At 66.3% G+C, this 55,939-nt stretch carries 54 protein-coding genes and 1 tRNA gene (2 of these 55 cut by a window edge); 17 read left to right on the plus strand and 38 right to left on the minus strand.

All coding sequences use genetic code 11. The annotated features are described in order from the left end of the window. From ACOGJC_RS17430 to ACOGJC_RS17525, 20 genes are all read right to left on the minus strand, one after another. Positions 1 to 702, minus strand: partial view of a F0F1 ATP synthase subunit gamma gene (locus ACOGJC_RS17430; RefSeq protein ID WP_419846263.1) — the 5' portion only. It extends 234 nt beyond the left edge of the window; 702 of the gene's 936 nt are visible here — the first part of the coding sequence; the start codon lies at positions 700 to 702; the stop codon falls past the left edge of the window. Between the two features lie 3 nt (positions 703 to 705). Beyond that, positions 706 to 2,331, minus strand: a complete 1,626-nt coding sequence (gene atpA, locus ACOGJC_RS17435) for a F0F1 ATP synthase subunit alpha (protein WP_419846264.1) — start codon at positions 2,329 to 2,331, stop codon at positions 706 to 708. Between the two features lie 45 nt (positions 2,332 to 2,376). Next, positions 2,377 to 2,901, minus strand: coding sequence for an ATP synthase F1 subunit delta (gene atpH, locus ACOGJC_RS17440; protein ID WP_419846265.1), 525 nt, complete (start codon positions 2,899 to 2,901; stop codon positions 2,377 to 2,379). Between the two features lie 4 nt (positions 2,902 to 2,905). Further along, positions 2,906 to 3,655, minus strand: a complete 750-nt coding sequence (gene atpF / locus ACOGJC_RS17445) for a F0F1 ATP synthase subunit B (protein WP_419846266.1) — start codon at positions 3,653 to 3,655, stop codon at positions 2,906 to 2,908. Continuing rightward, on the minus strand, positions 3,655 to 3,867 hold the full coding sequence (gene atpE / locus ACOGJC_RS17450) for an ATP synthase F0 subunit C (protein ID WP_419848265.1): 213 nt from the start codon (positions 3,865 to 3,867) through the stop codon (positions 3,655 to 3,657). Before atpE ends, atpF begins: the two co-directional genes overlap by 1 nt. A 66-nt stretch (positions 3,868 to 3,933) precedes the next feature. After that, positions 3,934 to 4,698: a F0F1 ATP synthase subunit A gene (atpB, locus tag ACOGJC_RS17455; protein ID WP_419846267.1), complete on the minus strand. Its 765-nt coding sequence runs from the start codon at positions 4,696 to 4,698 to the stop codon at positions 3,934 to 3,936. Next, complete coding sequence (locus tag ACOGJC_RS17460) at positions 4,695 to 5,132, minus strand: ATP synthase subunit I (RefSeq protein ID WP_419846268.1); 438 nt, start codon at positions 5,130 to 5,132, stop codon at positions 4,695 to 4,697. Before ACOGJC_RS17460 ends, atpB begins: the two co-directional genes overlap by 4 nt. Further along, entirely contained in the window at positions 5,125 to 5,415 is a 291-nt protein-coding gene (locus ACOGJC_RS17465) for an AtpZ/AtpI family protein (protein ID WP_419846269.1), read from the minus strand. Before ACOGJC_RS17465 ends, ACOGJC_RS17460 begins: the two co-directional genes overlap by 8 nt. Before the next feature lie 98 nt (positions 5,416 to 5,513). Further along, on the minus strand, positions 5,514 to 6,620 hold the full coding sequence (locus ACOGJC_RS17470) for a glycosyltransferase family 4 protein (protein ID WP_419846270.1): 1,107 nt from the start codon (positions 6,618 to 6,620) through the stop codon (positions 5,514 to 5,516). Positions 6,621 to 6,647: 27 nt separating this feature from the next. Then, positions 6,648 to 7,895 (minus strand): serine hydroxymethyltransferase, encoded by a 1,248-nt coding sequence (gene glyA / locus ACOGJC_RS17475; protein WP_419848266.1) that lies wholly within the window; start codon positions 7,893 to 7,895, stop codon positions 6,648 to 6,650. Next, the gene (gene rpiB, locus ACOGJC_RS17480; RefSeq protein ID WP_419846271.1) at positions 7,895 to 8,353 is read right to left on the minus strand and encodes a ribose 5-phosphate isomerase B; all 459 of its coding nucleotides are present in this window, start codon (positions 8,351 to 8,353) and stop codon (positions 7,895 to 7,897) included. Before rpiB ends, glyA begins: the two co-directional genes overlap by 1 nt. Before the next feature lie 60 nt (positions 8,354 to 8,413). Then, the gene (locus ACOGJC_RS17485) at positions 8,414 to 9,466 is read right to left on the minus strand and encodes a molybdopterin-dependent oxidoreductase (RefSeq protein ID WP_419846272.1); all 1,053 of its coding nucleotides are present in this window, start codon (positions 9,464 to 9,466) and stop codon (positions 8,414 to 8,416) included. Next, positions 9,463 to 10,014, minus strand: coding sequence for an L-threonylcarbamoyladenylate synthase (locus tag ACOGJC_RS17490; RefSeq protein ID WP_419846273.1), 552 nt, complete (start codon positions 10,012 to 10,014; stop codon positions 9,463 to 9,465). Before ACOGJC_RS17490 ends, ACOGJC_RS17485 begins: the two co-directional genes overlap by 4 nt. Then, positions 9,999 to 10,877: a peptide chain release factor N(5)-glutamine methyltransferase gene (gene prmC / locus ACOGJC_RS17495; RefSeq protein WP_419846274.1), complete on the minus strand. Its 879-nt coding sequence runs from the start codon at positions 10,875 to 10,877 to the stop codon at positions 9,999 to 10,001. Before prmC ends, ACOGJC_RS17490 begins: the two co-directional genes overlap by 16 nt. Beyond that, positions 10,874 to 11,941, minus strand: coding sequence for a peptide chain release factor 1 (prfA, locus tag ACOGJC_RS17500; protein ID WP_419846275.1), 1,068 nt, complete (start codon positions 11,939 to 11,941; stop codon positions 10,874 to 10,876). Before prfA ends, prmC begins: the two co-directional genes overlap by 4 nt. Before the next feature lie 82 nt (positions 11,942 to 12,023). Further along, positions 12,024 to 12,284, minus strand: coding sequence for a type B 50S ribosomal protein L31 (locus ACOGJC_RS17505; RefSeq protein ID WP_419846276.1), 261 nt, complete (start codon positions 12,282 to 12,284; stop codon positions 12,024 to 12,026). 13 nt (positions 12,285 to 12,297) lie between these two features. Continuing rightward, positions 12,298 to 14,028: a transcription termination factor Rho gene (gene rho, locus ACOGJC_RS17510; RefSeq protein ID WP_419848267.1), complete on the minus strand. Its 1,731-nt coding sequence runs from the start codon at positions 14,026 to 14,028 to the stop codon at positions 12,298 to 12,300. 354 nt (positions 14,029 to 14,382) lie between these two features. After that, the gene (gene apgM / locus ACOGJC_RS17515) at positions 14,383 to 15,522 is read right to left on the minus strand and encodes a 2,3-bisphosphoglycerate-independent phosphoglycerate mutase (RefSeq protein ID WP_419846277.1); all 1,140 of its coding nucleotides are present in this window, start codon (positions 15,520 to 15,522) and stop codon (positions 14,383 to 14,385) included. Positions 15,523 to 15,558: 36 nt separating this feature from the next. After that, positions 15,559 to 16,959, minus strand: a complete 1,401-nt coding sequence (gene thrC / locus ACOGJC_RS17520; protein WP_419846278.1) for a threonine synthase — start codon at positions 16,957 to 16,959, stop codon at positions 15,559 to 15,561. Further along, positions 16,956 to 18,263 (minus strand): homoserine dehydrogenase, encoded by a 1,308-nt coding sequence (locus ACOGJC_RS17525; RefSeq protein ID WP_419846279.1) that lies wholly within the window; start codon positions 18,261 to 18,263, stop codon positions 16,956 to 16,958. The genes thrC and ACOGJC_RS17525 overlap by 4 nt, the downstream gene beginning before the upstream one ends. A 101-nt stretch (positions 18,264 to 18,364) precedes the next feature. Between ACOGJC_RS17525 and ACOGJC_RS17530 the strand changes: the two genes are divergently transcribed. The 4 genes from ACOGJC_RS17530 to ACOGJC_RS17545 all read left to right on the plus strand — a co-directional run bounded on the left by ACOGJC_RS17530 (position 18,365) and on the right by ACOGJC_RS17545 (position 24,704). Next, positions 18,365 to 18,727, plus strand: coding sequence for a hypothetical protein (locus ACOGJC_RS17530; protein ID WP_419846280.1), 363 nt, complete (start codon positions 18,365 to 18,367; stop codon positions 18,725 to 18,727). 113 nt (positions 18,728 to 18,840) lie between these two features. Continuing rightward, positions 18,841 to 20,091, plus strand: coding sequence for an amidohydrolase family protein (locus ACOGJC_RS17535; RefSeq protein ID WP_419846281.1), 1,251 nt, complete (start codon positions 18,841 to 18,843; stop codon positions 20,089 to 20,091). A 98-nt stretch (positions 20,092 to 20,189) separates the two neighbouring features. Then, positions 20,190 to 20,459, plus strand: coding sequence for a WXG100 family type VII secretion target (locus ACOGJC_RS17540; RefSeq protein ID WP_419846282.1), 270 nt, complete (start codon positions 20,190 to 20,192; stop codon positions 20,457 to 20,459). A gap of 63 nt (positions 20,460 to 20,522) precedes the next feature. Then, the gene (locus tag ACOGJC_RS17545) at positions 20,523 to 24,704 is read left to right on the plus strand and encodes an FtsK/SpoIIIE domain-containing protein (protein WP_419846283.1); all 4,182 of its coding nucleotides are present in this window, start codon (positions 20,523 to 20,525) and stop codon (positions 24,702 to 24,704) included. Here ACOGJC_RS17545 and lysA read toward each other — a convergent pair. Both lysA and ACOGJC_RS17555 read right to left on the minus strand, forming a co-directional pair. Further along, on the minus strand, positions 24,701 to 25,969 hold the full coding sequence (gene lysA / locus ACOGJC_RS17550; RefSeq protein WP_419846284.1) for a diaminopimelate decarboxylase: 1,269 nt from the start codon (positions 25,967 to 25,969) through the stop codon (positions 24,701 to 24,703). The two genes, ACOGJC_RS17545 and lysA, sit on opposite strands and share 4 nt — an antisense overlap. A 10-nt stretch (positions 25,970 to 25,979) precedes the next feature. Continuing rightward, entirely contained in the window at positions 25,980 to 27,614 is a 1,635-nt protein-coding gene (locus ACOGJC_RS17555; protein WP_419846285.1) for an arginine--tRNA ligase, read from the minus strand. Between the two features lie 38 nt (positions 27,615 to 27,652). On the opposite strand from ACOGJC_RS17555, the gene ACOGJC_RS17560 reads away from it, so the two are divergent. After that, positions 27,653 to 27,725 (plus strand) — tRNA-Arg (locus ACOGJC_RS17560). Positions 27,726 to 27,759: 34 nt separating this feature from the next. On the opposite strand, the gene ACOGJC_RS17565 is transcribed toward ACOGJC_RS17560, so the two are convergent. Continuing rightward, a complete protein-coding gene (locus tag ACOGJC_RS17565) occupies positions 27,760 to 28,071 on the minus strand; it encodes a hypothetical protein (protein WP_419846286.1) in 312 nt (103 codons plus the stop codon). A 90-nt stretch (positions 28,072 to 28,161) separates the two neighbouring features. On the opposite strand from ACOGJC_RS17565, the gene ACOGJC_RS17570 reads away from it, so the two are divergent. Continuing rightward, positions 28,162 to 29,292, plus strand: coding sequence for a serine hydrolase domain-containing protein (locus tag ACOGJC_RS17570; RefSeq protein ID WP_419846287.1), 1,131 nt, complete (start codon positions 28,162 to 28,164; stop codon positions 29,290 to 29,292). Between the two features lie 39 nt (positions 29,293 to 29,331). Here the strand turns inward: ACOGJC_RS17570 and ACOGJC_RS17575 are convergent, their stop codons facing one another. The 4 genes from ACOGJC_RS17575 to ACOGJC_RS17590 all read right to left on the minus strand — a co-directional run bounded on the left by ACOGJC_RS17575 (position 29,332) and on the right by ACOGJC_RS17590 (position 33,018). Beyond that, entirely contained in the window at positions 29,332 to 30,129 is a 798-nt protein-coding gene (locus tag ACOGJC_RS17575; RefSeq protein ID WP_419846288.1) for a sugar phosphate isomerase/epimerase family protein, read from the minus strand. A gap of 5 nt (positions 30,130 to 30,134) precedes the next feature. After that, entirely contained in the window at positions 30,135 to 31,133 is a 999-nt protein-coding gene (locus ACOGJC_RS17580) for an NAD(P)-dependent oxidoreductase (protein WP_419846289.1), read from the minus strand. 115 nt (positions 31,134 to 31,248) lie between these two features. Continuing rightward, positions 31,249 to 31,902: a TetR/AcrR family transcriptional regulator gene (locus ACOGJC_RS17585; RefSeq protein ID WP_419846290.1), complete on the minus strand. Its 654-nt coding sequence runs from the start codon at positions 31,900 to 31,902 to the stop codon at positions 31,249 to 31,251. Positions 31,903 to 31,980: 78 nt separating this feature from the next. After that, a complete protein-coding gene (locus ACOGJC_RS17590; RefSeq protein ID WP_419846291.1) occupies positions 31,981 to 33,018 on the minus strand; it encodes a Rieske 2Fe-2S domain-containing protein in 1,038 nt (345 codons plus the stop codon). A gap of 109 nt (positions 33,019 to 33,127) precedes the next feature. Between ACOGJC_RS17590 and ACOGJC_RS17595 the strand changes: the two genes are divergently transcribed. Genes ACOGJC_RS17595 through ACOGJC_RS17605 form a run of 3 tightly spaced genes read left to right on the plus strand, consistent with a single transcriptional unit; the run spans position 33,128 to position 37,230 of the window. Further along, positions 33,128 to 34,957 (plus strand): flavin-containing monooxygenase, encoded by a 1,830-nt coding sequence (locus ACOGJC_RS17595; RefSeq protein ID WP_419846292.1) that lies wholly within the window; start codon positions 33,128 to 33,130, stop codon positions 34,955 to 34,957. Continuing rightward, a complete protein-coding gene (locus ACOGJC_RS17600) occupies positions 34,954 to 35,331 on the plus strand; it encodes a hypothetical protein (protein WP_419846293.1) in 378 nt (125 codons plus the stop codon). The genes ACOGJC_RS17595 and ACOGJC_RS17600 overlap by 4 nt, the downstream gene beginning before the upstream one ends. A gap of 42 nt (positions 35,332 to 35,373) precedes the next feature. Then, entirely contained in the window at positions 35,374 to 37,230 is a 1,857-nt protein-coding gene (locus ACOGJC_RS17605; protein WP_419846294.1) for a hypothetical protein, read from the plus strand. On the opposite strand, the gene ACOGJC_RS17610 is transcribed toward ACOGJC_RS17605, so the two are convergent. From ACOGJC_RS17610 to ACOGJC_RS17620, 3 genes are all read right to left on the minus strand, one after another. After that, on the minus strand, positions 37,227 to 41,033 hold the full coding sequence (locus ACOGJC_RS17610) for an ABC transporter permease subunit (protein ID WP_419846295.1): 3,807 nt from the start codon (positions 41,031 to 41,033) through the stop codon (positions 37,227 to 37,229). The genes ACOGJC_RS17605 and ACOGJC_RS17610 overlap by 4 nt on opposite strands. A 125-nt stretch (positions 41,034 to 41,158) precedes the next feature. After that, positions 41,159 to 42,571 carry a flotillin family protein gene (locus ACOGJC_RS17615; protein WP_419846296.1) on the minus strand — a complete coding sequence of 471 codons (1,413 nt, stop codon included), beginning with the start codon at positions 42,569 to 42,571 and terminating at the stop codon, positions 41,159 to 41,161. Positions 42,572 to 42,603: 32 nt separating this feature from the next. Beyond that, positions 42,604 to 43,158: a hypothetical protein gene (locus tag ACOGJC_RS17620; RefSeq protein WP_419846297.1), complete on the minus strand. Its 555-nt coding sequence runs from the start codon at positions 43,156 to 43,158 to the stop codon at positions 42,604 to 42,606. Between the two features lie 209 nt (positions 43,159 to 43,367). Here ACOGJC_RS17620 and ACOGJC_RS17625 point away from each other — a divergent pair, with 209 nt between their 5' ends. Next, the gene (locus tag ACOGJC_RS17625; RefSeq protein ID WP_419846298.1) at positions 43,368 to 44,498 is read left to right on the plus strand and encodes a Coenzyme F420 hydrogenase/dehydrogenase, beta subunit C-terminal domain; all 1,131 of its coding nucleotides are present in this window, start codon (positions 43,368 to 43,370) and stop codon (positions 44,496 to 44,498) included. A 33-nt stretch (positions 44,499 to 44,531) separates the two neighbouring features. Here ACOGJC_RS17625 and ACOGJC_RS17630 read toward each other — a convergent pair whose 3' ends face one another. Both ACOGJC_RS17630 and ACOGJC_RS17635 read right to left on the minus strand, forming a co-directional pair. Further along, positions 44,532 to 44,918, minus strand: a complete 387-nt coding sequence (locus tag ACOGJC_RS17630) for a hypothetical protein (RefSeq protein WP_419846299.1) — start codon at positions 44,916 to 44,918, stop codon at positions 44,532 to 44,534. Positions 44,919 to 44,968: 50 nt separating this feature from the next. After that, a complete protein-coding gene (locus ACOGJC_RS17635) occupies positions 44,969 to 45,637 on the minus strand; it encodes a uracil-DNA glycosylase (protein ID WP_419846300.1) in 669 nt (222 codons plus the stop codon). An 88-nt stretch (positions 45,638 to 45,725) separates the two neighbouring features. Here ACOGJC_RS17635 and ACOGJC_RS17640 point away from each other — a divergent pair, with 88 nt between their 5' ends. From ACOGJC_RS17640 to ACOGJC_RS17650, 3 genes are read left to right on the plus strand one after another with little or no spacing between them, the layout of a single operon-like run. Then, entirely contained in the window at positions 45,726 to 46,370 is a 645-nt protein-coding gene (locus tag ACOGJC_RS17640; protein WP_419846301.1) for an MSMEG_4193 family putative phosphomutase, read from the plus strand. Then, positions 46,367 to 46,858, plus strand: a complete 492-nt coding sequence (locus tag ACOGJC_RS17645) for a DUF3090 family protein (protein WP_419846302.1) — start codon at positions 46,367 to 46,369, stop codon at positions 46,856 to 46,858. The genes ACOGJC_RS17640 and ACOGJC_RS17645 overlap by 4 nt, the downstream gene beginning before the upstream one ends. Continuing rightward, positions 46,840 to 47,604: an SCO1664 family protein gene (locus tag ACOGJC_RS17650; RefSeq protein ID WP_419846303.1), complete on the plus strand. Its 765-nt coding sequence runs from the start codon at positions 46,840 to 46,842 to the stop codon at positions 47,602 to 47,604. Before ACOGJC_RS17645 ends, ACOGJC_RS17650 begins: the two co-directional genes overlap by 19 nt. Before the next feature lie 61 nt (positions 47,605 to 47,665). Here ACOGJC_RS17650 and ACOGJC_RS17655 read toward each other — a convergent pair whose 3' ends face one another. Together ACOGJC_RS17655 and ACOGJC_RS17660 are read right to left on the minus strand one after the other, a co-directional pair. After that, positions 47,666 to 48,628 carry an electron transfer flavoprotein subunit alpha/FixB family protein gene (locus ACOGJC_RS17655; RefSeq protein WP_419846304.1) on the minus strand — a complete coding sequence of 321 codons (963 nt, stop codon included), beginning with the start codon at positions 48,626 to 48,628 and terminating at the stop codon, positions 47,666 to 47,668. A 30-nt stretch (positions 48,629 to 48,658) separates the two neighbouring features. Beyond that, positions 48,659 to 49,438 carry an electron transfer flavoprotein subunit beta/FixA family protein gene (locus ACOGJC_RS17660; RefSeq protein WP_419846305.1) on the minus strand — a complete coding sequence of 260 codons (780 nt, stop codon included), beginning with the start codon at positions 49,436 to 49,438 and terminating at the stop codon, positions 48,659 to 48,661. A 125-nt stretch (positions 49,439 to 49,563) separates the two neighbouring features. Between ACOGJC_RS17660 and ACOGJC_RS17665 the strand changes: the two genes are divergently transcribed. Together ACOGJC_RS17665 and ACOGJC_RS17670 are read left to right on the plus strand one after the other, a co-directional pair. Beyond that, positions 49,564 to 50,475, plus strand: a complete 912-nt coding sequence (locus ACOGJC_RS17665) for a diacylglycerol/lipid kinase family protein (RefSeq protein WP_419848268.1) — start codon at positions 49,564 to 49,566, stop codon at positions 50,473 to 50,475. 86 nt (positions 50,476 to 50,561) lie between these two features. Beyond that, positions 50,562 to 52,067, plus strand: a complete 1,506-nt coding sequence (locus tag ACOGJC_RS17670) for a copper resistance CopC/CopD family protein (protein WP_419846306.1) — start codon at positions 50,562 to 50,564, stop codon at positions 52,065 to 52,067. Positions 52,068 to 52,078: 11 nt separating this feature from the next. On the opposite strand, the gene ACOGJC_RS17675 is transcribed toward ACOGJC_RS17670, so the two are convergent. After that, positions 52,079 to 52,789 carry a glycerophosphodiester phosphodiesterase gene (locus tag ACOGJC_RS17675; RefSeq protein ID WP_419846307.1) on the minus strand — a complete coding sequence of 237 codons (711 nt, stop codon included), beginning with the start codon at positions 52,787 to 52,789 and terminating at the stop codon, positions 52,079 to 52,081. 129 nt (positions 52,790 to 52,918) lie between these two features. Between ACOGJC_RS17675 and ACOGJC_RS17680 the strand changes: the two genes are divergently transcribed. Further along, entirely contained in the window at positions 52,919 to 53,221 is a 303-nt protein-coding gene (locus ACOGJC_RS17680) for a WhiB family transcriptional regulator (protein ID WP_419848269.1), read from the plus strand. Between the two features lie 11 nt (positions 53,222 to 53,232). Here the strand turns inward: ACOGJC_RS17680 and ACOGJC_RS17685 are convergent, their stop codons facing one another. From ACOGJC_RS17685 to ACOGJC_RS17695, 3 genes are read right to left on the minus strand one after another with little or no spacing between them, the layout of a single operon-like run. After that, the gene (locus ACOGJC_RS17685; protein ID WP_419846308.1) at positions 53,233 to 54,729 is read right to left on the minus strand and encodes a sensor histidine kinase; all 1,497 of its coding nucleotides are present in this window, start codon (positions 54,727 to 54,729) and stop codon (positions 53,233 to 53,235) included. 34 nt (positions 54,730 to 54,763) lie between these two features. Next, entirely contained in the window at positions 54,764 to 54,994 is a 231-nt protein-coding gene (locus ACOGJC_RS17690) for a DUF3107 domain-containing protein (RefSeq protein ID WP_419846309.1), read from the minus strand. Between the two features lie 28 nt (positions 54,995 to 55,022). Further along, complete coding sequence (locus tag ACOGJC_RS17695) at positions 55,023 to 55,865, minus strand: Mrp/NBP35 family ATP-binding protein (protein WP_419846310.1); 843 nt, start codon at positions 55,863 to 55,865, stop codon at positions 55,023 to 55,025. A 73-nt stretch (positions 55,866 to 55,938) separates the two neighbouring features. Here ACOGJC_RS17695 and ACOGJC_RS17700 point away from each other — a divergent pair, with 73 nt between their 5' ends. Beyond that, position 55,939 carries a 1-nt sliver of a cysteine desulfurase family protein gene (locus ACOGJC_RS17700; RefSeq protein WP_419846311.1) on the plus strand. It continues 1,142 nt past the right edge of the window, so just 1 of its 1,143 coding nucleotides falls inside the window; only part of the start codon is in view: it crosses the right edge, with 1 base visible at position 55,939; its stop codon lies off the right edge, out of view.

A 55,939-nucleotide genomic window follows, 5' to 3' on the forward strand; every position in this document is an offset into this window, starting at 1 on the left:
CAGCCGCGACTCCACATACCGGGGCAAAAGCGACTCCAGCACGCCCTCAGGGGAGGGCTCGAACTCGAAGGCGGCCCGCAGCTCGCCCGTACCGGCCGCGGCGATCACGTCGATGCTCTCCAGCGGCAAAAAGCGCCGAACCGCCACCCGCTGGGTGCCGATGGTGAAGAACTCCATGTAGGTCAAGATCACCTCGTCGATATGGCCCGACTCGAATCGGTCGGCCACGATCTCAGCCACTTGGCGGGCATCGTCGTAGGTGGGGGTGTCGCTCATGCCGGTGAAGGCCTCGTCGATCCGGTAGTTGCGAAACCGGAAGTAGTCCTGGCCCTTCTTGCCGATGAGCATGAGCGAGTAGTCCCGCCCCTTGGTCTGGGCGTCCATCAGCTCTCGCTCGGCGGCCTTGATCACCGAGCTGTTATAGGGACCGGCCAGGCCTCGGTCGGAGGTGATGACCACAAATCCAACTCGGCGAACCGTCTCCCGCCGCTCCAGCAAGGGGTGGGAGGCCTCAGCCCCGCCGGCGGCCACGTCTTCTATGACGCTGGTGAGCTTGGTGGAGTAGGGCCGGGCGGCGTGGGCCCGCTGCTGGGCCTTCACCACCCGGGTGGCGGCTATGAGCTCCATGGCACGGGTGATCTTCTTGGTGGACTGCACCGACGAGATGCGCCGGCGAAGCGCCCGTTCCTGACCACCGGGCATGGATCAGTCTTCCTCGGGCCGCTGAATGTCGGTCTCGGGCAGGGTGTGGTCAGCGTCTACCACCCCGGCCTCGGCATCGGCCTGGGCCTCCGCATCAGGCGCATCGCCCTCGGGCTCGGCCGACGACTCGAACTGGGCTGCGAAAGCCGACACCGCGGCCTCCAGAGCCTCTTCGTCTACCGCACCGGAATCCACCACGGCCGACATGAGGTCGGCGTTGCGGGTCCGGACCCATTCCAACAGCTCAGCTTCGAAACGGGCGACGTCTTCGATGGGGATGGTGTCGAGGTAGCCCCGGGTGCCGGCGTAGAGCGACACAACCTGCTCTTCCACCGGCATGGGCGTCTGGATGCCCTGCTTGAGCAGTTCGGTGAGGCGGTAGCCCCGGTCGAGCTGGGCCTGGGACACCGCGTCCAGGTCGGAACCGAAAGCGGCGAAGGCCTCGAGCTCGCGGAACTGCTGGAGGTCGGCCTTGAGCGTGCCCACCGCGGTCTTCATGGCCTTGATCTGGGCGGCTGAGCCCACTCGGGATACCGAGATTCCCACGTCCACCGCCGGCCGCACCCCCGACTTGAACAGGTCGTCCTGCAAGAAGATCTGCCCGTCGGTGATGGAGATCACGTTGGTTGGGATGTAGGCCGACACGTCGCCGGCCTTGGTCTCGATGATGGGCAGCGCGGTCAGCGATCCCGCCCCTCGCTCGTCGCTCAGCTTGGCCGCCCGCTCGAGCAGCCGGCTGTGCAGGTAGAACACGTCGCCGGGGTAGGCCTCCCGTCCCGGCGGGCGGCGCAGCAGCAGCGCCATCTGGCGGTAGGCCTCGGCCTGCTTCGACAGGTCGTCGTACACCGCTAGGGCGTGGCCTCCATTATCCATCCAGTGCTGGCCCATGGCGCATCCGGCGTAGGGGGCTAGGTACTTGAACGGGGCCGGGTCGGAGGCGGGGGCCACCACGACCACCGTGTACTCCATGGCGCCCCGCTCCGCCAGCGTGGCCACCGCCTGGGCCACGGTAGAGGCCTTTTGGCCGATGGCCACGTAGATGCACTTCACCCCTTGACCCTTCTGGTTCAAGATGGTGTCCATGGCCACCGTGGTCTTGCCCGTCTTGCGGTCGCCAATGATTAGTTCCCGCTGGCCCCGTCCAATGGGGATGAGCGAGTCGATGGCCTTGATGCCGGTCTGAATGGGCTCATGCACCGGCTTGCGGCCGGTGATGCCGGGCGCCTGCACCTCCATGCGGCGGGTGTCGGCGCCGACGATGGGTCCCTTGCCGTCCACCGGCTCGCCCAGGGCGTTCACCACCCGGCCCAAAAGGGCATCGCCCACTGGAACCGACAAGATGTCGCCGGTGGAGCGCACCGCCTGGCCCTCTTCGATCTCGTCCACCTCGCCGAGCACCACGGCGCCGATGGAATCCTCGTCGAGGTTCAGGGCCAGCCCAATGGTCCCGTTCTCGAACTCCAACATCTCGTTCACCGCCGCGCCGGGCAGCCCGGAGATGCGGGCGATGCCGTCGCCCACCTCGGTGATCCGCCCCACCTGGGCCAGCTCAACCTCGGGTTGGAACCCCTCCAGGTTGCGGCGGATGGCCTCGGCGATGGAACCGGTGTCGATGGTCAGCTCTGCCATTGCTCTCCTCGGTCAGAATCGTTCTTCAAGTTGGCTCGCACGGGACTAGAAAGTGTCCCGCAGCTGGCTCAGGCGGTGGCGCACCGATCCGTCGATCACCTCGTCGCCAATGGTGGCCACCACACCACCCATCACGCTGGGATCGACGATCACCTTGATGTCCACCTGATGGCCGGTGGCTGCGCTCAGCGCGGCCGACAGCCGCGCCGCCTGATCGTCAGTAAGCGCCACCGCGGTGCGTACCTCGGCCACCGAGCGGCCCCGGTCGCGGGCGTTGATCTCCACCGCCTCCCGAGCAATGCCGGCCAGATCGGACGACCGTCCCGCGGCCACGATCATGGACACCACCGCGGTGGTGGTCTCCAAGGCCTGGCCGCCCAGCAGGTCTTCCACGATCTGCTGGCGGCGGGCCGCGGGGATTTGCCGGTCGGACAGCGTCATCCGCAGCTCGTCGGAGCCCTCCAGCGCCCGAGCGACGCGGAACAGCTCGTCAGACACCGCGTCGAGGTTGCCCTCGGCCCGGGCCACCGCGGCCACGGCGTCGGCGTAACTGGCAGATCGCTCAGCCATTTCTTCAGCCTTGGCCCGCGCCCACGCTGGCGATGTAGTCGTCGACCAACTGGCGCTGCATCTCCGGGTCTTCCAGGCTGCGGCCCAGCACCGCTTCGGCCGCGCCGAGGGCGATGTCGGACACCTCCGACTGCAAGTCGGCGATGGCTTGGCGCTTGGAGGCCTCGACGTCGGCCGCGGCCCGCTCCCGCATGTCGGCGATATCGGCCTCGGCCCGAGCCTGAAGATCAGCCCGCACCGCGGCGGCCTGGTCCCGAGCCTCGTCCACGAGGCGAGCCGCCTCAGTCTTGGCGTCGGCCAGATTGGCCTCGTAGTTGGCCTTCACCTCGGCGGCCTCGGCCCGGAGCCGGTCGGCGTCGTCGATGGCGTCTTGGATCCGCTGGGTGCGCTGTTCCATGAGGTTCTTCACCGGCGGGAACAGCTTCCAGGTCATCAGGGCCAAAAGGATCACAAATGCCAATCCACCCCAGATGATCTCGGTGACTTCCGGGATGATGGGGTTGGGCGCCTCAAGGCAGCCTTCGAGGTCGTCTCCAAAGGCCTCTTTGAGTTCTTCGGCGTGTTCGTCGCCGGCCGCGGCCAGTGTCTTCAAGTTCTTGGCTGCGGTAAAGCCCTCTCCCTCAATGCCTTCGAACTCGGCCACGGCAATCTCATCGAGAATGCAGGAGCCCACGGTCTCCGCGGCGCTGGCCACTGACGTGCTGAATACGACCGCGACCACCACAACGGCAGCCGCGGCCCAAAGCCGCCGCATCATGCGAACGCAAGAAGGACGAAGACGACGAATCCGATGAGAGCCAGCGCCTCGGTAAAGGCGATGCCCAAGAACATCGTGGTCCGGGCCACACCGGCCGACTCGGGCTGACGGGCCATGGCGGTGATGGCGTTCCCCACCACGATGCCGATACCGACGCCGGGTCCGATGGCGGCGAGGCCATAGCCAAGTCCGGCGCCGATGGCTTTCATGCCAGCTTCACCGTCACCGATTAACTCGGCAAGGATGGCAGAAATCAGTGCAAGCAAGGTTTTCTCCTAATGCTCAGGGTGTAGGGACCCGCCGATGTACACGGCGGTGAGAATGGTGAAAATGAAGGCCTGAAGGGCCGAGACGAAGATCTCGAACGCGGTGAGCAGAATCAGCATGGCAAACGGAAGCACTGCGGGAACGTAGAGGGTTCCCCAAAGGGCGGCCGAAAGCACGGCGAAAGTCACCAGCAGCAAGTGACCGGCCACCATGTTGGCCCAGAGCCGGATGGCTAGCGACAGGGGTCGGATCAAGATGATCTGAAGCAGTTCGATGGGTACCACGAGGACATAGAGAAACGTGGGTACGCCGGGTGGGAACAGCGCGCTCTTGAAATACTGAAAGAAACCTTGGGCTCGAATCCCCACCACGTGGTAGACGCCCCATACCACCAGAGCAAGCAGGAGGGGAATTGCCATGCGAGAGTTGGCCGGGAACTGTATGAACGGGACGACCTCGAAGATGTTGCTAAAGAGCACGAAGAAGAAGATCGTGGTCAAGAAGGGCAGATACCGGCGGCCGTCGGGGCCGATGGTCTGCATGACGATGTTGTTCTCCACGAACTCAACACTCGCCTCGACAACCGTCTGCGTCCCGGTGGGCACCAGCGCGCGGCGTCGGCCCGCAGCCCAGAACAGCCCGGCGGTCAGTAGCAGCGCGGCGATATAGATCAACCCGGTCTTGTTGAGCGCCACCGGTGTGTCGGTGAACAAGAAGTCCGGCCAATTGAAGAGTTGCGAGACTGGCGGAAAGTCCAGGGCAAACACGTTCACTGAGTGGCTCCTTGTGGCTTCAAGCCGGGGTAAGCGAGGGACATGGAGACATACCGGGTCTCCCAAACGAGCAGAACAATATGGGCCGCGACCAGGGTGATGACAAACGGCAGCGCCTCAAACCAGCCGGCATTCCTCACCAAGAAGTAGGCCCCGGTGAGAATGCCCAGGCGAATGAAGTAGCCGCCCATCACCCCGGCCATGAGCATGGTGGGGGAAATCCGCATCGACCAGGTGATGAGTGAGGCGGCCAGCCAAAAGTTGAACAGGATCAAGCCAAGGGCGAAGCCGCTCGACCACAAACCATCGAAGCCCCATACCCCGGCGCACACTCCCACCAGCACCGGACCGCCGATCAACCCTCGGCGGATGATGTCGTGTGCTACCGCCCGCTCCGGTGCCTCCTCACCCGTTTCCGACACTTGCTCAGCCATCAGCGGCCTCTGGCTCAGAATCAGTCCGCCGGCTGGGCAGGTTGCGGTCGTAGGCGTCCATGCGATCGCTATAGGTCTTTACGGCCTTCCACCCGGCGTAGACCGCGGTCAACAAGCACAACACCAGCGTGAAGATCGGCTGGGTGTCGAGGGCACGATCGATGAGCCAGCCGAAGAAAGCGAACACCGCCGGGGTGGCCACCAACTCGAAGGCGATGGAGAGGGCATCTCCCGCGCTCTGGCGGTTGTGTAGCTGGCGATTCTGCGTCATTGCAGTTGGCACGAATTGGGCCCCTATGGCAAGCGGATTGGCCTCGCCGAAATGGTTTCGCGTACCAGCCTACGGGGCCAAATCATCAGCCTGGCTGTCAAGAGAGACGATCACGGAGTGCGGCGGCGCAAGATGGGGTGAAAAACGGTGTACAGCACCAACACCAGCACCGCGGCGGCCGGGACCATGATCACCTCCCCCTCCCCGGTGTAGGTGGGATACAGCACCAGGGTGGACATCAAGGCGGTGAACAGCCAGAGGATCAGCACGCTGCGGCGATGGCCGTGGCCCAGGCTCATCAACCGGTGGTGCAGGTGCTCCTTGTCGGGAGCGGTGATGCTGGTGCGGGCCCGAGTCCGCCGCAGCACCGCCCAAAGCACGTCCACTACCGGCACCGCCAGGATGATGAGCGGGATGAGCATGGGGGCGAACAGGAAGTAGGTCTGACCGGCGAACGGCTCGCTGCTGCGCCCCCCCACTGAAACAGTGGAAGCGGCCAGCAGCGTGCCCAGAAACAGCGCTCCGCCGTCGCCCATGAAGATGCGGGCCCGGTGGAAGTTCTGGGGAAGGAACCCCAAAGCCACTCCGGCGGCAACGATCGCTATCAGCGGCCCGATGTTGTTGGGCAAGAGCACCTCTTCATCGGTGAGCTTTATGGAGTACACAAAGAACGTGAGCCCGGCGATGGCCACGATGCCCGCGGCCAGCCCGTCCAGGCCGTCGATCAGGTTGATGGCGTTGGCGATGGCCACCAGCCACAGCACCGTGACCACGAAGGCCAGGTCTTGGGACAGGATCAGCGCATCCAGCACCGGCAGCCTCAGGTTCAACACGGTCACTCCGGCGAACGACAGGATGCTGCCGGCCAGCACCATGGAGGCCACTTTGGCCGGGGCTGACATCTCCCTCACGTCGTCGTAGGTGCCGAACACGATCATCACCAGCGCGGCGACCACGATGCCCGCCGGTTCCGAGGCAGTGGCGAACACCACATCGAAGTCGCTTATCAGCCAAGCGGTGCCCATGGCCGACAGAAAGCCGATGAACATGGCCACCCCGCCGAGCACCGCAGTCGAGCGCTCGTGGACTCGTCGGGCATCGGGCTCCACCATGAGGCCCCAGCGCTCGCTGATCCGGCGCAGCACCGGCGTGGCCACCAGCGTGACTCCCGCAGCCACCGCGAAGACGATGAGATAGCTATCGAGATCGGGGGCCATGGCGGTGAGAGGCGCCCTTTGCGACGCCTATCCGGCCAGTGAATAGGGGGTAAAACGCCGGCAGAGGTCAGAGACCTCGGAGCGGACGTCGGCCACTGCGCCATCGTCGTCGCGCTGGCGCAGGGTCCGGCCGATCAAGGTGGCGATAAGGCCCATTTCCGCCGGGCCCATACCCTGAGTGGTGGTGGCCGGTGTGCCGATCCGCACCCCGCTGGTAACGAATGGCGACCGAGGGTCGTCGGGCACAGTGTTCTTGTTGAGGGTAATTCCCGCTCGGTCGAGCACCTCTTGGGCCACCTTGCCGGTGAGCTCATCGTCGAAGGCTCGCAGATCCACCAGCAGCAGGTGGTTGTCGCTGCCTCCCGACACCAAGCGGAACCCCTCCTCGGCCAGCCCCTTCACCAGTGCCCCGCTGTTTTGCACGATGCGGCCGGCATAGTCGGCGAACTCGGGGGTGGCGGCCTCGCCGAAGGCCACCGCCTTGGCCGCGATCACATGCTCTAGGGGGCCGCCCTGGAGGCCGGGGAACAGGGCCTTGTCGATGGCCGGGGCCAGATCTTGGGTACACAGGATGGCTCCGCCTCGGGGGCCGCGCAGCGTCTTGTGGGTGGTGAAGGTGACGATGTCGGAGTACGGCACCGGATTGGGGTGCTTGCCGCCGGCGATCAGCCCGGCGATGTGAGCTGCGTCGAACATGAACAGGGCGCCCACCTCGTCGGCGATGGAGCGGAACGGCGCAGGGTCGATGATGCGGGGATAGGCGGTGGCGCCGGCCACGATCAGCTTGGGCCGGTGTTCGAGGGCCAAGTCCCGCACCTGGTCGTAGTCGATGCGCTCGTCACTGGGGGTTACCCCGTAGGCCACGAAGTGGTAGGTGCGTCCGCTGATGTTGACCGGGGAGCCGTGGGTGAGGTGCCCTCCGTGGTCCAGGCTCATCCCCAGCACCGTGTCGCCCGCCTCCAACACGGCCAGGTAGGCGGCCACGTTGGCGTTGGCCCCTGAATGGGGCTGAACGTTGGCGTGGTCGGCTCCGAAAAGGGCGGTGGCGCGTTCTCGGGCGATGGACTCCACCTCGTCGATCACCATGTTGCCGCCGTAGTAGCGGCGGCCGGGATAGCCCTCGCTGTACTTGTTGGTGAGCACCGACCCGGTAGCCGACAACACCGCAGGCGAGGCGAAGTTCTCCGAAGCGATGAGCTGCACGGTGGTGTTCTGGCGCTCCACCTCCCGGCGGACCATGTCGAACACCGGGTCGTTATTGCTGTCCGGCCACATCACGGGGCTACCTCTTCTGTGGGCAACAGGGCGTCGATCTTGGCCACCCGGGGAACGTGGCGACCCTTCTCGAAGGTGGCTCCAAGGAAGGTGTCCAGGGCTTCTCGAGCCGCCTCGGGGCCGATCAGCCTCTCCCCCAGGCAGATCACGTTGGCGTCATTGTGCTCCCGGGTAAGCCGGGCTGAAGTCACGTCGTGCACGGTGGCTGCTCGCACGCCGGGTACCTTGTTGGCCGCCATGGCGATCCCGATGCCGGTGCCGCATACGCATAGGCCCAAGTCGACCTCGCCGGCGGCCACCTTGCGGGCCACCGCCTCGCCGTAGTCGGGATAGTCCACCCGATCGAGGCCATGGGTGCCGCAGTCGATGACCTCGTGTCCCAACTCCCGCAAATGGGTCACCAGCACATCCTTCAACTGCACCCCAGCGTGATCGGCCCCGGCGGCGACTCGCGGCATATGGGTCAATCTATCCAGCCCGCAGCCTGATTGATGACTCTTTACTGCGATCTTCCACTCCTATGTGAATGAGATCGGCGACTGGAGCCACCAGGGGCGGTCGCTGGTCCTTATCTCAATCACCCACTTCACCCACCACAGCCCCCGCCGCCCGGGGGCCACCAGTCGAGCCGGGGCGCCGTGGCCGCGCGACAGGGGCTCTCCGCCCAACTGGTGGGCCAACATCATCTTGTCGACGTCGCCGAGGGGAAAGCGGCGGGTGTAGCCGGTGGCTGAGCGCACCTCCAGGCTGCGGCCAGTGGCCCCCGGACCGAGAAGGTCGGACAGCATGACCCCGGTCCAGTCCTGGGTGCTGTACCACCCGTTGGTGCAGTCCAGGGTGGCCTCTTTGGTCGTGGCGTGGGCAGCAAGCTCCTGGTAGTCCACATCTCGGTGCACCGAGCCCCGGAGGCGGAGCACCCAGTCGGATGGGTCGATACGAGGGGGCGAGTCGGTGAACCACTGCACCACCGGCATCTCTCGAGGCTGGCCCGAGCCCACTTCATGGGAGCCGGTGAAGCGCCGGTCGGCCGCAGCCCATCGGTCGAAGACCGAGCGGAGCCCGAAAGCGATCCCGGCCACTCCCAGCGCTTGAAGCCACGTGCGCCGTGAGAGGTCGATCGGACGGACCCGCTGGGGACGGGTCACCACGTGCAACATCGCCAGCGGCACGGCGCCGATGGCGAAGATGACGTGCAGGCCGATGGGCGACCACAGGCCGAACGGCTCCCAGATGTCGAGGGTGTGGATCAGCCCGGTGATCAGCGCACCGGTGACAACGGTGGCCAGCGCAATGGAAGCGAAGCGATTGGGACGACGGCGGCTGAGACCGCGTTGCACAACCGGTGACTTTGGGCGGGCCAGAACCAGAACGACGAAGCCGAGCACACCGTGCAGCGTCACCAGCCACGCGGTGGAGGAACTTCCAAGCAAAAACGATGCACCACCGGTAATCAAGGCCAAGGTCAACGTGATGAGCAAGGCCAAGTTGGTCTTGCGGCCTAAGGCGCTGGATCTGCTGGGGCGCGAAGTGGTCTTGCGACCTCGCGAGACCGCGCTCTCGGCCCGATTCATTCCAAAACCCCATCGACCACCACGGCCCCTTGGCGAAGGACTGAGAGCCCGTCTTCGGTCACCTCGACGACGGTGGATGCAGGAGCCTGGAGCTGGCCGCCGTCGATCACCAACTGCACGGTGGGAAAGGCGGCAGCCGCTTCAGCTGCGGTGTAGGGGGTGGGGTGGCCGCTCAGGTTGGCGCTGGTGGTGGCCATTGGGCCGACCTCTGAGGCCAAGGCGTGCACCAGCGGGTGGTTGGGACAGCGCACACCGCAGCCGTCTTGGACGATGGTGAGAGCTCCCGGCCAGAACTCCTCCATGAGCCGGCGGGTGACGGGCAGCGGATCGAACATCTGTTCGGCGTCGGCCGGGCGGGCCACCAGGATGGCCACCGCTTTGTCGGGTGGGCGCTGTTTGAGCTCGAACAGCAGATCGACGTTCTCCGGGAGGGCGGCCAGGCCGTACACCGTGTCGGTGGGGATGATCACCGCCCGGCCCGCACGCAGCTCGGTGGCGGCCATTTCCATCAACTCGGCGGGGCCGCCCATGCTCAGTGGCTTCGACATTGCAGCACCCGATCTCGACCGGCGAGATCAGCGTGGATCGCCTCTACGGTCAGCCCTTGGGCCACCGCAATGCCCGCGGCCTTGTCCATCTGGTCGGGGGACAGTTCCAGCAGCACCGACCCCCCGGCACTCAACCACCTACCGGCGTCGGCCAATATCTGGCGAGCTCCGTCCAGACCGTCGGGACCGCCCCGCAGGGCCAGCGCCGGTTCCCATTCGGTCACGTTCGCGGGCAGCGCCTCGTCGTCGCGAACATACGGCGGGTTGCTCACCACCACATCCACCATTCCGACCAGCGACTGGGGCAGAGCCTCGAACCACGACCCCTGCCCGATCGACACCCGCACCGCGGCCCGGCCCAATCCGGCCAAGTTGGCCCGGGCCACGCCCAGTGCGTCGGACGACACGTCGGTCAGCATGACGCGGGCCGTCTCGCACTCTGCGGCCACCGCCAGGCCCACCGCCCCGCTACCGGTGCCCAGGTCTGCTACCACGCCGCCGGGGGGATCGCGGCGGGAGAGCTCGGCGATGGCCAGCCCGGCCAGCGTCTCGGTCTCGGGGCGGGGAATGAGCACCGCGGGGCTCACCATCAGGTCCAGCCCCCGAAATCCCCAGCGCCCGAGCACATACTGCAACGGCTCACCGGCCAAGAGGCGGTCCAGCATGGCGTCGAGATAGGCCAACTGCCGCCGGGTGGCCGCCTTGGTCAGGCCGACGTAGTACTCGCCGCCCTCATACCCCGACGCCTGCTCCACCAGGCGACGCGCCTGAGCCTGTGCATCGGCGACGCCGATTTCCCCGAGGCGGCGGGCGGCCTCGGAGGCCACATGGCCCCAAGTCACCGGCTCCGCCGCCAGGCTCACGATCCGACCAAGATGTCCTGGCGCTCGGCTTCGGCCAGGGCATCCACCACCTCGTCCAATCCCCCGGCCAGGATGCGATCCAACTTGTACAAAGTCAGGCCGATGCGATGGTCGGACACCCGGTTCTCCTTGAAGTTGTAGGTGCGGATCTTCTCCGATCGGCCCCCGCCGCCCACTTGGCCTCGGCGCTGCTCCGACAGCTCGTCCTGACGGCGCTGCTGCTCGGCCTGGAGCAGCCGGGCTCGCAACACAGCCATCGCCTTGTTGCGGTTCTGGAGTTGGCTCTTCTCGTCCTGCATCGAGACCACCATCCCGGTGGGCTTGTGGGTGATGCGGACGGCGGAGTCGGTGGTGTTCACCGACTGGCCTCCCGGCCCTGACGACCGGTAGACGTCAACCTGGAGGTCCTTCTCGTCGATTTGAACCTCTACTTCCTCGGCTTCGGGCAGCACCGACACGGTGGCCGACGACGTGTGCACCCGGCCCTGCGACTCGGTCACCGGAACCCGCTGCACCCGGTGGGGACCGCCCTCGTACTTCATCTTGCGCCACACGTCGTCGCCCCGAAGCATGAACACCACGTCGGTGTAGCCCCCCATGTCGGAGTTCTGGGCGTTCATCATCTCCAGCTCCCAGCGGTTCTGTCCGGCGAAGGCCTGGTACATGTCGAACAGGTCCCGGGCGAACAAGTTGGCCTCCTCTCCCCCCTCGGCGCCTTTGATCTCCACGATCACGTTCTTGCCGTCATTGGGGTCTCTTGGGGCCATCAGCTCGGCCAGTTCGGCCACCAGCCCATCAGCGGCGACAGTTGCCGTCTCGATCTCTGCTTCCAGCAGTTCCTGCTCAGCGCCGTCGGCCTCGGCCAGCATCTCGGTAGCTGTTTCGATGTCCTCCTGATGACCCCGCAGCTCCCGAATGCGGACCGCCTTGGCCTCCAGCTCCTTGTAGCGCTTAGCCACGGCGGTATAGCCATCTCGATCGGCCAGCAGTTCCGGGTCGGCCAGTTGCTCCTCGAGCGCGTTGAACTCCGCCTCTATCTCCTCGTAGGCAGGGTTCCCTTCCATGGGTTCAAACTACCGCTGGCAAGCTACCGCTGGACGGAGTTGGGAACGGGAACAGAAATGCAGGGGCAGCGCTAACTGGGCGCTATTTGGACGAGCGCTTGCGCTGGCCGTAGCGGCGCTCGAACCGCTCCACCCGGCCGGCGGTGTCCACAATGGTCATCTGTCCAGTGAAGAACGGATGGCTGGCGCTGGAGATCCCCACCTTGGCCAAGGGGTACTCGTTGCCGTCTTCCCACACCACGGTCTCGGTGGTCTCGATGGTGGACCGGGTCAGAAAGGAAGTGCCCGCGGAGGTGTCCTGGAACACCACCATGCGGTACTCGGGATGAATATCAGGCTTCATGCTCCTCCTAGCCTCACACCCCGGCGGGGCCCTTGGCTACTTCTTCTAGGAAGGCGGCGTTGTTGGGGAAGGTCCGCAGGCGGTCCATGAGGAGCTCCAAGCCGGCGGCCCCGCCCCCGTTGCCGTCGCTGGAGAGGCCGTTGAGCACTCGCCGCAGCTTCCACACCTGCTGAAGCTGACGGCGCTCGAACAGCAGCTCCTCGTGGCGAGTCGAAGAGGCGTCGACGTTGATGGCCGGGTAGATGCGCCGCTCGGCGACGTGCCGGTCGAGGCGCAGCTCCATGTTGCCGGTGCCTTTGAACTCCTCGAATATCACCTCGTCCATGCGGGATCCGGTCTCCACCAGCGCGGTGGCCAGGATGGTGAGCGAGCCGCCCTCCTCCACGTTGCGGGCCGCTCCGAAGAACTTCTTGGGGGGGTACAGGGCGCCGGTGTCGATACCGCCAGACATGATGCGCCCGGTGGCCGGAGCAGCGAGGTTGTACGCCCTCGATAGCCGGGTGATGCCGTCGAGCATGATCACCACGTCTTCGCCTCGCTCCACCATGCGCTTGGCCCGCTCGATGGTCATTTCCGCGACGTGGGTGTGCTCATCGGCCGGACGGTCGAAAGTGGACGCAGCCACCTCGCCCCGCAGCAGCCAACGCCGCATGTCGGTGACCTCCTCGGGCCGCTCGTCCACCAGCAGCACCAGCAGGTGCACTTCGGGGTTGTTGAGCTCGATAGACCGGGCGATCTCCTTCATGATGGTGGTCTTGCCCGCTTTGGGGGGCGACACGATCAAGCCGCGCTGGCCCTTGCCGATGGGCGACAGGAGGTCGATAATCCGACAGGTCATGTTGGTCGGGTCGTCGACTCGCTCCAATCTGAGGTTCTCATCGGGGAACAGCGGGGTGAGGTCTTCGAACTTGGGCCGCTGTTTGACCGATTCGGGGGGCTGCCCGTTGACGCTGTCGATGTGCAGGAGGGCCGGGTTCTTCTCGTTGCGGGTGGCTGGCCGGCAGCCGCCGGTGATGTAGTCACCCTTGCGCAGCCCGAACTGGCGGACCTGCTTGACCGATACGTAGGCATCTTCCTTGCTGGGGTGGAAGCCCTTGATCCGCAAGAAGCCGTAGCCGTCGTCCCTCAAGTCCAGATAGCCGGAGATGGCGATCGGATCGCCCTCCCAGGGCTCCTCCGGCCGGTCCCGGTCGTTGCGGCCCCGACCTCGGCGCCGGCGGCGATTGCCGGCCTCGGGTTGATCGTCCTGGTGGCGGGGCCGGTCTTGGCGGTCTCCGCGCTCTTGGCGGTCCCCGTCCTGGCGATCCCCACGCTCTTGGCGGGGCCGGTCCTGGCGGTCCCCGTCTTGGCGGTCTCCGCGCTCTTGGCGGGGCCGGTCCTGGCGATCACGGTTCTGACGTTCGCCGCGGTCTTTTTCTGAGCGGTCGCGGTCGACGGTCTCTTCGGCAGTGGTTTCCTCGACGGTGGCGTCCTCGGCCGGTTTCTCTTCCTGTGTTTCTGGTTCATCGGTGGTCGAGGACTCGGCCTGCCGGGCTTCAACCGGCTCGGCCTCATCCTCGGCCTCGTCCTTGGTCTCTTCCCCGTCGGCCGAGTCATCGGCGCTCGTCGTTTGAACGGGGGCGGCCCCGTTGCCGGCCGAGTCGAGCGCGGCCTGGCCTTCGCCGTCGGCGCCGATACCGGCAAGCTCGAGGATCATGTCCACGATGTCTGCTTTGCGGGCTTTTGCGTCTGGTCGCCCGCCCATGGCCCTGGCGATGATCTGAAGCTGCGCCCGGTCTTTGCGTTGCAGTTTGGACCGGGACAGCTCAGTGGTCTCTACGCTCACGTTTCTCCCTTGAATTGCCACAGCTGAGAGGCACTCATTCCTCCCTTGAGATGCCACAACTGAGAGCACTTCTTGTTGTTTGGCGCGCCGCCCGCGAATGCGGGCGACATGATTCGAGCAGCCATTAACCACCGGGACGCTGACAAAAGGAATGTCGAAATCGACCGAGCGGTCAGAGGGCTTCCCGTAGGACTGCGAGCAATTCCGCAGTCCCAACGCCCGGAAGAATACCGCAAACTGCCGCCAGTGGCAACATGCCGAGTCTTTTGTCGACTATTCCAACAGCTTCGCCATGAGGTGATGTCCGGGCACCACCTCGGCTGAGGCTGCTCCCTGTTCGGTGTAGACGCCGCCGGGACCGTCAATTTCTGAGTCCACCATCAGGTAGGGAACCGGGTCGTCGGTATGGCTCCGCAGCGTCAGGGGCGTGGCGTGGTCGGGCAGCAGCAGCAGCCGCCACGGCCCCATTTTGTCGAGCCCGGCTACCAGTCCGTCCAGAATGCGCCGATCCCAATTTTCCAGACACTTGACTTTCTCGGCGACGTTGCCCTCGTGTCCGGCCTCGTCGCTGGCCTCCACATGGATGGCGTACAGGTCGGCGCCGGCGGCCAGCCCGTTTAGAGCTGCGTCCCGCTTGCCCTCGTAGTTCGTGTCGTACCAGGCGGTGGCCCCGGGCACGTCAGCCACGGTCATGCCGGTGAGGGCACCGATCCCCCGGACGAGGTCGACCGCGCTGACCATCCCGGCGGTTACCCCGTGCATCTTTTGGAACGAGGGCATCTCCGGCTGGAAGCCCTGTCCCCACAGCCAGATCCGATTGGCCTTCAAACCGAACCGGCTCACCACCGCCTGGGAGGCTTCTTCCAGCGCGGCCAGCTTGGGGCCCGCCGGGCCTTGGGGCCCGATAACCGGCTGATCGGAGAGTTCGTGGGGCGGAGTGCACACTGCGTCGGCCCACTCGGCCGGGGCGATCATGGTGTGGCGGTACTGGACGCCAGCGTGGAAGCTGACCTCGCCGCCGAGCTCGTCGTCCAACGCGGCGATCACCTCGGCAGCCCGGTCGGAGTCGGGGTGCCCGCCGGAGAAGTCAGCCATGATCCCTTCGTCGGTCACCGTGACCAGATTGCAGCGGTAGGCCACCTGATCGGGGGTGAGGGTGAGGCCCATCGCGGCGGCCTCGATAGGTGAGCGTCCCGTGTGGTAGCAGGCGGGGTCGTACCCGAAGATAGACATGTTCCCCACGTCGCTTCCCGCCGGCATGCCCGGGGGGATGACCTCGGCCAATCCCACCTGTCCTCGAGCGGCCAGAGCGTCGAGAACCGGGGTGTGAGCCGCCTCCAACGGCGTGGCCCCGTCGAGCTCGGGTACCGGCAGATCAGCGCACCCGTCGGGTATGCACACGACGTACTTCACGACGCCCGATTCTGCCAGATCATCTTGGGTCGACGGCTATTGGGAGCCATGACCCGAGCAGAGGGCGACGTGGGCTTTCACCGCCGATAGGTCGTTGGGCAGTAGTTCGCAGCGTTCAGGGCGTTCGGCCAACTCGGCCAGGGCGGGCGGCATCGTTGGGCATTGGCCGATAGCTGCCTCCACCGCGTCGCCGAACTTGGCCGGGTGGGCGGTGGCTAGCACCACTATCGGCCCTTCTGCGTCGCGGCGGGATCGGCGGGCAGCGGCCAGGCCTACCGCGGTGTGGGGGTCGATGACCATGCCGGTTTCGCGGTGGATATCGGCGATGGTGGAGGTGGTCTCGGCATCGTCCACCCGAACCCCACGCCATTCCCGGTGCAGATCGGCCGAGATTCGGGCGTCGATCTGCATCTCGCCCGTTTGGCGGAAGTCCTCCAGCGTCTTCGCCGTACGGACCCCGTCGCGATCCAGCAACTCGAACAGCAGTCGTTCGAGGTTGGACGACACCTGGATGTCCATGCTCGGCGACAGCGTCGGGTGCACCTCGGTTATGGCCATCGATCCGGTGGTGAAGAACTGGGTCAAGATGTCGTTGCGGTTGCTGGCCACGATGAACCGATCGATGGCCAGGCCCATCTGGCGGGCGACGTGGCCGGCCAGCACGTTGCCAAAGTTCCCGGTGGGCACCGAGAAGGACACCTGTTCCAAGCCGTACCGGGTAACGGCGGCCACGTAGTACACGGTTTGGGCCATGACCCGGGCCCAGTTGATGGAATTGGCCGCCGACAGCCGGTGCTCGGCTCGGAAGGCGGCATCGGAGAACATGGCCTTCACCAGGTCTTGGCAGTCGTCGAACGTTCCCTCGATGGCCACGCAGTGGACGTTGGCGCTGTCCACGGTGGTCATTTGTCGCCGTTGTATCTCCGAGATCCGACCATGGGGGTGCAAGAAAACGATCTCGATGTTCTCCCGGTCGCGCACCGCCTCGATGGCCGCCGACCCGGTGTCGCCCGACGTGGCCCCCACGATGGTCACCCGCTCGCCCCGACGGGTCAGCTCCTCGTCGAACAGCCGCCCCACCAACTGGAGGGCGACGTCTTTGAAGGCCAGCGTCGGGCCGTGGAACAGCTCCATGAGCCACAGCCCGTCGCCCAACTCCACCATGGGCACCACCTCGGGGTGATCGAACCCCGCGTAGGCGTCCCGCACCAGCTCGTTGAACCGGTTACGGGGATAGGCACCGTCCACAAACGGCCACATCACCTCGGCGGCCAGGTCGGCGTAGTCGCCCCGGCCCGGGTTTCCGCTCAGCGCCTCGGGCGACAGTGCAGGCCAGCGGTCGGGCATATAGAGCCCTCCGTCATCGGCCAACCCGGCCAGCAACACATCGCCGAATTCCAAAGTCGGCGCCCGACCCCGGGTGCTGATGTATTTCACTGGCTGATCACTCGCAGCAACGCAGGCACGCCCCGCACCGCATCCAGCTCCCGCAGGTCTCCCAGCGTGGCCTGCACATCACGCTCGGTGGCCTCGTGGGTGATGAATACGAGCCTGGCCTGGTCGCCCAGTCCCTCCTGCTCCATGGATCGGATGCTCACCCCGTGGCGTCCGAACACCCCGGCCACCGCGGCCAGCACGCCCGGCCGGTCAAGCACCTCCATGTTGATGTAGTACTCCGACTCCAGATCGTCGATGGGGCAGATCACCGCCTCCCCCAGGGTGCCGATCGGCGTCCAAGTTCCCCGGCACCGGTTGCTGGCTGCGTCGATGAGGTCGCCTAGCACCGCGCTGGCGGTGGGCCGCCCGCCGGCGCCCCGGCCATACAGCATCAGCTCCCCGACGGCGTCGCCCTCCACGAACACTGCGTTGAAGGAGTCCCGTACCGAGGCCAGAGGGTGGTCCACCGGCACCATGGCCGGGTGTACCCGTACGGCAAGCTCGGGCTTGCCCTCAACCTGGCCGACCCGCTCGGCAATGGCCAACAGCTTGACCACATATCCCAGCCGCTGGGCATGGGCGATGTCGGCGGCGCCGATGCCGGAGATGCCTTCCCGGTTCACGCTTCCGGCCAGCACCCGAGCACCGAAGGCCACCGTGGCGATGATGGACGCCTTGGCGGCGGCGTCGAACCCCTCCACGTCGGCTGTGGGATCGCGCTCGGCAAACCCCAGCGACTGCGCGTCGGCCAGGGCGTCGTGGTAGCTGGTGCCGTGCTCGGTCATCTGGCTCAAGATGTAGTTGGTGGTGCCGTTGACGATGCCCATCACCCGGCGGACCGGCTCCGCGGCCAAGGACTCCCGCAGAGGACGGATGAGGGGGATTCCTCCGCCGACCGCGGCCTCGAAAAGAAGGTCCACCCCGGCAGCGTCGGCCGCGGCATACAGCTCGGCGCCATAGTTGGCCAGAAGTTCCTTGTTGCCGGTGACCACCGGCTTGCCCAGCTTCAGTGCACTCGAGACCAACTCGCGGGCTGGCTCGATTCCTCCGATCAGCTCCACCACCACATCCACTTTGGGATCATTCACCACCGAGGAGGCGTCGGTGGTCAGCACCCCGTCGGCCAAGACCACGTCGCGGTCGCGCGACGCGCTGCGTACCGCTACTCGCACCACGTCCAGTTCCATGCCGGTACGCTCCGCGATGGCCGACCGCTGCTCCTCAAGCAGCCCGACCAACGCCGAGCCAACGTTTCCACACCCCAGAACGCCCACGCCGATTTGCGTCTTCGAAGAATCGCTCACCTTCTCCACCGTACCGGCTGAGCCTGGCCCAACTGGCGAGATTTCTCCCACCCAAAAGTTTTCATTGATTTTCCGTCTAAACAATATATTTTAAGTACGACATGTCGTCCTACGAGCTGTTCTCCTTAGCGGCTGACCTGCGTCAACAGGCCGCGTCGTGCGAACTGGTTCGAGCCGATGTCGACCGTATCTGGTACGGGCTGGATCACGTGCTCGACGGGCCAGTGGCCCGCCACGAACCCGCAGTGTGGCTTTCGGCCACCGCCGACGCCAGCCGCCTCCGGCTCCGGCACCAGCACGCCCATCTGGTTCGGCTGCGCTACGAGATCGAGCAGGTAAGCCGTCGACTCCAAGCCCGAGCCGACGAATTGCACGCCGATGCGGCCCGGGTGGAGCAGGCGGCGGAGGCCGCGCGGAGAGAGGAAGCCCGTGAACTGGAGCTGCAAGCAAGCTATTTTCGATAGGCATCGCGCCCGACCGATCCCAGCCGATCCCGGTGCTGTTGCAACACCACAGCAGCGACGAGTACCGGCCTGTGGCTTGGTCCAAGCGTGATCGGTGGGCCGTAGGGCGAGCAGTGTCTCGGGCAGAGGCCGCCGGTGACGCGCTTCGCCATCAGTTCCAGTACGCGGTTAGTCGACTGGGGACCGCAACCGCGCTGCGGGCCATCGATGAGGCCTGGGGCGGGGGCTATTACCTTGTCGACCCGCAGGCCGAGACCGATCCAGAAGCCGCCGACGAGGCGTTCGGCGGCGATGAGCTCGTAATCGACGTTCAGACGCATTACATCGCTCGCCATCGGGCCCAGGCGCCCGGTGTCGAGGGAATCATGTGGTTCATCCGCAACGTGGCCCCTGACCGCTGGGAGGGGCTTGACCCGGAGATCCATCTCGACCTCGGCAACTACCTGCGTCACATCTTTCTGGAGAGCGAGACCGCAGCCGCAGTACTCACCTGCACGCCCGGCGACGACGACCACAGCATCCTCACCAATCCCGAGGTCGCTGCGACCCGCGAGCTGATCGATCGGTTGGCCGGTACCGGCCGCCTGATCAATCACTCGATCGTCCATCCCAACGCACCGGGTGAGTTGGATCGGCTGGGGTCGCTGATTGAGCACAACAGGCCGTCGGGCTGGAAGGTCTACACCATCCAAGGGTGGGGGGATCAGCCGGGGTGGCGGCTCGATGACGAGGAGTCCGGACTGCCGTTCTTGGAGAGCAGCCGAGAGCTGGGGGTGGGCATCGTTTGCGCTCACAAAGGGCTGAGCGCCTTGGCGCCCGCTGGGTCGCCGGCCGACATCGGCCCGGCCGCGGCCAGCTTCCCCGACATCAACTTCCTTGTGTACCACTCAGGGTATGAAACGCCGGTTGACGACGAAGAAGAAGGCCCCTATGACGATAGCGAACCTGCTGGCACCGACCGCCTGATCAAGAGTCTGGCCGATGCTGGAATCGGGCCCGGTGGCAACGTCTACGCCGAACTGGGGAGCACCTGGTTTGTGCTGGTGCGTCGGCCCCGGGAGGCAGCCCATGTACTCGGGAAGCTGCTAAAGGCGGTCGGCGAGGACAACGTGCTGTGGGGCAGCGATTCGATTTGGTACGGGTCGCCTCAACCCCTAATCGACGCCTTTCGGGCCTTTCAGATACCGGAGGAGTTGCGCCAACTTCACGGATACCCGGAGCTCACCCCCCGCATCAAGGAGAAGATACTCGGGCTGAACGCGGCCCGGGTCTACGGGATCGATCCGGATCTGACCCGGAGTCGGGTCGCGGCCGATGATCTCTCATGGGTCAAGGCCGCCTTCGATGAATACATGGCTAAATAATAAGTTTCAGTAAATATCTTGATATTTCCAGTTTGAGAAGCTATCAAGATAGTCCCGCCTGATCTGCCCGAGGGATCAGCCAACCGAAAGGCCCCGCCATGTCTGTGCTCACCATGAACACCGAAGAGATGGACCACCTCCAGCAGCAATTCACTGCGTTCGCCGGACAGGTGGAAGACCTCCGCACCCGCCTGACCGCCACCTTGGAGGGCACCACCTGGACGGGCAGCCGTTCCGAGCGATTCCGCGGCGCCTGGCACGAGCAATGGTCGCCCTCGCTCGGGCAGTTGCAAGAAGCGCTTACCGAACTGGCCACCTCGATCAGCCTTGAGCGCCAGAACACCATCGCGGCGCTCGACTCGGTCTGATGGCGCCGACTGCCGTCGGCCTCGCCTGAGTCCGCAGCCAGCCCCGCACTGTCAGAGCGGCCTGTGCGCCTGCTGTATGACGGGCCAGAAGGCACCCGGGAGGTGAGCATTGCCGGCGGTCTGATGACCGATGTCGGAGAGCTGGCCGAGGTGCTGGGCCTTCCTGCACCAGTCACCGGGCTTTGGGTAGGCGACCAGTGGATGGAAGCCGGCCGCGGGCTTGACGAGGCCGGGGTGGCCGACGGCGTCCGCGTGGGCGTGCGTCCTGGTTCAGCACCCGATCAGCCGGGGTGGACTCTCGAAGTGGTGGGCGGGCTCTGCGCCGGCGAACGCCGTCCGATTCCCACCAAGGGGTTGAGCTTGGGTCGCTCGCCCGACGCCGACGTCACCTTGCTCCACGTCGGGCTCAGGCCCCGCCATGCCCATGTGGAGGGACGGGACGGACGGTTCTTCGCCCTGGTAGGCGACAATGAGCCGACCGCGTTGGAGAACACCGTGCCGCTGCGGTTGGGCGGTGTGTTGATCCAAGCCTCCAATGCTCTCGACGACCGGCCGACCCGCTTGGCCGCCATCGTCGGGCGCACCGCCTCGGGAAGGATCGCCTTCAACCGCCCTCCCCGACCACTGCCTCCCCCGCGGCCCGAAGCACTCCCAACCCCAGGCGAAGAACCGCGGCGGTCGCCCCGGTCGTTTTCGTTCGGATGGGCTGCCCTGGCCGGGCCGCTGCTGATCGGAGTGTTGATGGCTGTGCTCTATAGCCCCTATATGGCGCTGTTCGCCCTACTCAGCCCTTTGATGATGGGCGCCAATTGGTTCGACAACCGCCGCCGCGACCGCACCGAGCGCCGACGATCCCGAAGTCGGTCGCAGGCGTCGCTAACTGAATTCCAAGCAGCAGCCGAGGCTGCTCACGGCGCGGAGACCCGCCGCCGACGCGATCAGCATCCCCATCTCGCGGAAGCAATCAGGCGAATCCGCCAACCCAGTGTTCGGCTCTGGGAGCGAAGGCCCGCCCACGACGACTTTCTGTTGCTGGTTGCCGCCCACGGTCCGGTGCCCTTTGATCCCGAACTGGCCATCGACGGTCCGCAGCCCGCCATCGAGGCAACCGCGATGCTCGATCAGCTCGGTCCGATCCCCGACTCCCCCATCGCCGTGGATCTTGGTCCGGGCAAGCTGCTCGGCTTGGTGGGTCCCCGCCGCGCCACCACCGCCATAGCCCGCAGTCTGCTCATCCAAGCGGTCGCCCATCACGGACCGGCCGATATGGCGGTGCTGGTGGCCGCCGATGAAGTCTCCGCGCCAGCTTGGACGTGGACTGCCTGGCTCCCCCACACCACCCACTCCGCCGTCGGACGGCCGCGGCTAATCGCCGAACACCGTACGGCCGCGGCAGAGATCGCCGGGGAGTTGGCCGAAGCCTGGGATCGCAGGGGTGAGGGCCACTGGCCACATCTGCTGGTAGTGGCCGACGGGGAGAGTCTGGCCACCGGGAGGACACCACCGCTGCGCTCTCTACTTCAGGGTTCGGCTGGGCCGGTCTCGGCCATAGTGCTGGCCACCAGCGTGGACCAACTGCCCGCTACAGCCACGGCGGTCGTCGAAGCCCGCGAGGCGTCCGGCTCAGTCGATCTGTCCCAAACGGGCGAGTCGTTCTGTTCAGTGCTGGCCTCCGGGATGAGCTTGAGCCTGGCCCGGGATACCGCCCGCGGCTTGGCCCGATATGAAGACCCCGAGCAGCACGGCGCCAATTCCGGCATTCCCAACCATTCATCGCTGTTCGACCTCCTCGGATTGCCCGCCGCCGATGGCTCGGACCCATCGGCTGACTTGTTGGCGCTGTCGAAAGCGATCGCCAGCCGCTGGCAGGACAACGGGCAGGCCGACTGCCTGGTTGCTCCCATTGGGGCCGATGGCCACGGACCCCTCACGGCCGACCTGGTAGCCGACGGCCCCCATGCCCTCGTAGGCGGCACCACAGGATCGGGAAAAAGCGAATTGCTGCGCACACTGGTGGCATCGTTGGCGGCTAGCTACTCGCCTGAACGCGTCAACTTCGTCTTGGTGGACTACAAAGGCGGCAGCGCGTTCGACGCCTGCGCCTCCCTGCCCCACGTGGTGGGATTGGTGACCGATCTTGACGACCGGCTGGCCGAGCGGGCTTTGCGTTGTTTGGAAGCCGAGCTTCGCTACCGCGAACAAGTGCTGCGAGACCGGGGTGCCACAAACCTGGCCCACTACTGGTCATTGGCCCAGAGCGAGAACGAAGGACCCTGGCCACCATTGGCCCGCCTGATAGTGGTCATCGACGAGTTCGCCGCCCTGGCTGCCGAGTTGCCCGGTTTCATGGATGCCCTGGTGAATGTGGCCCAGCGAGGCCGCAGCCTGGGCATGCACCTAGTGCTGGCCACGCAGCGCCCTTCGGGGGCCGTAAGCGCCAACATCCGCACCAACACCGCGCTGCGAATCGCCCTGCGGGTGTTGGACCCCGCCGATTCGACCGACGTGCTTGACAGTCCCGAGGCCGCGTCAATCGGTCGGCACCAACCCGGTCGGGCCTACGCCCGATTCGGTCCCGGAGAGCTGGTGGAGTTCCAGTGCGCCCTGATCACCGGGGTAACCGCCGCTAAGCGGGGCATCCGGGTCGTTCCTGCTCCCGACGGAATCCCGAACTTGGAACCCACGGAAGATCCCGAGGGAGAGGCCCCCGATGACCTGTCCCGCCTCGCCGCGGCCGCGATCTCCGCTTGGGATGGCTGGGGTGGCCTGCCGCCCCGACGGCCCTGGCCCGACCCCCTGCCGACAACAGTATCGCTCAACTCTCTATCTGCCGAGGCTGGCCCGCGCGTTGTGTTCGCCCTGGCCGACGACCCCAACCAGCAGACCCAATGCCCATTGGAGTGGGACCCCGATCAGGGCAATGTCATCTTCGCGGGCAACCCAGGCAGCGGCACCACCACCGCCCTGGCGACGCTGGGCATCTCCTTGGCCATCCGCTACCCGCCAGCCGATTGTCACCTCTACGCCATCGATTCCGGATCCGGTCAGCTCGCCCCCCTGATGGCCCTGCCCCACAGCGGCGCCGTGGTGGGCCCCGATGAGCGCGACCGAATCCGGAGGTTAGTCCGTCGACTGGAAGACGAACTCGACCAACGGCTGGCCCAAAGCCGGGGCTCTTCGGATTCCACCCCTCCGCTCGTGCTGACCTTGGTCGACAACTGGGGCGGCCTGGCCAAGAGCCTGGACAACGTGGCCGACCACGCTTTGTTGGCCTCACTGGAGCGGGTGTGGGCCGAGGGCCCGTCTGTCGGCCTCTTTGTGGCCACAGCCGCCGACCAACTGTCCAAAGTGAGCCGGGCCGTTCAAGCCGCCACCCCCCAGACCTTCGTGTTCCGCTTGGGCGACCCCGCGCTCTACCGCCAATGGGGAGTGAGCGTGGAAGATCCGGCAACCTTGCCTCCCGGTCGGGGATTCGCCGTCCCGTCGGGTATCGAGCTACAAGTCGCAGTTCCCGACGGTGGGCTGGCCGACGCGGCAGCCGCAGTAGCCGCCGCTTGCCCCCAGTCTGGCGGCCCGTCACCGGTGGAGAGCCTGCCTTCAGTGGTCGACCCCGCCCTCCTGGACCAGCCCCGTCTGGAGGGTTCCCCGTGGTACCTCCCGCTGGGGTTGAGCGACGACGCGCTGGCCGCGGCTGGCCTCACCCTCTACCCCGGCGAGCACGCCCTCATTTTGGGACCAGCCCGGTCGGGGCGAACCTCGGCTCTTTCCTTGCTGGCCCAGGTGGGGTCCGAAGCTGGAGCGAGGGTGGTCGCATTCGCCCCTGGGGGGTCTCAGCTGGTCAATTGTGCCGGCATCGACCTTGTAGCCGTCGACCCACCTGTGCTGCTTACCGCGACGAGCGAGAACGACCATCCCACGTTGGTGCTCATCGACGACGCCGAAACGGTCCCCGACCCTGACGGCACCCTCAAATCACTGGCCGCTGACTGCCGCCCCGGCCTGCACATCGTTGCCGCGGGCCGCGCCGACCGCCTTCGCACTGCCTACGGCCACTGGACCGCCGAGGTCCGCTTCTCCCGCACGGGGGTCCTTCTCCAACCCACCCCCCTAGACGGCGATCTGTTCACCATCCAACTCCCCACCCGCCCCACCCTTCCGACGATCCCCGGCCGCGGCTACCTAATCCAAAACGGCCACCCCACCATCATCCAGGTCGCCGCAGCGAGAACCGAGGTGACTGGCTAAACGTCGTTGCGGAGGAGGTCCTCGTAGGTCTCGCGGCGGACGACTAGGCGGGCGTCGCCGTTGCGGGCGAACACCACGGCGGGGCGGAGGACCTTGTTGTAGTTGGAGCCCATGGAATGGCCGTAGGCGCCGGTTACCGGGGTAGCCAAGATGTCGCCCACCGCGATGTCGCTGGGTACCCGGCCGTCTCGCACCAAGAGGTCGCCCGACTCGCAGTGCTTGCCCACCACCCGCACGTTCTTGTCTCGGTCGCGATCGGTGGCTCGGGGCAAAAAAGTTTCATAACCGCTGCCGTACAGCACCGGGCGGGGGTTGTCGCTCATGCCGCCGTCGACCGAGACATAGGTGCGAATGCCCGATAGCTCCTTGATGGTGCCCACTTCATAGAGCGTCACCGCGGCAGCCGCCACCAGGGCTCGGCCAGGCTCCACGCTCACCGGAGCGGTGAAGCCGGCTGACACGCAGGCCTCGGCAATGGCCGCGGCCCATTCAGTGATGGTGGGCGCCGATTCCCCCTCCACGTAGGCCACGCCCAAGCCGCCTCCCAGTGATAGCTCGGGCAGGCCGTAGGGCTGGGCGAATCCGGCGATCACCTCGACGGCCTGCTGGAAGGAACGCAGCTCGAACACCTGGCTGCCGATGTGGGCGTGCAGGCCCACCAGCTCCATGGAGTCGGCCTCCTGGGCCCGGCGGATGGCGGCATCGGCCAGTCCGGTTGAGGCGGTGAAGCCGAACTTGGTGTCGTCCACCCCGGTGGTGACGTACTCGTGGGTGTGGGCCTCCACTCCGGGGGTGATCCGCAGAAGCACTCTCGGGCGGGCGCCGGTGGTGGCGTGAAGGGCGTCGAGGCGATCGAGCTCGTCGAACGAGTCCACCACGATGCGGCCCACCCCGGCTTCGACCGCAGCAGCGAGTTCATCAGCCGACTTGTTGTTGCCGTGCATCACCAGCCGATCCCCGGGCACGTTCGCGGCCTGGGCCACGTGCAGCTCTCCGCCGGTGGCCACGTCCAGGTCGAGACCCTCCTCGTGAACTAGACGGGCCATGGCCAGGCACAAGAACGCCTTGGAGGCGTAGGCCACCGACCCATCGAACTCGGCTCGGGCTTGGCGACACCGATCCCGCATGTGGGCTTCGTCGTAGACAAACAGCGGGGTGCCGAATTCCCCGGCCAGGTCAAGCACATCGCAGCCGGCGATGGACAGTCGCCCCTCGGGTCCCACCGAGGCGTTGTCAGGCAGTAGGTGTTGGGGCAAAGACGACACAACCAGCCCCCTACATCGACTCGGGGGCGCTCACGCCGAGGGTGCCGAGGCCGACGGCCAGGCCCACCCGGGCGGCGTCGATCAGCACCAGGCGGGCCTGGGTCAGCTCGGGGGTGATTCCGGTGCCCACCACGTAGCAGTCGTGGTAGAAGCTGTGGACTGCGGCGGCAAAGTCCCGCAGCCATGTAGTCATGCGATGGGGGGCCCGTTCTTCAGCGGCGGCGGCGATCACCTCGCCCAGCGTGGAAAGCTGTCGCATTATCTCCAGCTCCCGCTCGTGGACCAGCAGGCTCAAGTCCACCTCGCCGATGCTCTGGCGCACCACCCCATCGGCCTGGGCCCGGGCCGCGATAGAGCACACCCGGGCATGGGCCATCTGCACATAAAACACCGGGTTCTCCATCACCTGGGCCGCGGCCTTGGCCAGGTCAAAAGTTGGCGCGGTATCCATCGACTGGAGCAGATAGGTGAACCGGGTGGCGTCGGCGCCCACCTCGTCGATCACGTCGCGCAGCTCGATGAGGTCGCCGGTGCGCTTGGAAAGCCGCACCTCTTCGCCTTCGCGCTCCAGGCGCACCAGCTGGGTCACCACCACCTCCAGACTGGCAGGGTCGCAGCCCAGAGCAGCCATAGCCGCCTTCATTCGAGCCACATACCCGTGGTGGTCGGCCCCCCACACGTTGATCAGCAGGCCACCGTGGCCAGCCCGGTCGAGCTTGTCGCGGTGATAGGCGATGTCGGGCAGCAGGTAGGTGTACTCCCCATCAGACTTGATGAGCACCCGATCTTTGTCGTCGCCGTGGTCGCGGGCGCGCAGCCACAAGGCCCCGTCGGCCTCATATGAGGCTCCCGCCTCGTCTAGCGCCACCAGCGTGTCGTCGATGGCCCCGGAGTCCACCAGCGCCTGCTCGCTGAACCAGGTGTCGAACGCGACCGCCATTGAGCCCAGAACGTCCCGCTGGTCGGCCAACGCCCGCTCCCTCCCCCACTGGCGTGCATCGGCATCTGCGGGTATCTCCGAAGCCCATTCGGCGATGTACTGACCGTTGTATCCGTCCTCGGGGACCGGCTCACCGGCCCGGAGGGCGGCAAGGGAAGCGCCGTAGAGCTCCATCTGAGTGCCCCGGTCATTGATGTAGAACTCCCGCTGCACGCTGTAGCCGCACCACTCCAACAGCCGAGCCACTGCGTCGCCGTAGGCCGCTCCCCGGCCGTGCCCAGCGTGAACCGGCCCGGTGGGGTTGGCGCTCACGAACTCCACAATGACCGTGCGGCCCTCACCGAGGCTTTGGCGCCCGTAGCCGTCGACACCGGCAGCCACCGCATCGGCGACCACGCTGTGCAGCCAGCTCGGGGCCAGCTTGAAGTTGACGAACCCGGGCCCGGCCACGCTCACCTCGGCCACATGCTCAGGCCGGTTCTCCTCCAGCCAGGCGGCCAGCTCGGCCGCTAGCTCCCGAGGATTACGCCCCGCCCCCTTCGCGATGGCCAGCGCGGCGTTGGACGACCAGTCCCCATGCTCGCGCCGCGCCGGTCGCTCCAACCCCACCGAGAAGTCGGCAGGCAGGTCGATCCCCGCGGCCGCGAGCGCGGCGCACAGGGCGTCAGAAAGGGAGGTGCGGATGTCGGCCATGAACTGAGACATGGTACCGATGCCCTGCTAGGTATACTCACCCAGTTACTGCCCACGTAGCTCAGGGGATAGAGCACTTGCCTCCGGAGCAAGGGGCCGCAGGTTCGAATCCTGCCGTGGGCGCTTTTTGAGCCCTCTTGTCGATTGGCCGTTTTGGTCACCCGCTCTCGTCCCAGTGCTCGTACCACCTGGGCCAGGCCCCGTTCCACAGCAAATCGCGCAGCTGGTCTGCCCGGCACGCCCGAGCCTCTTCGACTGTGTGACCTCGATGGCGCATCTCGTCCCAGAACGCCGCGTCGTCCCACCACAGGCCCTGCTCTATCCACGCGTCTACTCCGTCGTAGCCGACCTGTGCGCATTTGTCAGAGCGCTCCCCATAGGCAGCAGCCAAGCCCATCAAACCGACCAGCAGGACAGATATGACCACGGCCGCGGCCACAAGCGCCCTGATCCTGTGGGCCCGCTTCATGCAGCCAGTTTACCGGTCTACTCGCTACTTCTGAGACTCGCATTGGAGCGGGGATAGCAGTTCCTGAGCCATCACGCCATACTTTCCGCCATGGAGATCAACGGCATCTGCAAGCCTGAGTTCGCGCCGGTGCGCGACGCGTTCGAGGCGAACTTCGCTGAGGGGTTGGAGTTGGGCGCGTCCGCGGCGGTGACCGTGGACGGCGAGTTCGTGGTGGACATCTGGGCCGGCGATGCCGACACCACCGGCGCCCCGTGGCAGCGCGACACGATCGTCAATGTCTACTCGACGACCAAGACGATGGCCGCGATATGCATGTTGATGCTGGCGGACCGGGGCGAGCTGGAGTTCGACGCCCCGGTGGCGCGGTACTGGCCCGAGTTCGCCGCCAATGGCAAAGAGGGCGTGCTGGTGGGCCATGTGATGGCTCACACCGCGGGGCTGCCGGGCTTTGACCCGCCCATCACCGTTGAGCAGCTCTATGACCTCGAGGCTGCGGCCGCCAACCTCGCGGCCCAGGCGCCGTGGTGGGAGCCGGGCACCGCGTCGGGCTATCACCCCGTGACCCAGGGCACCCTGTTGGGCGAGATCCTTTATCGGGCCACCGGCCGGCGCATGGCCGAGTGGTTTCGCACCGAGGTGGCCCAACCGCTCGGGGCCGACTTCTGGATGAGTCTGCCCGCGTCCGAGGACCACCGAGTGTCGGACCTGGTGAGGCCGGCGACCCCACAGACGCTCACCGTCGGCGGCGAGGAGGTCGAGGTCGACGAGTTGGCGGTGCGCGCCTCTTTGAGCGTTCACACCACCGGCGACGAGCCCGCCACCCGCGAGTGGCGGGCCGCGGAGCTTCCCGCTTCCGGCGGGTTCGGCAATGCCCGCTCGGTGGCCCGCATCCACGCCGCGCTGGCTTGCGGGGGTGCCCTCTCCGGGGTCCGGCTGCTGTCCGAGGCTGGCGCCCGACGCGCCCTGGAGGAGCAGACCGACGGTATCGACCAGGTCTTCGGCGTGCGGCTGCGCCACGGTCTCGGCTTCGGACTCCAGATCGGCGACCTCTCCTTCGCTGCGGGCCAGATGTTCTGGGGCGGCCTGGGCGGCTCGCTGGCCGTGATCGACCTCGACACCCGGGCCAGCGTCGCCTACGTGATGAACCGCATGGCGCCGGACGCCCTGGGCGACCCCCGCGGCACCCGGATCATCCAGGCGGCCCTCACCAGCCTGTAGGCGCCTGGCCCGACGGCGGGGACCTCGTGGCGAGTCAGGTCATGGGCGGAGAGCGAGCCGGACCGCGGCCGCGTCACGGATCGCGTTCGGGAAGATCCAGTCGACAGTGTCATGGCCGTCGATCCCAACTCCGTGAGAGAACTCGATGGTCCACGTCTGCGGTGCACCGCGGTCGCAGATCAACTCCACCTGATCGGCAATCTGTTCCGCCAAGTCCTCTGGTTTGACGTCTGGTTCGACCGTTCGCATCTGGACATGAACGTGCGTCACCCGCTCGCCCAGCACATCTAGCGCCTCCACCAACCCCGGGTCCCGGCTCGGGTTGACATGGACGGTTGCTTGCAGCCGGTCGGCCCCGCCGACGCTCTCGAACATGCGCAGCGCCACCGAGGGAGTCTCGGCCAGCGTGTTGCGATGGCACTCGCAGATGAGCCGGACCCCAGTCGGAACGGCGGCGTCGAAGCGGGCGAGGCGCGCCGTGAACTCGGCTTCCATCTCCGGGTCGGCGCCGACGTTGTACTTGACCCCGGTGGCGCCAAACCGCTCAACCCAACGGGCCGCCCTGTCGCGGTATTTGTCGCTTTCGGGATCCCAGCTCGCGTAGCTGTTGAACACCATCACCGGCACCGGGGCAGCATCCAGCGCGGCCAAATCCTCATCGTCCACCGAGCGGGCGTGTCGCTCCCACAACTCGAGCCCGTCGAACCCCGCGCCGTCAAGCAGCGGAACCCAGTCCTTCGGCAACGACACCGGCATGCCGCCGTGGACTGCGAGCCCCCAGCGATTGGGTTCAATATTGACGGTGCCCAACAGGACGCGGGGCTCAAGGACGCCCATGTTCGTCACGTGCTGCGGTCGAATCGGTCGAGGTCGAACTGGTACAGCACCGGTTCTCCCCGTTGGAAGCGGTCAATCTGGTCGACCACTAGCTGCTGCATCGGGCTCAGCCCCGGACGCTTCGGCCACCGGGCGGAGCTGATTTGGTGAAACGTGAACATCACATTGTCGGCAGCCCGAAGGGGGTGCTCAGGATCGAGGCGTTCAGGGGCCAACACGTCAAGTCCAGCCCGGAGACGTCCCGATGCCAGCTCGGCGAAGAGCGCCTCCTGATCGAAAATCTCCCCCCTCGCGGTATTCACGACCATCGCGCCATCCACCAGCCGGGCTAGGCATTCACGGTCAAGCGAAGAACGAGTCTCAGCCGAATGCCCGGCGTGGACAACTAACGCTTCGGCAAAGTCGCACAGATCGAGCAGGGAATCCGCCCGATCCACATCGTCGGGGAATTCGGCGACGTAGGGATCGAAGGCCATCATGCGGGCACCGAACGGGCGGAGCAGATCGACGAAACGACGGCCTACATAGCCGAGGCCGTAAATTCCGACGCGGAGCCCATGAATGGACCCGATTCGGCCGTCCTCGATCCCCCACTCGCCGCCCCTTTGCGCGCCGCCAAACCGAGGCAGCTCTTTCAGGCCCGCCAACAACAATGCCATGGCGCCCTCGGCCACACCGTCGCTGGCCAGCGGACCCCAGTTCGACACCACGATCCCGGCTTCGATCAATTGGCGTGGAACGGTGTGGCGAATCGTGCCCGAGTAGCTGCACACGTACCGCAGCGCGCCCGGGTCGTCGGCCAGCGCGGTGGGCAGGCCGTAGGAGTCCCAACCTACGATGGCCACATCGTGCGCTCGGACAAGGGAGGCCATGTCCTCGTCAGCGAGTGGGCCGGTACGCTCTCGCATCGTGAGGTCGCCCTGCGCGGCCAATGCTGCGACAAACTCATCGGTCCACACCTCGCGGTTTCGCGGTCCCCCCGCGATGTGCACCAACCTGACCATCGCCCTCCTCCCCCGTTGCCCGCTTGCCAATGCGGCAGAAATTCTAATCGCTCGCATTGCGGCCAACTCCTTTTTGGTTGAAGCCCTCGACAACCTCCGCTGCGGGAGCGGCGTCCTAAGCGCGACCGTCGCCGAGGTTGATTGCGATGACGCTGCGGGTGAGGACGTCGGTGAAGGCCTTGCGCTCGGCCGGGGTGGCGTCGGGGTGGCGTCGGGCGAAGTCGGCGAGGCCGTGCAGCAACAGCACCGCGGTGAGGGTCAGGCGGTGTCCGAGATCGGCCGTCTGCGTTTCGTCCACCAGGTTGACGAGGGCACGAGCCACCCGCCGAATGCCGGGTCTCGGCTCGGCGGAATTCTTACTGCCCCCTGCGCTCGCCAGCGCGTTTCGTATCAGGTCGGTATCGCTGGGGAGTCGTGCTGCGCCCACGAGCTGGGCCCGAATCCTGATGTAGCAGCGGCCCGACTCATCATCCAGCAGGGAGGCTAGGGGCCGAACGAGCGCCTCGATGAGCGCCTCGAGCCCCGGCTGCTCCCCGAGTTCGTCGAGCATCTCGTCTCGGAGAGCATCGAGGCGGGCCTGATGCTGCTCCAAGATCGCCTGAAGGAGCCCGGCCTTGTTGCCGAAGTGGTATTGCACGGCCGAGCTGTTGCGTTGGCCGGCTTCCTTGACGATGTCGCCCACCGGCACCGCATCGACGCCTCGCTCGGCAAAGAGGCGCTCAGCCACCGCAATGAGTGCTTCACGGGCGGGTTCGGGCGACCGGGGCATCAGGCGTGAGGATAACGAGCCGACATCAGCCTCTCACCACCGCGCCCCCGCCACGGCCAGAGATTGGGGCCCGCGGTGCTACGAGTCGAGTCCGGAGTAGAACTGGAGCGCCCACTGCCGGCCGACGCGGATGTTGCGCTCGACGGCGGTCACCAGCGGCTTGGGCTCGTAGCGCTTGTTCTCCCAAATGACGATGTCCTGGCTGATGCCGTCGGCGAAGCTGGCGACGAGGCCCGACAAGGCGGCCTCCCCCAACGACTTGGGCATGGTGAACCACCACGTCATATGAACGTTCTCCTCGTCGGTGGGCAGGAGCGACTGGCCGATGCGTATCGAGTCGCCGATCGAGATGAGGGTGCAGCCGAGGCCGAAGTTCTCAATGGTGAAGTTGCCGTTGGAGTTATGCCGGTAGGTCCCGTCCACCACCATCTCGGTGCTAGGCAGCGGGGGCGCCCCGTGCACGTACTTGAAGTGCTGCACGTCGAACTCGCCCTCGGAGAACTCCTGGACGATGGTGGCCACCTCGAAGCGGAGCACCTGGTAGGGCTGCCAGTCCGGGTCCTCGAACTCGGGGAAGTAGGGCACGTCGTAGAACGGCTCGCCGCCCTCAAGGTGGTGCCACGCCCAGATCATCTGGTCGCGCTCGATGATCGGATAGGTGCGTATCTTCGCCTTGGCGGGAATCGCCTTGCCCTCGGCGTAGGGGATGTCGATGCAGCGGCCGTCACCGTCGAATTGCCAGCCGTGGAACGGGCACCGCATGCCTTCGCCGTCCACCCGGCCTCCCACCCCGATATTGGCGCCCAAGTGGGGGCAGTAGGCGTCCATGAGCCGGGCCTCGCCGCTCTCGGACCGGAACAAAACGAGGTCTTTGCCGAAGGCGTAGATGTTCTTGTGCTCCCCCGGGGCGAGCTCACTGCACTCCTCCACCACGAACCAGCCGTTGGGGATCGGGAACGGATAGCGCTTCTGGCCAGCGCCTTCTCGGGAGATCCGAACCCGTCGGCTCAAGTCGGCCACCGAGGCCGGGTCTGACCGCATGGGCCCGACCTCGAACAACGCGTCCTCCATGCCCGGTCGGGCCCCGTATCCGGGCTCGTTTACGATAGTGCTCATCGGTCGACCTCCTGGAGGCCCGGCATTGGGTGCCACCGGGCCTGCCCCTTGTCTCGATCCTTGCTAATGTATCAAGATTACTAAGAAGTGGCCATAGCGGACGGAGCCGATGAGCATCACCGATGAGCAGCCGACGCATTCCCTGCCGGATCTGGAAGAGATCCGGCACCGGTACCGCAGCGAGCGCGACAAGCGCTTGAGGCCAGACGGCCCCGACCAGTACATCCAGGTTAAGGGGTCATTCGCCCACTACATGGACGACCCCTGGGCCGATGTCGAATTCACCCGCGAGCCGCTCCACGATGAGGTTGACGTTCTCGTCGTCGGCGGAGGACTCGGCGGCCTGGTGGCCGGGGCGCGGTTGCGCCAGCAGGGCATAGACAGCATCCGATTCGTCGAGCCGGCATCCGACTTCGGTGGAACCTGGTACTGGAACCGGTACCCGGGCATCTCCTGTGATGTCGAGTCGTACATCTATCTCCCCCTGCTGGAGGAAGTGGGCTACGTGCCGAAACGCAAGTACTCCTACGGCCAGGAGATCCTCGAGCACTGCCAGGCGATCGCCCGCCAGTTCGACCTCTACCGTGACGCCTGCTTCCAGACCCGGGTCACCGAGCTGCGATGGGACGGTGCCTCGCGCTGGATCGTCGAGACCGACCGCGGCGATGAGATAAAGGCCCGGTACGTGTGCCTCGCGCTCGGCCAGCTGAGCAAGCCCAAGCTGCCGGGGATTCCCGGCATCGAGGACTTCGAGGGCCATTCGTTCCACACCTGCCGTTGGGACTTCAACTACACGGGTGGCGACCAGGAGGGGAACCTCACCGGTCTGAGCGGCAAGCGGGTCGGGGTGATCGGTACCGGCGCGAGCAGCGTGCAGGTGGTGCCCCACATCGCCGAGTGGGCGGAGCACCTCTTCGTGTTCCAGCGGACCCCCTCGTCGGTCGACATCAAGCACAACCCGGAGACCGACCCCGAATGGGCCCGGTCGCTGTCACCGGGTTGGCACCAGCACCGTCGCGAGAACTTCAACGCCCTAGTGTCCGGCGTCCCCCAGGAGGAGAATCTGGTCGACGACGGCTGGACCGACCTGATCGGCAACCTTGTCAGGCTCTTTCGGGACGGCGACGGCGTCGACCTGTCGCCCGAGGGCATCCAGCGGGCCGTCGAACTGGCCGACCTCCAGAAGATGGAGCAGATCAGGGCCCGCGTCGACGAGCTGGTCGACGATCCCGAGACCGCCGAACTTCTCAAGCCCTACTATCGGCAATTCTGCAAGCGACCCTGCATCGACAACAACTACCTGCCCACTTTCAATCGCCCGAATGTGACCCTCGTCGATACCTCCGGAAAGGGCGTTGATCGCATCACGGCGACCGGCGTCGTGGCCGGCGGGCGGGAGTACGAGGTGGACTGCCTGATCTACGCCAGCGGATTCGAGGTTGGAACCCCGCTTTCGCAGCGAGGAGGATTCGAGATCATCGGCAACGGCGGCGAGACGCTCATGGAGAAGTGGGCCGACGGCCTTCGCACGTTGCACGGCATGCACATGCACGGTTTCCCCAACCTGTTCCTCATGTCCATCGGCCAGTCGGCCAACACCGTGAACTACACCCACATACTCGACGAACAGGCCATCCACCTGGCTTACATCGTGGCCCGCGCCCGCCAGCTCGGTGCGGCGATGGTGGAGGCCACCGCCGAGGCCGAGGGCGACTGGGTAGCCGCCTGCCGCGAGAAGGCCACCGACCGCGGGTTCTTCGAAGACTGCACCCCCGGGTACTACAACAACGAGGGCCAGGCGCGTAACAGCCAGAACGGTCCCTACGGCGTGGGCCCGGGAACCATCGAGTTCCTCCAGCTTCTGGGCGACTGGCGCGCCGCGGATGAGCTGGCCGGCTTGGAATTGCGCGCCGAGCAAACCTGCCGGGGGGAGTCATGACGACCGACCAAGCCAGCATCGAGGCGGTGGCCGATCGGTTCTTCGCCGTGTACGCCGCGGCCGACGAAGAAGGCATCCGCGAGGTCCTCGCCGACGACTTCGAGGGATGGAGCAGCTCCTTCGGAGGCCGAGACCTCACCGTCGACTCCCTGGTCACCGGGGCCAAGTGGGAGGCCGAGAACGTTGACATCGCGCTCGACGAAGTGCGCCGCCATGTCACCGACCACGGCTTCGTGCGCCAGTTCGTTATCCGCTTGGCTGACGCCGAGGGCAATCCGATCGAGATTCCGGGGTGCCTGGTGGCCCTGGTCGCCGACGGGCGGATCACCCGATTCGACGAGTACCTGATTGTGCCGACCGCGGGACAGGAGTGACCCGCCTGAACCATCCGTGAGCCACGAAGAGGAGCCCACCTCATGACCGATTCAGCAAACACCCCCGAACCGGCGGGAGAGCAGAGCCTCCTGCGCCGTCTGCGCTGGTACCTCGCCATCGCGGTGGTAGCCGCCGTCGTGATCATCGTGCTGATCGTGTCCGGTGGCGGCTCCGATGACGACGATGGCGACGACACCACGGGCGACACCACCCCCCCGGCGGCCGAAGAAGTTGCTGATGACGAACCGATGGACGACGCACCAACGGTTGGCGATGACCCCGCGGGTGACGCTGCGCCCTCGGCGTCCGACGAGCCCGAGGACACCGGCGCGATTGACGACGACGCCCCCGCAGCAACGGTTGACGAACCCGAATCCACCGACGACGATACCGCCGCCGCCGCTGAGCCCACCGAGCCGCCCGAGCCCGAGTTCCCGGGCATCGGGTCCGACGCAGCGCTGGCCAACCCGCACTGCGACCCGGAGACCGGGAGGATCCGAGTTCCCCTCGTGGACGCACCGCCGTGCGTCCTTGAGTGGCCTGAGGGGGCCGACAACGGCGGAAACACGGCCCCGGGCGTTACCGCCGATGAGATCGTCATGGTGGTGCGGGTGGACTCCGGCCAAACGGAGTTCGTCAACGACACCGGCAGCATCCCCCGCGGCTGGCTCGACGGCGCTGACATCTTCAATCAGAACTTCGAGTTCTGGGGCCGCCAGGTTCGACTCGAGTTCATCGATGCCAGCGGATCAACCGAGGTGGCCCAGAGGGCCGACGCCACCCAGGCCGTGAACGACTTCCAGCCGTTCCTGGCCGTCGACGCCACCACCACCGGCGAGGGGAAAGCCATATTCGAGGCTGAGATGGCGGCCCGAGGAGTGATCGTGTGGAGCACGGGCGTCTCCTGGCAGGAAACCCAGGACCAGCCCGGCTTCCGCTGGTCGGCGTTGGCCGACGACCGGGTGACGATGCTCCACGTGGCCGAGTACATCGGCAAGCGCGTCGCCGATTACCCAGTGCAGTGGGCCGGCGACGACGACATGATCGGCGAGCCCCGCCGGATCGGGATGATCTACACCGACCGGTGGAGCAGGGACTTCATGGAAGACCAAGCCGCCCAGAATGGCTTCGAGCTGGTGGAAGCGGTGAGCTACGACGAGGGCGCCGAGAATACGCAGCGACAGGAGAGAGCCCGGGTGATCGCCGCCCGGATGAAGGATGCCGGCGTAACCACGGTGATCGCCGGGACCGACAACCTGTTCACCAGGACGATGACCGCGGCGGCAACCGAGCAGCAGTGGTTCCCAGAGTGGATCATCACCGGCTACAGCGGCCACGACACGGCCTTCTTCGCCCGGGGCTACGACCAGGAGCAGTGGGCCCACGCCTTCGGGCCGGGTCCAATCGGATTGAGCGTTGCCGACCAGCCCAACTCGCTGGCGGCGTTGTTCGAGTGGCACCACGGTCGAGAGCCAGTCTCGCTATCCGAGAGGTTCTCCCTTTCGACCCTGAAGCCGCCGATGGCCTGCCTCCATGCGGCCGGACCCAATCTCACCCCCGAGAGCTTCACCGAGGGCTGCTTCGCGCTGCCCCCGTCGCTCGGAGCCTACTGCGACTGCGTGACCAGCCCAGGCGCAGCCTATGGCGATGGCAGGCTTCCCTGGACCGATTACACCGGCTTCGATGACATGACCGAGAAGTGGTGGGATCCCGCGTACGAGCGCACCACGGCGTCTGGGCGCGTTGTGGTCGGCGAATACATGAAGGTCGACGACGGGCGCCGCTACGCAGTCGGCGAGTGGACCGAACAGCAGCCAAGAGTGTTCGATCCGGATGCGGCCATCGGCATCCTCTACGAGTTTCCCCCCAACGACACGCCGCCGAGCTACGAGCGCTAGGGGGAGGCGATGCCAGATCGCTCGATAGCAGAGCGCGACCCTCCGAGGTAGGAGGCGATCACCGCAGGGTGCTCCAAGACCTCGTCCGCCGCCCCCTCGGCCACTTTGGCGCCGAGGTCGAGGGCCACCATCCGGTCGCAGATCGAGGCCAGCACCGCCATGTCGTGATCGATCACGAGCAGGCTGGCGCCGGTGTTGTCGCGGATCTGGGCCAACATCGGCCCGAGCGCCTCGGCCTCCCGTTGGGCGATGCCCGAGGAGGGCTCGTCGAAGAGGATCACCCGGGGCGCGCCCACCGTTTGACAGGCGAGATCGACAATCCGCCGGGTTCCGGTGGACAGCTCCGACACGAACTTCTCGCGGTAGGCGTCGAGCCCGAGCATCCCGATCAGCTCGTCTACGCGGTGCTGGAGGCGGTCCTCGGCCCGGCGGACGTCGGGGAAGCCGAGGGCGGCGGCCACCGGATCGCGGGTGGCCATGGTCTGATCGAGGGCCACCTTCAACACGTCCTCCACGGTTAGTGACCCGAACAGCCGGGAGTCCTGGAACGAGTGCCCGAGCCCCAGGAGGGCCCGACGATGGGGCGAGAGGTGGGTGATGTCGCGCCCATCAAGTAGCACCCTTCCCTCGTCGGGGGTTTGGAGGCCTGAGATCAGCTCGAACACCGTGGTCTTCCCCGCGCCGTTGGGCCCGATGAGGCCCACGATCTCTCCTTCGCCCACACCAAGCGATACCTGATCCACCGCACGGTTGCCGGCGAACGACTTGGACAGTCCCTCGATTTCGAGCCGCGGCGTGGCGGTGGCATCGATCGAGGCCCGGGCTGGCCGGGGTTGCTGCGCGGCGCGCGCCGTGGCCCCGCCCAAGAACACCGATCGGAGGACGTCGTCTCGCTCCAGCAGGTCGCTCGTGGGTCCCCGGAAACGGACCTCGCCCTTCTCCATGAAGAACGCGGTCTCCGCGATGGCCAGCGCGACGTTTACGGATTGCTCGACTACCACGATTGTGACCCCGTCGTCGTTCAAGGTCCGCACCACGTCGAGGAGATGCTCCACCACCACGGGGGCAAGGCCCAAGGACAGCTCGTCGATGAGGAGGACTTGGGGCTTGGTCATGAGCGCCATCGCCACGCCGAGCATGTGCTGTTGGCCGCCGGACAGGTTGGCGGCTGGCTCGTTCAGCTTCTCCCCAAGGCCCGGGAACACTTCGAGCACGCGGGCGGTCTCCCGCTCCATGTGCTGTTTGTCCCGGCGGTGCAGCCATCCGCCCAGGGCGATGTTCTCGGCAACGGTGAGGGCGCCGAACACTCCCCGGCCCCCGGGGACTTGGGCGATTCCGAGCGCGGCGATCCGGTGGGGCGCCATCGTGGTGATGTCGGCTCCCTTGAACGACACCGACCCCCGGCTGGGGACAGTGAGACCGGAGACGGCCCGCAGCACGGTGGACTTTCCCGCGCCGTTGGTTCCCAGCAGCGCCACGAAGTCGCCCTCGTCGACCTCGAGGTTGACGCCGAACAGCACCTGCACTGGTCCGTACGACACGTCGATCGACCGGACGCTCAACAGCGAGCCGTCGTGATCGTCTCCGACGATGATGTCGGGGAACGAGAAGTAGTCGGTGGGCGGCGCCGGCTTGCTCGGCAGATAGCGGAACACGCCCTCGGCGTCTCGTCGAGGCGACCTCACCATGGCAACCGGTTCGGGATATTCGACCCCGGCGGCCTCGCCAGGTGCCTCGGGGTCGTCGGTGCGGTAGTCGGCGAACAGGCTCGGAACCGGGATCTGCCGGCGGAAGGCCGCGATGGCCAGCAGACGCCGGCGGATCTCGTAGAGCAGCCCGCCGAGGCCCTCGCGCAAGAACATCAGCACCACCAGCAGGCCGGTGCCACTGCTGGCGAACAACCACATCGGCCGGATGTCGGCGGGAAGGTTGTCACTGAAATACTCGGTACCCTGCAAGAACACCGCGCCGAGGATCGCCCCCGACACCGACCCGAGGCCGCCGATGACCACCATCGTGAGGACCCGGATGCTCTCCGCCGGCGAGAACGAACCCTGGCCCAACGCCTGCTGGTGCAGGGTGAACAGCCCCCCGGCCAGCGACGCGTAGAAACCCGAGATGGCGAAGGCCATCAGCTTGGTCCGGGTCAGGTTCACGCCGAACGCCTGGGCGTTGTCCTCGTTGTCGCGGGCCGCCCGGAGGACCCGCCCCGTGCGGGTTGTCTCCAGCCGCCCCACGGTCCAGATCACGGCGAGGAGCGCGGCGAGGCACACGTAGTAGAAGGTGTGTTCGCTCGACACATCGATCCTCCCGAGGAGGGGCAGTCGGGTGACCCGCTCGCTGATGTTGTCGGGAAGGAATGTGAACCGGTCCTCGTCGAGGAGGAACGACGCCGTAGCCACCGAGAAGGCCAGTGTGGTCACCGCGAGAAAGAGCCCGCGGATGCGCAGGGCCGGTAGTCCGACGATCACCGAGGCCACCGCCCCAACCACCCCGGCCAGCATCAGAGTCAGGGTGAGGTCCCACTGATAGTGGAAGTTCACCACTGCCGCGGTGGCCGCGCCGATGGCGACGAAGCCCATTTGGCCGAGGCTGATCTCTCCAGACCAGCCGGTGAGGATCACCATGCTCACCGCGATGACCCCGTAGATCATGACCGCCGAAGCGAAGTTGGTGTCGGTGTCGCCCAGCGCGGTCGGCAGCCACAGCAACAAGCCGATCATTGCCAGCTTGGCCACCCACCCACCCCATTGCACCTCCGGCAGCGAGGCCAGTTGGCGAGGGACTTTCTTCACCGACGCAGCCTCCACCCATGACCCCTCGGCTTGGGCTTCGGCTCGTCCCCGGGCGCGCCGCTGGAACAACAGAACAACGACGACGATCACGAACAGCGCCGGGTCGATCAGCTCTGCGGTGTCCTCGTTCCAGATGATGGCCGTCTCCAGCACGCCGAGAAAGGTGGCGCCGACGAACATCACCGAGTAGTTCTCCATCCGCCCCATCACCGCCACGGCGAGCGCCCGCAGGAGGATCGCCGGTCCAAAGGCAGGTCCGAGCGGTAGCCCGAACATCCCCGCCCGCAGCACCATGGCCACCGCGGCCAGCACCGCGGCGATGATCCACACCACGTTCTGGGTTCCCCGCACGTCGATGCCCACCAGCGAGGCGCGGTCCCGACTCTGGGCACTGGCTCTCACCGCGGTGCCCACGTCGGTCCGGTTGAGGAAGGCAATGAGGCCGAAGATCGCCAAAGGCACGATGATCATGGCCAACAGGTCGTTGACGGTGAAGACGATCGGATCGATCTCGAAGGTGAAGTCGATGGGAGGGTTGAATCTCGGGAAGCGCAGAAGCGCCAACCCATCCTCGTCGCTAAACAGCGTCGGGACGTAGAAGCCGATGCCGAGCAACAGCTGGGCGAGCCCGATGGTGGCGACGCTGAGAATGATGCGCGGGGCCTTCCAGAACCGGCGGATCACCAGAAACTCCACCGCTGAGCCCAGCGCCATGGCGACCACGATCGTGACCGGGAGCACCACGAAGTACGGCCAGTCCCAGTCCCTCAGCAGCGAAAGCCCAACCGTGGCCGGCACCACGCCCAGGTCGGCCTGGGCGAAATTGATGACCCCGTTCGTCTTGTAAACCAGCGACAGCCCGAACGCGAGCAAAGCGGTCAGCGAGCCCACGACCACGCCCTGCACAATCACCCCCGGCGGCGTAGGCCAGATGAACTGGAGCACCCCCAGCGCCGCCCCCCAGATCAGAGCAAGCTGCCCGTGGCGCACGACCGCGTGCGAGCTCAACCGAACTCCCCCCGGCCGCCGAGCAAGGGGCCCGCGCCCGCGGCGGGAATTGGCGCAACAAGGACGATGATCGCCAAGAGGCGGCCGCGCTGACCCCCGGCGCGGATGGTCATGGGCGCGTTAGCTTACACGTCCGAGGAATCCTCCGAACCCAGTTGGTCGGCTATCTCGCGGAGGCGCTCGACTGCCGATTCATCGTCGAGCTCGCCTAGGTAGGCGGGGAGCTTGATGCCGACTTGGGCGGCTAGGTCGTGGATGGGGGGCAGGGAGCTGGCCAGGCCGGACAGGAAGTTGGCAGTGCTGTTGCCACCCTTGCCGTCGCTCCCGCCGGAATCCCACACCGTGATCTGGTCGATCTGAAGATTGGAGATGGCCTTGACCTGCTCGGCCACCAGGTTGGGCATCTGCTCGGCAACGAGCAGAAGTGCGGCCAGCTGGGGATTGCCGCCGGCGTTGTTCACCAGCGCACCGAGGCCTTCGGCCCGGCGGGTGAGCAGGGCCAACAAGCCCAGCGCCTCGGCCTCCATGAGCAGGCGCTGACCGTCGGCCTCGCCGCCCTTGACCAGCCTGATCCGGTCGGCCTCGGCCTCGGCCAGGGTGCGGACTCGCTCCCGCTCCACCTCGGCAGGCACCACGATGTCGGCTTCCTGGGAAGCCTTGTCGCGTGACGCCCGGGCCTGCTCGGCCTGGCCTTCGGCGGCGAACGACTCCTCAGCGGCTCGAGCCTGGGTGACCCGCTCGGCGGTGACTGCGGCCCGCTCAGCCTCGGCCTCCTGCTGACGGCGCTGGCCATCGGACTGGGCGATCACTACTTGAGACTCGTTCTCTCCCTCGGTGGCGGTGGCGTTGGCCTGGGCCACCCGGATGCGCTGTTCCCGCTGGGCCTCGGCGGCGCCGATGTCGCCGTCGCGTTCCTGCTCGGCCACCTTGATCTTGGCCTCGTTGATGGCCCGGGCAGCTGCTTCCCGGCCGAGGGCGTCGATGTAGCCCGACTCGTCGGTGATGTCCTGGATGTTGACGTTGATGAGCCGCAGGCCCACCTTTCGCAGCTCGATCTCTAACGACTCGGTGATGTTGGTGATCAATTTCTCGCGGTCGGCGTTGATCTCCTCAATGGGCATGGTGGCGATCACCACCCGCATTTGGCCGAAGATGATGTCGCGAGCCAGGTTCTCGATCTCTACCAAGCTCAGTCCCAGCAGCCGCTCGGCGGCATTTTGCATCACGCCGGGCTCGGTAGAGATCCCCACCGTGAACGTGGCCGGCGTGTTGACTCGGATGTTCTGCTGGGACAGCGCGCCCTGGAGCTTGATCTCGATGGGTATGGGGGTGAGATCCAAGAAGGCGTAGCCCTGGATAACAGGCCACACCAGGGCGCCGCCGCCGTGGAGGCATCGAGCCGACTGGCCCTGTCCTCCCACCCGGCCGTAGATGACCAGCACGCGGTCGGAGGGGCAGCGCTTGTAGCGGGAAGAAATCCACAGCAGGGCGATGAGAAGAATGACAATGAGGCCAGCAACAAGGGCTATGGCAGCCATTAACGAGTCCTTTCGGGTCTAAATGAAGTGTTTTACAAGGGTCTGACAAGGACGGTGGATGGATCCACCACGGCCTGCACGACGACACGGGTCTGGGCCGGAAGGTCGGTGTCCGATTCGGTGTAGGCATCAATCACGCGGAGCCGTCCTTGCACAAGCACCTCGACTTTGCCGGGCATGGATCGGTTGGCCGGGATCGGCAAGTACACGGTTCCGTGGACGCCTACGGCACTCTGGTAGTCGACTGAGCCGCTTTCTTCCATCTGGGAGAACTTCCGCCACATGTAGGCCACGGCGAAGAACACCGCCAGGCCCACCGCAATGGCCACGATCACCGAGACCGGGGTGGAGCTGTCCGCCTCCTTCATCAACACGCCGGTCCAGCCGAAGGCGAAAAAGAACGCCGTCAGGCTTCGAAGAGACAGAAATCCCGTTCCCGCGCCCTCATCGTCGAGGTCGATATCGAGGTCGGAACCGACGCCGAAGCCCAACAACAAGAGCTGGAGTATGAGGAAGACGCCGGCGATTGCGCCGATCAGATAGAAGACCTGGAGGTCGCCGGTCAGGCCGTCCCACCAGTCACCCATCTGTTCTTCCTCCCGTCTGTCTCGCTATCTCGCAGTCCTGCCCGCAGTCTGGCGCTCAGTCTGGCGCTGGCCTGCGGTTTAGGCCTCCATAACGGCCACCCTACCGGCTTTTCCGGCCATTTCCTCTTCTGCCCCTCCCCCATAGCCCCTTCCTGGGCAAATGCGCTTTGAATGACCAAATCGCGGGCTGGGCGTGGCAAAGTCTGTGGGTGGCTGAGGCCAAGGTTCGCTGGACGCACCAGTGGAAGGAGCTCTACGAGGAGGTCATCGACTCGGGGCTGTGTACTGGTTGCGCGGGGTGCGTGATCGCCTGTCCCCACGATGTGATCGGCTACAAGCACGAGCCCGGCCAGTACAAGCCCTTCCACCTGGAGGAGGAACTGGGCCTGTCCGACTGCATCCACGGCCAAAAGGGGTGTACGTCGTGCACTCGGGCCTGCCCCCGGTTCCGCACCTGGGAGGCCGAGGCCGATGAGCACCTGTTCGGCCGCATTCGCAACGAGGACGAGGTGTCGGGCATTTACAGCGACATCCTGCTGGTGCGGGCCTCTGACGACCATGTGTACGACGTGGGACAAGACGGCGGACTGGTGTCGGCCATTTTGATCTGGTGTCTGGAGAACGACGTGATCGACGGCGCCCTCACCTCATTTCTGGAGGGAGGCGACGCCGACGGCTGGAAGGCGGTTCCTGGACTGGCGGTCAACCGCGAGGAGGTGCTGCGGGGCGCGGGCAGCCGGTACACCTACTCGGCCAACCCGCTGGCCTACCGGGAGGCCAAGGAGCAGGGACTCCAGCGGCTGGCCCTGGTGGGCATGAGCTGTCAGACCTCCATCGGCCCGGTCATGTGGAACCGCAAGGTGGGCAAGGTGGGCCGCCCCATCAAGCTGAACATCGGGCTGTTGTGCTCCAAGAGCTTCGACGACTCCATGTTCGAGGAGCTGTTCTGGGTGAAGTACGGCCTGCCCACCGACCAAATCGCCAAGATGAACATCAAGGGCGTGTTCCAGGTGTGGATGAAGAACGGCGACTACCACGAGATCAACCTCAAGGAGTGCCACGCCTGGACCCGGGAGGGCTGCAACCTCTGCCCCGACTTCGCTGCCGAGCATGCCGACATCTCCACCGGCGGCATCGGCGACGCCACCGACTGGACCCTCACCGTGGTCCGCACCGAGCTGGGCCGAGCCGTGATCAACGCCATGCTGGAAGACGGGGTGATCGAGGCCCGTCCCGGCGACGACGACCCCGGCGCGGTGGCCCTGATGCACAAGCTGGCTGCGAAGAGCCGCCAGCGTTGGCCCGACTGGGCCGAGAGCGCGGTCCGGGTGGGGGTCTGAACGCCGCCTGCTGCTGGCGTTCCGCCGAGCCAGTTAGATCCCTGATTCCTCCAGAATGCACTGGCGCATGATCAGGCTCACCTCTTCGGTCAGGTCGGCGTTGATGTCACTGCGGAGGTCGTCGTCGAGCTGCTTGAACTCATCAAAGGTCAGCGCTTCTCTGATCCTGTCGAAGCCGCACTTGCACACGTCGGCCAGATTGGCCCTGACCTGTTCGTCCAGGTCATCGCGGCCCGCCTCTTTGCAGCCGTCGCGGAAGTTCCGCTCGGGCTGGCCGACATTGGGTTCCACCGGACTGTTCTCGTCGAATTGGTAGTCGGCGGCATTGTCGTCGTAGAAGGTGGGCGCCCCGGAACTGCCGCAGGCGGCCGCCACCAACACCAGCGCGGCCACCACCGCGAGCAAACGGCCCTTTGTCACAGGCCCAACGGTATCGCCCGATTCCCTGCGGTCGCGAACCATTCCCGCCCCTATGTGGCGTCGGCCAGTTCCAGCGAGCGGGCGAACACATCGTCGAGCATGTCGGAGGTGAGCCGTCCGGTGAACGTGTTCTGCTGGCTCACGTGGTAGGAGCACACCACCATGCGGCCTTCGGGGGCGGCTGCCTCCAGCCCGTGGGCGAACTTGGGCCGGGGCTTCACTCCCAACTCGGCGGCCACTGCCCCGTAACCGATGGCCCCCAGCGCCACGAACACCCGGGCCCGGCTCAGCAGGGCCAGCTCCCGCATCAGGAATGGGCGGCATGCATCCCGTTCGGCTGGGGTCGGCTTGTTCTGGGGCGGCGCACACCGCACCGGGGCGGTGATGTACACGTCGCGCAGCACGAGCCCGTCGTCTCGGTCGGTGGATTCGGGCTGGTTGGCCAGCCCGACCCGGTGCAGAGAGGCGTACAGGAAGTCGCCGGAACGGTCGCCGGTGAACATCCGCCCCGTGCGGTTCGCCCCGTGGGCCGCCGGAGCCAGCCCTACCACCACGATACGGGCCTCGGAATCGCCGAAGCCCGGCACCGGTCGGCCCCAGTACGTCCAATCCCGGTAGGCGGCCCGCTTGGTTTCGGCCACCTCCTCCCGCCAGGCCACGAGTCGGGGGCAGGCTCGACAAGAGATAACATCGGCGGCCAGTTCGTCAAACGAGTCCACGACCGGCAAGCTAGAAGACCCAGCAACCCAATGGCTGGCAATCACTGTCAACCGGAACTCCCAGCAAAGCCCAGAATCCACAGAGCAAATGGCCAGTAAGACCCGCAAACCCACCATGGTGTTGTTCGTGCGCCACGGTCAGACCCCCACCACCGGTGCCGTTTTGCCCGGACGGGCGCCGGGCCTGCACCTCAGCGACCGGGGCCGAGAGCAGGCCGAACAGGCCGCGGCCCGCATCGCCGCCCTGGGTGCGAGCCGCATCGGCGCGGTGTACGCCTCGCCCATGGAGCGGGCCCGGGAGACCGCCGCCCCCATAGCCCGGGCGGTGGGCCGCCGGGTGCGGGTGCTCGACAGCCTCAATGAGTGCGATTTCGGACGGTGGACGGGTCGGCGCCTCAGCGACCTGCGCCGACGCCGCGACTGGCGGCAGGTGCAACACAGCCCCAGCGGCTTCCGCTTCCCGGGCGGGGAGTCGTTCGCGGAGATGCAGACCAGGATTACCGACGCGGTTCAGTCGCTGGCCGCCCGCCACCCCGGTTCAACCGTGGTGGCGGTATCGCACGCCGACACCATCAAGGCAGCGGTGTCGCACGCCTCGGGTGCCCACTTGGACATGTTCCAGAGGATCGTGGTGTCGCCGTGTTCGATCACCGCCATCGTTTACAGCACCGATGGTCCGCTGGTGTTGACCGTGAACAGCACCTCTGACTTGAAAGCCCTCGTGCCCTCATGAGCGAGTCCTTTGATCTGAACGACCTCGAGCACTTCACCGTGGGCGCCGTCGGGCCTCCTGGCCAACGCGTCTTCTATCTTCAGGCCGGAGTCACCGGCACCCTGGTGACCCTCAAGGTGGAAAAGCAAGAGGTGGACGCCTTGGCCAGACACTTCGCCGCGATACTGGATGAGATCACCGACGACCCCGAGTCAATCGAGCCTGAAGCCGATATCGGCCTCATCGACCCGGTGGAAGCGGAGTGGACGGCGGGCGAATTCCGGTTCGGCTATGACGCCGGTGCCGATCGGATGCTGCTCATGATCACCGAGAGGCCCTCCGAAGAAGAGGCCGATGACCTGGCCACTGCTCAGTTCCGGATCACAAGAGGCCAAGCAGCCGGGTTTGTGGGCCGAGCCCAACAGGTGGTGGCCGCCGGGCGGCCCCCGTGCCGGTTCTGCGGCGCGCCCCTGAACGACGACGGCACCTGGTGCCCCTGCTACAACTGATGGAAGCCAAATCCGAGTCGCCGTTTCGCGAACGGCCTGCACTGGATGACGAGGTAGCAGTTGAAATCCTCGCCACCGGCGAACTGGAGGTGCTGGGGCGGATGCCATGGAGCTCCAACATGACGTTTCTGGTGGATGTCCACTCCCCCGATGCCCCTGTCGTCCAGGGGGTGTATAAGCCAGTGCAGGGCGAGAGGCCACTCTGGGACTTCCCCGCCGGGTTGCACAAGCGGGAGATCGCCGCGTTCGAGTTGGCTCGAGCCCTGGGTTGGGATTTGGTGCCCCCCACTGTGCTGCGAGACGGTCCGCTCGGCGAGGGGTCGGTGCAGCTCTATGTGCCCACCGACTACGACGAGCACTACTTCACCCTGCGGGAGGAACCCGCCCATCACCAGTGGTTCCAGCGGCTGTGCGCGTTCGACTTCATCATCAACAGCACCGACCGCAAGGGCGGCCACATCCTGCTGGGCGACGACGGGCGGCTCTACGCCATCGACAACGGGCTGTCGTTCCACTGCGAGTTCAAGCTGCGCACCGTGATCTGGGAATGGGCCGGGGATCCCCTGCCCGACGACTTGGCCGGCGACGTGGGCCGCCTGCTCGACGGCGGCCTGCCCCCCGACGTGGCCAATCTGCTCTCTCTACTAGAGCGAGATGCGTTGCTGACCCGGGCGAGCGCACTGGTGAGCGAGGCCCGCTTCCCCACCGATCCCAGTGGACGCCGCCACCCTTGGCCCCTGGTTTAGGGCGGGCCCTTGGTGTAAGGCGGGCCCCTGGTTTAGGGCGGGCCCTTGGTGTAAGGCGGGGTCAGCTCCGAGCTTGCAGCGCCTCGATCAGCTTGGGGATCACCTTGTGAACGTCGCCGACGACGCCGAGGTCGGCGATGCCGAAAATGGGAGCCTCGGCATCTTTGTTGATGGCGATGATGTTCTTTGAGCCCTTCATGCCCACCATGTGCTGAGTGGCTCCGGAGATGCCGCAGGCCACATAGACGTCGGGCTTGACCACTTTGCCGGTCTGGCCCACTTGGTGGGAGTAGGGCACCCAGCCGGCGTCCACGATGGCCCGCGACGCGCCCGCCGCACCTCCGAGGAGCTTGGCCAGGTCTTCGATCATGGAGTACTTCTCGGCCTCGCCCAGTCCCCGTCCACCGGAGACCACCACGCCGGCCTCGTCCAGCTTGGGGCCGCTGGACTCCTCGGCAAAGCGGTCGACCACCCGGGCCGCTCCGGTGGCGCCCAGATCGGGCACCGGCAGCGCGGAGACCGCCGCGGGGGCGCCTCCGCTCTCCTCGGCGGCAAACGACTTGGGGCGGACGAGGAACAGGCCGACGCCCGACCCGTTGAAACGGGTGCTGACGTTGACCGTGCCGCCGAATACCGGTTCGGTGCCCACCAATGAGCCGTCGGCTTGTTCCAGCTCGACGATGTTGGTGATCACCGGCGCGCCCAGCTTCACCGAGAGCCGTCCGGCCACGTCTCGGCCGTCGTAGGTGGTGCCGAACAGCACCGCGTCGGGGGCATTGCCCCCCTCGATGGCCGCGGCGATGGCCGAGGCCACCGCCGGTCCGGCCAGCCCGTCGCCCAGATCGCCGGTGGCGTGCACCGTGGTCGCCCCGTGGGCGCCGAGCTCGGCGGCCAGCGACTCGCCGTCGCCGCCCACCACTGCTTCCACCGTGTCGGCCAACTCGCGGGCCCTGGTCAACAACTCCAGGCTGATCGAGGCGACCTTGCCGCCCGAGGCCTCAGCAAACACCCAAATAGTTCCCATGCTGTCTCCTAGCTGCTAGCGCCCTGGCGCCTAAACGATCCTGAGCTCTTCGAGCAGGGCAACGATGCGCTCGTGGGCATCGCCCTCATCGGTGATGATCTCGCCGGCCTCCCGCTCGGGGGCGGGGCTCACATCGGTGATCTCCTGGCCGCCGCCGGCCCAGCCCACCTGTTCGGCGCTGATGCCCAGATCGCCGATCCCCACCTGGTCCATCGGCTTGGACTTGGCCGCCATGATTCCCTTGAACGACGGGTAGCGGGGCTCGACCACCCCGGCGGTGACCGACACGACCGCGGGCAGCGGACACCGCACCTCGTCGTAGCCGGCCTCGGTCTGGCGCTTCACCACCACCTCGCCGCTGTCGGCCTGGATCTCCTTGGCGAAAGTGACCGAGGGCAGGCCCAGAAGCTCGGCCACCTGCTCGGGAACCGTGCCGGTATAGCCGTCGGACGATTCGGTGGCGGCCAAGATCAGGTCTGCTTGGGCCCGGCCGATGGCCGCGGCCAGAACCCGGGCCGTGCCCAGGGCGTCGGTGCCGGCCAGGGCTTCGTCGCTCACCAAGATGGCCTTGTCGGCGCCCATGGCCAGTGCGGAGCGCAGCCCGTTGACCTCTTCGTTGGGCGCCATCGATACCAGCGTCACCTCGCCCTCGCCCGCGGCGTCACGCAGCTGGAGGGCCATTTCCACGCCGTAGGAGTCCGACTCGTCCATGATGAGCTTCATGTCCCGCTTGAGGGTGTTGGTGTCCGAATCGAGCTCCCCGGGATCGGCCGGATCGGGGATTTGTTTCACGCAGACGACAATGTCCATAGCGCACAAGTCTCCCACCACGCTTCGGGCACGCAAAACCAAACGAAGGGGAACTGGGGGCAATTGCCGCGGGCCCCGTTTCCTGCCTCAAACAGGCAAGCAGTAGCGTTTAAGGCCTGAAACTTCTGCTCCTCGTCAACCCCCACGCTTCGTCGGTTACCGCCCGAACCCAGGTTGTCATCCAAAAGGCGCTGGCCGCCGACCACGACGTGACCCTGGCCGAAACCCATCGGCGAGGCCACGCTTCGCGCCTGGCCCACGGGGCGGTGGCCGACGGGTGCGATGTGGTGGCGGTGCTGGGCGGTGACGGCACCCTCAACGAGGCCGTGAATGGGCTGGCCGCCTCCGACGTGGCTCTGGCCCCCCTGCCGGGGGGATCGACCAACGTGTTCGCCCGCACCATCGGCCTGCCCGACGACCCGGTGGAGGCGGCCGCCATGCTGCTGGAAACGCTGGCCGCCGGCCACATCAAGCGGGTCGGGCTCGGCCAGGTGAACGGCCGGTATTTCCTGTTCCACACCGGGGTGGGATACGACGCGGCCGTGGTGCAGCAGGTGGAGCGACGGGCGGGATTGAAGCGATACGCCAACCACGCGCTGTTCGCCTACGCGGCGGTGGACACCTGGATGCGCCACTACGACCGGTCGCGCCCCCGGTTCACCGTCTACCACGCCGACGGCGAGGCGGTGACCGGGCAGTTCGCCATCTGCCTCAACACCAACCCCTACACCTATCTGGGGTCGCGCCCCTTCAACGTGATGCCCGACACCACCCTGGATGTGCCCCTATCTCTGGTAACCATGCGCTCGCTGAGAGCGAGCAGGCTCCTTCGGACCGCAGCCAGCGCCCTGGGCTACGGCCCCCCGGTCACCGCTCACCGCCACGTCCACTCCCGCGCCGATGTGACCAGCGCAGTAGTAGCCAGCGACACCCCCTTCCCCTACCAACTAGACGGCGACTACCTAGGCGAAACCACCCGCCTAGAGTTCCACCACGCCGCCAACGCCCTCGCCCTCGCACTTCCGGTGGACTACTAGCATCGCCACTCATCAGACAAAGGCGTCAATTTGACCAGCGGGTAGCGGTCATCCTGTGTTTGGTATTGCTGGGCAGTCTTGCCTTGATGGCCGTCTGGCCTGCTTCGGCGGCCGCTCACACCGAGTTGGAGTCGTCGCATCCGTCTGACGGTGACGCTGTCGACGAACCGGTTTCGCAGATCTCGCTTACATTCACTCGTCCCGTTGAGCCGGTCTCAGACGGCTTTATCGCATTCGATGAGCAAGGGATTGAGCGCGCTCCGGACACTGTGGAATCAACCGATGGGCAGACCTGGGTCATGCGCTACGAGACACCGCTGCCCAGAGGCAGAATTGAGGTGTATTGGCGGGTAACGGCGGCTGATGGCCACATTCTGGAGGGCACGTTCGTGTTCACGGTCCTCCAGTCCGAGAGCGGACCCACGATCGCGCCGTCTCCTGGCCCACAAGATGCCCAGGACACCGGGCCTGTCCCAACAATCGTCGAGCCCAAGACACCCGTGCCCGATGATCCTCCCTCGGCCGCAACCAAATCACCCGAAGCGCCAAGCCCCACCGAAGCTCCATCGACGCCGCCACCAACCACACTGCCGAGTGCTGGCTCTACGGCCTCGGATGGCTCATCCCCTTCGCCAACCACGGGCGCCGAGGAGCCCGATGCGGAAGTTCGCAGCACGTCTTCATTCGCACCGCAGCGCAACTCGGCCGCGACGGTGTCTCACCGCATAGCCGAAGTAACTCGCATCCTGATCTTTTTGGCCACCATGGGTGTCGTGGGTGGGCTGGCATTTTTGGCGTTCATCGTTCGTGGCGAGTCGCGGGACTCGGACCGGGTGCGGAGATGGGTTAGTGGGAACGCCATCGTGCTTGCCGCCAGCGCCGCCGTGGCGGCGTTGAACCGAGCCGTGGTGATCGAACGGGAATGGTCGGCATTCTGGTCGCCCGACGCGATAGCCGATGCCGTATCGACTCAATTCGGTGTGGCCGCCGGGCTGCGACTGCTCGGGGGGCTCGTCCTAGTGGGCGCTTTTTGGCGCGCGGTGGAGAACCCACCGAGGGGGCCGATTGTTGGGACCGTGCTCATGGGTGGGGCGCTGGTCATCGCTTCGTTTGCCTTCGACGGCCACACGGTTACCGAGGGACCGAGGTGGTTGCACTCGATCGCCAGCGTGAGCCATGTGAGCGCCGCCGCGGTTTGGAGCGGCGGGGTCGTGTTGCTGGCCGACCTCCTGTGGCGTCGACACCGCCGCGGTGCGGACGTGTTCCGGCCGTTGATGCGATTCTCCCGAATGGCGGCCACCGCGCTGGTACTGGCCGGCGTGGCCGGCACGGTCATGGCGATTCTCGTGCTCGACCGATTCGATGACCTGTGGTCAACCCAGTGGGGCCGCTTGCTGCTGGCCAAGATTGCCCTCGTCGCGGTGGCTGCGGCCATTGGTGGCCACAACCGCTGGGTGCTCATTCCCGCCGTCGAGCGGCACGGAGAAGACATCGTTCACCTGCGCCTGCGACGAGCGGCGATCATCGAGGCGATCGCTCTAATGACCGTCGCCGTCATTACCGCGTTCTTGGTGGCAGCATCCGCGGTTTAGCGAAGGAAGGGCTAGCTCTTGTCGAGCACCTCGCGGGCGATGTCGGGAACGTCGGTGATGACCGCGTCGGCGCCCATCGACGCCAGTTGGGCGATTTGGTCGGGGTCGTTGACGGTCCAGACGTTGACTTCGATACCGGCGGCGTGAGCGGTGTCCACCAGGGCCTTGCTGGTTGACGCGAAATAGGGGTGGATGGCGGAGTGGCCGGCGGCTGCCACTCGGCCCACCAGCAGATCGGGGGTCAGCACCTCGAAGGTCAGATAGGCCGTGGGAATGGCGGGGTCGATGGCCCTGATGCGGTCTAGGGCCTCCATGTCGAACGATGAGACGATCACTTCGCCGCGGTGCTCCCCCATCCCCCACCCCAGCACCAACCCGGCCACCGCGGCCGACACTTGGTGCTCGGCGTCGTAGTCCGGATCATTGGGGGCGCTCTTGATCTCTATGTTGATCACGAACTCCCGCTCGGAGGCCGGGGCCCGGCACACGTCCATGACTTCGGCCAACGTGGGCACCCAGTCGGGCAGCTCGTCGTCGTGGAGATCGATGATGGCCCGGCCGTCGGGCAGGTGGGCATCGTGGTGTACCACCAGCACCTCATTGGCCGTGCGCCTCACGTCCAGTTCTATTCCGTCGGCATTCAGCCGCACGGCGGCACGGAAGGCCTCCAGGGTGTTCTCCCGCTCAACCGCCGATGCCCCCCGATGGGCGATCACCCTCACGGCCACAATCTTGCCAATTTGGGGGCGAAACCCATACTCACAGCACCAACACAGCTACCAGTAACAACACATTCCCCATAATCCCCTCTTGCCACACCAGTACACCACCCCTATCCTTGTCCCCGCGTGATTACCAAGGGATTGCTTTTTGAAATCGACAACGCGGCGGACGATTGGCGGTGCCAAGCCGCCTGCCGCGATACCGACCCCGACCTGTTCTTCCCCGTGGGCAGCACCGGTTTGGCCCTCGAGCAGATCGAGTCGGCCAAGGTGGTCTGCCAGCAGTGTCATTCGCAAACTGCCTGCTTGGAGTTCGCTTTGGCCACCAACCAGGACTCGGGAATCTGGGGCGGAAAGTCTGAGGAGGAGCGCCGCCAGCTCCGCCGACTCAGGATGGCCGAGCAGCGCCAGACGGCCATATTCACGGCCTAGCCCCCGTCTGGCTAGCCCCCGCCTGGGGAGCGGAACCCCAGCAGGGGGATCGCCAACTCCACCACCGTTCCGACCCGGGGCGGGTTTCCTTCGCCGTTGCTCATGGTGATGCTCCCCCGCAGATCGGTGCTCACCAGATTTCGCACGATGGCGATACCCAGTCCGTCGGCGCTGTCGGTATCGAATCCGGCAGGCAGCCCCACCCCGTCGTCGGTCACCCGCACTTGTACCCGGTCGCCGTCGTTGTCCAGCTCAATCCGCACCTGACCGCCGGGCGGCTCGGGATAGGCGTGGTCCATAACGTTCTGCAGGCACTCGTTCAGCACGACCGCCAGCGGCGTGGCCACATCGGCGGCCAGCTCTCCAGCGTCGCCCATCACCTTGAACTCCACCGGCCGGTCGGGACCGGTCAGCCCCTCCTCCACCATGCGCACCAGCGACCGCACGATCTCAACGAACGGCACGTCGCTGCTGGCATCGCGCGACAAGATCTCGTGGACGATGGCGATGGCCCGAATGCGTCTCACCGACTCCTCGATGGCATCCCGGGCCTCTGCCGCGGTGACCCGGCGCCCTTGCAGGCGCAATAGCGAGGACACCGTCTGGAGGTTGTTCTTCACCCGGTGGTGGATCTCGGCGATGGTGGCGTCTTTGGACATCAACAGGCGGTCGCGGCGGCGCAACTCGGAGATGTCCCGCATCAGCACCAATGCGCCGGTCACCTCTCCCCTGCCGATCAGCGGCAAACAGCGCAACACCACCGTGCCCCGATCGCCGTGCTGTATCTCCTCGGTCTGGGGTAAACGGGAGGCGAAGGCGGCTCGAATGGCTCGCTGCTCCAGGCCGATCTCCACCAGCCGGCGACCCTCGACCTCGCTGTGCAGGCCAATGCGGTGCAGCGCAGAGGCGGCGTTGGGGGAAATGAGCAGAACCCGGCCCGAGGCGTCCAGCAGCATCAGCCCGTCGCCCACCCGGGGGGACTCCTCGGTCTCGATGTCGTCCACCGGGAACGGGTACTCCCCCTCGGCGATCATGGCGGCCAGCCGCCGGAACAGCTTGAAGTAGCTCATCTCCAGCTCGCCGGGATCCCGCTGGGTGTCGGGGTCGAACTCCCGGGCCATCACCGCGACCACCTCGCCGTGGCAGTTCACCGGCACGGTCAGCGTGCGGATGCGGGGCTGTTCGGCTTGGCCGATGCGCCCCCCGTCAGTAATCCGCCCCTCGCGGAAGGCCACGTCGACCAGCGGACGCTGCTCGGGGGCGAAAACAGCCCCCACCAGATCGCTGCGATGCACCGACCGGGCGGTGGTGGGCCGGATCTGGCCCGCGATGGCGTACCCGTTCGGGTTCTCGGCGGCAGGAGTCTGGCTCAGCCGGCTCGTGGGCACGTATAGCAGCAGATCGGCGAAGGAGAGGTCGGCCAGCGGTGCCCAAGTCCGCATGAGCCTCTGGAGATGGTTCAGACGCGACTGGGGCAGGCCGGGCGCCAATTCCTCCAGGCTCGCCATCCGACAAGCTTATTGTCTGTCGGCCAGGGGCCAATCAGCTCCCGAAGCCGATGGATCGGCCGGTCGCCGAGGGATCGAGCTCCACGTAGGCCACGCTGGAGGCCGGAACGCCGACCTCGCGGCCCCGATGGTCGGTCAGCCACAGCATCTCGCCGGACGCCAGCCCCGAGGTGATGGCCTTTTTCACCGACTCCACATCGGAGTCGGGATCCAATTCCACCTCGATCTCCTTCTGGCTTCGGATCACGCCGATACGAACATGCATTGAATGATCTCCTTGAGACTCGATCCAGCTAATTGATCTTGAGCTCGGGACTGTAGATCCGCCGGGGCGGGGGGTTGTCCACCAAGTGGGTGGCCATGGCCGAGAATGCCCGGCCAGCCTCCGAGTCGGGGGCCTCCGCCGCGATGGGCCGGCCCCGGTCAGCCCCCTCCCGCAGCGCGGGCAAAAGCGGCACCTGTCCGATCAGGGGCACGTCGAGCCGGTCGGCCAGCTCTTGGCCTCCTCCGGCGCCGAACAGCTCGTATCTCTTGCCGTCGTCGCCCGTGAACCAGCTCATGTTCTCGATCACCCCACGCACGGTGAGGTTCACCTTCTCGGCCATGAATGCGGCCCGCTGCGCTACCCGCTGGGCGGCGGGTTGGGGGGTGGTTACCACGTACACCTCGGAGCGGGGCAGGAACTGGGCCAGGGAGATGGAGATGTCCCCGGTGCCCGGCGGCAGGTCCACCAGCAGGAAATCGGGGTCGTCCCAGGCTACGTCGGTGAGGAACTGCTCCAGCGCCTTGTGGAGCATGGGTCCCCGCCAGATCACTGCTTGGTCCTCCTCGGCGAAAAACCCCATGGAAATGCACCGCACGCCGTGAGCCTCGGGGGGCACGATCATCTCGTCCACCATCTGGGGGAGATGATCGATGCCCAGCATCTTGGGAACGGAGAAGCCCCACACATCGGCATCCACCACCGCGGTGCGGTGCCCAGCCGCCGCCAGGGCCACCCCCAGGTTCACCGTGACCGACGACTTGCCCACACCGCCCTTGCCGGAGGCAATCAGGATCACCCGCGTGGTGGATGCCGGATCGGTGAAAGGGATGGTCCGGCGCGGCGGGGTGGGGGTGTCGCCAGCGGGAGCCATGCCGGTAGATTACGGCATCGACCCAGAAATCCCTGTGCTGTGAGCACGCTATGACCGTGACCAACCCTTTGCCG

The organism is Candidatus Poriferisocius sp., from assembly GCF_965204015.1.
In the GTDB taxonomy this organism is placed as follows: Bacteria; Actinomycetota; Acidimicrobiia; order Acidimicrobiales; family Bin134; genus Poriferisocius.

Excerpts from the sequence above, each read along its gene's own strand:
- rho (WP_419848267.1), bottom strand. The coding sequence starts at position 14,028 with ATGGGCGGGCGACCAGACGCAAAAGCCCGCAAAGCAGACATCGTGGAC.
- rpiB (WP_419846271.1), bottom strand. The coding sequence starts at position 8,353 with ATGCCGCGAGTCGCCGCCGGGGCCGATCACGCTGGGGTGCAGTTGAAG.
- ACOGJC_RS17505 (WP_419846276.1), bottom strand. The coding sequence starts at position 12,284 with ATGAAGCCTGATATTCATCCCGAGTACCGCATGGTGGTGTTCCAGGAC.
- ACOGJC_RS17605 (WP_419846294.1), top strand. The coding sequence starts at position 35,374 with ATGACCGATTCAGCAAACACCCCCGAACCGGCGGGAGAGCAGAGCCTC.
- atpA (WP_419846264.1), bottom strand. The coding sequence starts at position 2,331 with ATGGCAGAGCTGACCATCGACACCGGTTCCATCGCCGAGGCCATCCGC.
- ACOGJC_RS17490 (WP_419846273.1), bottom strand. The coding sequence starts at position 10,014 with ATGTCGAAGCCACTGAGCATGGGCGGCCCCGCCGAGTTGATGGAAATG.
- ACOGJC_RS17615 (WP_419846296.1), bottom strand. The coding sequence starts at position 42,571 with ATGGCTGCCATAGCCCTTGTTGCTGGCCTCATTGTCATTCTTCTCATC.
- ACOGJC_RS17460 (WP_419846268.1), bottom strand. The coding sequence starts at position 5,132 with ATGGCTGAGCAAGTGTCGGAAACGGGTGAGGAGGCACCGGAGCGGGCG.
- ACOGJC_RS17565 (WP_419846286.1), bottom strand. The coding sequence starts at position 28,071 with ATGAAGCGGGCCCACAGGATCAGGGCGCTTGTGGCCGCGGCCGTGGTC.
- ACOGJC_RS17670 (WP_419846306.1), top strand. The coding sequence starts at position 50,562 with ATGGCCGTCTGGCCTGCTTCGGCGGCCGCTCACACCGAGTTGGAGTCG.
- ACOGJC_RS17620 (WP_419846297.1), bottom strand. The coding sequence starts at position 43,158 with ATGGGTGACTGGTGGGACGGCCTGACCGGCGACCTCCAGGTCTTCTAT.
- atpE (WP_419848265.1), bottom strand. The coding sequence starts at position 3,867 with ATGAAAGCCATCGGCGCCGGACTTGGCTATGGCCTCGCCGCCATCGGA.
- ACOGJC_RS17575 (WP_419846288.1), bottom strand. The coding sequence starts at position 30,129 with ATGGGCGTCCTTGAGCCCCGCGTCCTGTTGGGCACCGTCAATATTGAA.
- ACOGJC_RS17690 (WP_419846309.1), bottom strand. The coding sequence starts at position 54,994 with ATGCATGTTCGTATCGGCGTGATCCGAAGCCAGAAGGAGATCGAGGTG.
- prfA (WP_419846275.1), bottom strand. The coding sequence starts at position 11,941 with ATGGAAGGGAACCCTGCCTACGAGGAGATAGAGGCGGAGTTCAACGCG.
- ACOGJC_RS17540 (WP_419846282.1), top strand. The coding sequence starts at position 20,190 with ATGTCTGTGCTCACCATGAACACCGAAGAGATGGACCACCTCCAGCAG.
- ACOGJC_RS17580 (WP_419846289.1), bottom strand. The coding sequence starts at position 31,133 with ATGGTCAGGTTGGTGCACATCGCGGGGGGACCGCGAAACCGCGAGGTG.
- atpH (WP_419846265.1), bottom strand. The coding sequence starts at position 2,901 with ATGGCTGAGCGATCTGCCAGTTACGCCGACGCCGTGGCCGCGGTGGCC.
- ACOGJC_RS17640 (WP_419846301.1), top strand. The coding sequence starts at position 45,726 with ATGGCCAGTAAGACCCGCAAACCCACCATGGTGTTGTTCGTGCGCCAC.
- ACOGJC_RS17695 (WP_419846310.1), bottom strand. The coding sequence starts at position 55,865 with ATGGCTCCCGCTGGCGACACCCCCACCCCGCCGCGCCGGACCATCCCT.
- ACOGJC_RS17485 (WP_419846272.1), bottom strand. The coding sequence starts at position 9,466 with ATGAATCGGGCCGAGAGCGCGGTCTCGCGAGGTCGCAAGACCACTTCG.
- ACOGJC_RS17595 (WP_419846292.1), top strand. The coding sequence starts at position 33,128 with ATGAGCATCACCGATGAGCAGCCGACGCATTCCCTGCCGGATCTGGAA.
- ACOGJC_RS17470 (WP_419846270.1), bottom strand. The coding sequence starts at position 6,620 with ATGGCCCCCGATCTCGATAGCTATCTCATCGTCTTCGCGGTGGCTGCG.
- ACOGJC_RS17685 (WP_419846308.1), bottom strand. The coding sequence starts at position 54,729 with ATGGCGAGCCTGGAGGAATTGGCGCCCGGCCTGCCCCAGTCGCGTCTG.
- ACOGJC_RS17570 (WP_419846287.1), top strand. The coding sequence starts at position 28,162 with ATGGAGATCAACGGCATCTGCAAGCCTGAGTTCGCGCCGGTGCGCGAC.
- atpF (WP_419846266.1), bottom strand. The coding sequence starts at position 3,655 with ATGCGGCGGCTTTGGGCCGCGGCTGCCGTTGTGGTGGTCGCGGTCGTA.
- ACOGJC_RS17590 (WP_419846291.1), bottom strand. The coding sequence starts at position 33,018 with ATGAGCACTATCGTAAACGAGCCCGGATACGGGGCCCGACCGGGCATG.
- ACOGJC_RS17645 (WP_419846302.1), top strand. The coding sequence starts at position 46,367 with ATGAGCGAGTCCTTTGATCTGAACGACCTCGAGCACTTCACCGTGGGC.
- glyA (WP_419848266.1), bottom strand. The coding sequence starts at position 7,895 with ATGTGGCCGGACAGCAATAACGACCCGGTGTTCGACATGGTCCGCCGG.
- ACOGJC_RS17585 (WP_419846290.1), bottom strand. The coding sequence starts at position 31,902 with ATGCCCCGGTCGCCCGAACCCGCCCGTGAAGCACTCATTGCGGTGGCT.
- ACOGJC_RS17655 (WP_419846304.1), bottom strand. The coding sequence starts at position 48,628 with ATGGGAACTATTTGGGTGTTTGCTGAGGCCTCGGGCGGCAAGGTCGCC.
- ACOGJC_RS17660 (WP_419846305.1), bottom strand. The coding sequence starts at position 49,438 with ATGGACATTGTCGTCTGCGTGAAACAAATCCCCGATCCGGCCGATCCC.
- ACOGJC_RS17600 (WP_419846293.1), top strand. The coding sequence starts at position 34,954 with ATGACGACCGACCAAGCCAGCATCGAGGCGGTGGCCGATCGGTTCTTC.
- ACOGJC_RS17530 (WP_419846280.1), top strand. The coding sequence starts at position 18,365 with ATGTCGTCCTACGAGCTGTTCTCCTTAGCGGCTGACCTGCGTCAACAG.
- ACOGJC_RS17555 (WP_419846285.1), bottom strand. The coding sequence starts at position 27,614 with ATGTCTCAGTTCATGGCCGACATCCGCACCTCCCTTTCTGACGCCCTG.